The sequence below is a fragment of the Arthrobacter sp. UNCCL28 genome (genome assembly GCF_900102805.1).
Lineage (GTDB): Bacteria > Actinomycetota > Actinomycetes > Actinomycetales > Micrococcaceae > Arthrobacter > Arthrobacter nicotinovorans_A.
Genome location: NZ_FMWE01000006.1, coordinates 57672 through 115342, shown reverse-complemented (window position 1 = coordinate 115342; position 57671 = coordinate 57672). Strand labels below are relative to the sequence as shown.

Here is a 57671-nt window from a genome sequence, read left to right as displayed (position 1 = left end):
GAAGCTTGGCTGTCGCCGGACTCTCCCATGTTGTGCCGGTCATCGTAGTCGCTTACGGTTCGTTATGGGCGGGTGCAGCAGCCGGTCTATTGATTGGTCTGACACTGACTGCAGGCGAACGTCGTTAGCATTGAGTTGGTGACTGTGATTTGTGTTGAATGCCCCCAGGTGCTTGAGCTGCCGTAAAGCGCAGCCTTCGCGGGGAGCTCTAATGGAAGAAAGTATTCGATTCTGGGCGCGTGAGGTTTCCATTTCTGGTCAGTGGTTTATTCGTTCTGTTCATTCATATTATCTTCTACGGGTGAGAATATTGCGGCGCGGAACGTTTGCGTTCGGAAGATGGTTGTTTGTTGGTTTCTATATGTTCTATGAGCCACCCCAGTGACCCCCATGCACAGCAGGACGACAACCTTGCATCCAAGGCGGATGCGCCCACCGGCTTCGACCGGCGAAACCCGGGGGGGATACCAGTCCCCTCAGACTCAGCATCTTTCCCATGCCAGTGGTCCGGGAAAATCGTTTTTGACGACATGGCTCTTGGCCCTCCTGCTCGGCAACCTTGGTGTGGACCGCTTTTACTTGGGCAAAATCGGCACGGGAATCGCCAAGCTGCTGACCGCCGGGGGGCTTGGCATTTGGACGCTCGTTGACATGATCATCACCCTGACCGGAAACGCAACGAGCAAAGATGGCCGGGCGCTGGAAGGTTTCCCGCAGCACAAGAAGAAGGCCTGGATCATCACTGCGATCGTGTGGGTCGTGAGCATTGCCACGAGCATTCTCGTGGCGACAGCATTCGCGGCTGGCGTGGCGAGCAGGATTGAGAGCTCCGCCGCTGCCCAGGCTGCTGAACAAAACCGGTCCATCATGCCAGGAGCAGCAGGCGATGCTGGTGCCGTGACCGTTCGCGTGGATGACGGCCGAACGGCCCGGGTAACTGTTCTGAAGTCCGAGTACGTCACCGAGTACCCGGGCAAAGAGTGGTACACGCCCATGAATGGTGGTTTCCTCATGGTCGAGTTCTCCTGGGAGACCCTCACTGGCACTACGCCCGCAAACCCCGCGTACTTCGAGGCTTCAGGTCCTAGTGGCCAAAAGTTGACCGGCACATCTCCCGACGAGAATGGTTTCCACTTGGACGCCGACGTGCCTGCTGGAGAAAGCAACCGTGGGTACCTTGTGTGGGACACCAAGAATGTTCCAGTGACCATCGTGATTACCAATGACATCGGGAACAAGGCTGCAACCTTCACCCTTACTCCTCCGGCTGGCTAGTCGCCAAAGCGCGAGACGCGTAGTCCAGGCATGAAGAAAGGCCCCGCCTCCCTCATAAACAAAGGGAAGCAGGGCCTTTCTCATTGGCGGTGACGGTGGGATTTGAACCCACGTTGGCTTTTACACCAAACAACATTTCGAGTGTTGCACCTTCGGCCGCTCGGACACGTCACCAACTGAAATAGGCTACCCGAGATTGGCCCCGTTCCCCAAAACGAGCCCCTCTGGACCCTCCCCAAAAGGCAGGTGGCGTACCCTTCAATCCACGCCAACTTCCGTCCACAGCTCCGCACCGATAGATTCGTAAGCATCATGACGATTTCGCAGGAACACGAACGGAAACACGGGCACGAAGCCCACGCCTACTGGGTCACTGAGACGGGCGATGGTGAGCTGCGCCAGGAAGCCCTGCCGGAAAGGCAGGAAGGCGAAGCCCTCGTCAGGACCCTGTACTCAGGCGTCAGCCGGGGCACGGAGCGCGTGGTCCACGAAGGCCGGGTCCCGGAGCGCGTGGCTGACCTCATGCAGGCCCCGCACCAGGAGGGCGACTTCCCGGGCCCGGTGAAGTACGGCTACCTGAGTGTGGGGACGGTCGAGCAAGGACCGGAGGAATGGGTAGGAAAAACCGTCTTCAGCCTGCACCCCCATCAGGACTTTTACGTGATCCCCACCAGCCAGCTCACCGCAATCCCCGAGGACGTCCCAGCCCGCCGCGCGGTGCTCACGGGCATCGTTGAGGTCGCCATCAATGCCCTCTGGGAAGCCGGACCGAGGCTGGGTGACCGGGTCGCCGTCGTCGGTGGTGGTTTGGTGGGCGGCGTCCTGGCGACGCTGCTGCGGAAGTATCCGCTGGGCCGCCTGCAGTTGGTGGATGCGGATCCGGAGAAGCGAAAGCTGGCGGAAACCATCAACATCGAATTCGCCGAACCAGAGGTTGCAAAAAGCGACAACGACATCGTCTTCCACTGTTCCGCTTCCAACGAGGGCCTCAAATTGAGCCTGCAACTGGCCGGCGATGACTCCGACGTCATCGAGCTTTCCTGGTTCGCCGATAAGGAAGTTACCTTGCCGCTCGGCGAGGACTTCCATGCCCGCCGCCTGAACATCCGTTCCAGCCAGGTGGGTGCAGTGGCCCTCCCGCGACGGCACAGGCGCACCAACGCCCAACGACTCGAGCAAGCGGCAAGAGAACTGAAAGACCCGCTGTTCGACACGTTCCTGACCAGCGAATGCCGATTCCGGAACCTGCCCACCACACTCGTTAAATTGTTCGAACGGCCCGGCGGTTTCTGCCACGTGGTCGCCTATCCCACCCCGGAGGATTAGTACATGTTCAGCCTGACCGTCCGACGCCACTTCATGATTGCCCACAGCCTTCCCCGCGAAGCGTTCGGCCCGGCCCAGGGCCTCCATGGTGCAACGTTTGTGGCCGAAGTCAGTTTTCGTCGCCCGGATCTCAATGACGACGCAATCGTTCTGGACATTGGCGCAGCGGGCGGAATCCTTGAGGAAATCCTGGAGGACCTTAACTACAAGAACCTCGACGAGCACCCGGCATTCAAGGGCAAGCTCTCCACCACGGAGGCTCTGGCCAAGCACATCGCCGACGCCATGGCCACCCGGATCCAGGACACCGCCGACGGGCCGGCGCTCAGCGGCATCGACGTCGTCCTCCGTGAAAACCCTGACGCCTGGGCCGGCTACTCGCTGGAGCTCCCGGTCAAGTAGGTGCGCATCCGCTTCCTTGTCCCGGGGAACGTCAGGCACGGCTCCGGCGGCAACAAGTACAACGCCAAGCTCGCCGAGCATCTGACCGTCCTGGGCGCGGACGTTGAGACCCTAAAGGTCGACGGCGGCTGGCCGGTTGGGAGCCCGGCGGACAAGCAGCGATTCGCGGAAGCGCTCGACGGCGGCACAACGGTGATTGCCGACGGCTTGGTGGCGAGTGGGGCACCGGAGGAGGTCGCCGGCGCCGTGGGCAAAGGAACCAAAGTCTGGATCCTGTCCCATATGGCGTTGGCGGACCATGGCGAGCTTGAAGCCAAGGCGCTGACCGCCGCAACCGGAATCATCTGCCCCAGTTCCCACTCCGCCGCTGAGCTCGAGGCGAGGCACGGCCCGCAGACCATCATCATCGCAACGCCGGGGGCCGACAAAGCAAACGCCGCCCAGGGATCGCAGCCGCCGCGCATCGTAGCCGTGGCCGCACTGCTGCCAAACAAGAGTCAGACACTCCTGGTCGAATCCCTCGCCAGCTTGCAGGACCTCGAGTGGGAGGCCGCCCTCATCGGCTCGGAGAACGCTGACCCGGCGTACGCCGCGGAGGTGCGGGCCGCCGTCGAGCATTACAGGCTTGAGGACCGCATCAGCATCACGGGCGAGTTGAGCGGCAACGCCCTCGAGGACCAGTGGCACCAAGCTGACCTCAGCGTCCTTGTTTCCCGATCGGAATCCTTCGGGATGGTGGTGACGGAATCGCTGGCCCACGGCGTTCCTGTGATTGTCCGGCAGGGGACCGGCGCCGTGGAGGCGCTCGGCCAAACAGGAGCGGGTGCTGCGCTGGAGCTGACACAGGAGGGGGCCTTGGCCGATTCCCTCCGGAGTTGGCTCAGCGATCCCGGCCTGCAACAATCCTGGCGCAACAATGCAATTCAGGCCCGCGAGCACCTCCCTGGCTGGGACACCACTGCCGCCACCGTACTGAGGGCCCTCCAAAGCCCACCGAACTAGGGCAGCCGGTGAGAGGCGAAGAACTCCCTGAGAAGCGCCGCGCATTCCTCTTCACGGACGCCCGCATAGACCTCCACCCAGTGGTTGAGGCGGCGCTCGCGGAGGATATCGAACACCGAGCCCACCGCTCCTGCCTTCTCATCCCACGCGCCAAACACCACTCCGGGGATACGCGCCAGGACAATGGCACCGGCACACATGGCACACGGCTCAAGGGTCACCACCAGGGTGCAGTCCTCAAGCCGCCAACCGTCACCCGAGCCGCCCATAGCCTGAGCGCGAAGTCGCAGCGAAGCAGCCGCCTGGCGGATGGCCACCACTTCCGCGTGGGCGGTCGGGTCCCCATGCGCCTCACGTTCGTTGCGTCCGGAACCCAGCACGCCGCCGTCGGGCCCCAACACCACCGCGCCAATGGGTACGTCGTCCGTTTTCAGCGCCAACCGGGCCTCGTCCAGGGCAAGGCCCATCCAGGCCATGTGGTCTGCGTGATACGGCTCGGTGGCGCTCATGTCTCAATGATAGTTTTGGGGGATGCGCACACTCGTCGTGGACCACCCGCTGGTCGCCCACAAGCTCACCGTTCTGCGGGATAAGAACACCTCTTCACCGGTCTTCCGGCAACTCACTGAAGAACTCGTCACCCTCCTGGCCTACGAAGCCACCCGCGAGGTCAAGACGCAGCCAGTGGAGATCGAGACCCCTGTCACCAAGACCATCGGCACGGCGTTCACCAAGCCCACGCCGCTGGTGGTTCCCATCCTGCGCGCAGGCCTCGGCATGCTCGAGGGCATGACCAAGCTGGTCCCCACCGCTGAGGTGGGCTTCCTGGGCATGGCCCGCGACGAAGAAACCCTGGACATCATCACCTACGCCGAGCGCCTCCCCGAGGACCTCACCGGCCGCCAGATCTTTGTCCTGGACCCTATGCTCGCTACCGGCGGCACCCTGCGTGAGGCCATCAAGTTCCTCTTCAAGCGCGGCGCTTCGGACGTCACCTGCATCTGCCTGCTGGCCGCTCCCGAGGGCCTGGCCAAGCTGGAAGAGGAACTCTCGGACGCAAACGTCAACATTGTCCTCGCATCGATTGACGAGAAACTCAACGAGAAGTCGTACATCGTGCCGGGCCTGGGCGACGCCGGAGACCGCCTCTACGGCGTGGCTGGCTAGTCTTCACAGGGAACGATTGCCCCCTACCGGTTTCCCACCCAGCCCGTTAGCCTGTGGCGCATGGACTGGAAACTTGAACTGGTATTTGTCCCTGTCTCCGACGTCGATCGCGCGAAGGACTTCTACGTCAACAAGGTCGGTTTCAACGCCGATTTCGATGAGCGTCCCACGGACGGCATCCGCTTCGTGCAACTGACGCCGCCGGGTTCTGCGTGTTCCATCGCTATCGGCGAGGGCCTCACGGACGCCCCTCCGGGTTCGGCTCCCAACCTGCAAGTGGTGGTGGCGGACATCAACAAGGCCCACGAGCACCTCAAGGCCAACGGCGTGGACGTCAGCGACGTCGACGTCCAGGACTGGGGTCACTTTGTGTACTTTGCCGACCCGGACGGCAACCAGTGGGCGGTGCAGTACCTCCCACAGCGGCCCAATGGCTAAGTCACACTTCAGCACCACCCCATGAGCGTGCGGCAGGATGGAACCATGAGCCATCCTGCCGCACCCGTGCTGACTGTCCGTGCCGTCCTCTTCGACATGGACGGCACGCTGGTGGATTCCACGGCCGTCGTGGAGCAGGTGTGGCTCGAGTTCGCCGAGCGCTACGGCCTGGATTACAACGAAATCCTCCGCACATCCCACGGTGTCCAAGCAGGCGATACCGTGCGGCGCTACGCCCCGGCAGGGGCCGACTTCGCCGCTTTGACGGCCGAACTTGGCGAGATGGAACGTTCCCGGACGGACGGTGTCATTGCCCTTCCCGGTGCTGAAGCCCTGCTGGCGGGCCTCCCGGATGATGCCATCGCCTTGGTCACCTCGGCAGATCAAATCCTTGCCGATATCCGCATGCAGGCAGCCGGACTCACCATGCCATCCACTGCTGTCACTGCGGAGTCCGTCAGCCGTGGCAAGCCGCATCCGGAGGGCTATCTGAAGGCGGCGGCACTCCTGGGAGCCGACCCGGCCGACGTCGTGGTTTTCGAAGACGCACCCGCCGGGATCGCTGCTGCGCGCGCGGCGGGGATGCGGACCGTGGTGGTGGGCAAAGCCGCTGCCGGTCACAGTTCGGACCTGGGGCCTGGCATGTGGCAGATTCCGGACTACTCGGCCGTGACCGTCACCGCTGTCAAGGACGACGACGGCGGGCACGTCATCACGCTGACCCTCCAGTAGCGCAGCTGGTACCGCCGGGCGAAAGGCTGTTCCACGAGGGACCAAGCGGGCGTAGGCTGTGCGCATGTCTGCGATGCCGGAGGCGTACGGTGCTGCACTGGAGCGGGCCATGGTCCACGCCGGTGACTGGCTTGCGTCGGTCCCAACACGTCCAGTCCGCCCGTCCTCCGATGCCGATCAGGTGGCCAAGAGCATCCTGCCGCGCCTGCCGGATGAAGCGACAGATGCCGCCGAGGTAGTTGATGAGCTCGCCGCGCTGGCTGAGCCGGGCCTGATGGCAATCCAGTCCGGACGGTTCTTTGGGTGGGTCATGGGCGGAACCCTGCCTGCGGCCATGGCCGCGGATTGGCTTGTTTCGGCGTGGGACCAGAACACGGGGCTTCGGTTCGCCACCCCTGCCGCTGCCGCGATCGAGGAATCTGCGGCCGCCTGGCTGCTGGAACTCTTGGGACTGCCCGCCACCGCCGACGTCGGATTCACCACCGGCGCCACCACCGCCAACTTCGTGGGATTGGCGGCAGGACGCCAATACCTGATGGACGAGGCAGGCTGGGACTTGGAGGCTCTTGGGTTGACCGGCGCCCCGCGCATCACCACCTTTGCCGGCCGGGAGCGGCACGCCGCAGTGGATTTGGCGTTGCGGTACCTCGGCTTGGGGGCGTGCGTTCCGGTAGAGGCCGACGACGAAGGACGGATCCTTCCCGATGCCCTGGCTGAGGCCATGGACCAACAGCCCGGGCCTTCGCTGGTCTGCCTCCAAGCGGGAAACCTGCATTCCGGTGCGTTTGATCCCATGGAGGAAGCCATTGCGGTGGCCCATGATCGGGGAGCCTGGGTGCACGTGGATGGGGCGTTCGGTTTGTGGGCCGCTGTGAGCCCCACGTTGCGGGGTCGGCTGACGGGGGTGGAGGAAGCGGACTCCTGGGCAACGGACGCCCACAAGACGTTGAACGTCCCTTATGACTGCGGCCTGGCGATTGTCTCCAGGCCAGAATCCCTAAGGCGTGCTTTCAGTGTCCACACCAGCTATCTCATAGCCACCGAAACCGGGCTGGGGGATCCGCTGGAGAAAGTCCCTGAGATGTCCCGCCGGGCCCGTGGCATTCCCGTATGGGCCGCCCTCAGGCAACTGGGCCGCGATGGCGTGATCTCCATGGTTGAGCGCCTCGCGGCCAACGCCCGGGCATTGGCCGAAGGACTCGCCGCCATTCCGGGCGTCGAGGTGCTCAACGATGTGGTGTTCACGCAGGTCTCGGTGAGCTTCGGCAGCGACGACCGGACGCACCGGGTGACGCAGCGGCTCATGGCCGAGGGCGCGGTGTGGATGTCCGGATCCTCGTGGCGTGGCCGTGAAATCCTGCGTATTTCCGTGAGCAACTGGACCACCGACGTCGGAGATGTTGCCGCCTCCATTGCAGCAGTCAGGGGTGCTGTGGAGGTCGAGCCCGAAGTTTAGGCCTGGGGCTCGTGCGCCCTCGCTTTGTGCAGGTACCCCATCAGGCCGGCCAGGTCTTCGGCGCTCCAGGGCAGGTCTGCGCTGATCGTTTGGGCGTTCTCCTGCCAGGCTGCCCGGGCCGCGGTTTTTGTATCCTCGCCCGAATGGAACATCTCCCCGATGCGGTCCCAGGAATGCACCCACTCCTGCACTGCCGGATCCGAGATGGAAGTACCGGCCCGGACATGCTCCAGGCCTTCTTCCACCAGCGCGGTCCATTGACGTTTTGAGTCCTCGATCTTCCCGGCTCCCAGCTCCTGGCGTTTCTCCGCAAGCTGTTGACGCTGTTCCGGTGTGAAGTGTTTTTCGAACACGGTGATCATCTCCAAAGTTGACATGAATTGTGCGGCGGTGGGCATGGCTGGAGCGTCCAGTCGGTTGAGCAGCTCACCCAGCCGGTCCTGAAGCGCCTGGACTTGTTGGGCGTGCTGTTGAACATGCCGTAATTGCCGGTCCAGCAGGACACGCATGGAACCGAGATCATCATCATCGTTCCCGGGTCCATCCAGCGCTGTCGTGATGGAAGCAAGCGGAATCCCGAGCATGTGAAGGGCCCTGATCCGGTACAGTCGTCGAAGATCGCCCTCCCCGTACCGTCGATGACCGGAAGGCGTCCGGCCGCTCGCGGTCAGCAGGCCGATTTCATCGTAGTGATGGAGTGTCCGCACGCTGACTCCGCAGGCTTTGGCGAGTTCGCCGATACTCCACTGTCCGCTCTCCGCTGTTCCCATGGGAACTACGCTAAATCCTCACGTAACGTCAGGTGCAAGCCTTCTTCGGCCAGCCGCATACCCGCCGATATGCCCGGCGAGTCCAGCGGCAGCCAGCACGGCTCCTTCAAGCCAGCGGTCCGCCGTCGTCATTACCGGCAGGATCGCAAGCGCAGCCGTACTTAGCAGCGTCGTCAGGAGAAGCATGACCGGTCCTTGGATGCGCAGGCGGGTAGTCGAGGCCATGAGGGCAAGGGCGATGAAGTTCGCCGGCAAAGGATCCACGACACTGCGGAGCAGCACGAAGAACAGGGCATAAAGCGACGTCCACGCCACCGCACCAAGCACACGCCCCGCAAGTCCGGTTCCGGGAGCCATCCGGTCCCGTCCTGGCCGAAGCTCCCTGACCGGAAAACGTCCGGGGCGAAGGTCTCGGGTCAGCCGCGCCATGCCCCGCAGGTCGGCAAGCGCGGTTCGTACGACGTCGACACTTGAGTTGGGGTCATCGGTCCAGTCGACCGGGACTTCATGAATGCGTAAACCACAACGTTCGGCGATGACGAGGAGCTCGGTGTCAAAAAACCAGCCGTCGTCCTTGGTATGCGGGAGGAGAAGGTGCGCAACGTCCGCGCGGACGGCTTTGAAGCCGCACTGGGCATCGGAAATGCGTGTGCCCAGGACGGTGCGGAGCAGGGCGTTGTAGCTGCGGGAGGTGAATTCGCGGCCACCACTGCGGACCACGCGCGAGTCAGGTGCCAGGCGCGTGCCGACAGCCAGGTCAGAGTGGCCTGAAAGCAGCGGCGCAAGGAGGGGTGCCAAGGCGGACAAGTCGGTGGACAGATCCGCTTCCATATAGGCCAGCACGGGTGACGGTGAGGACTGCCAGAGGCGGCGGAGGGCGTTACCGCGCCCTCTTTCCTGGAACCGGACCACCCGCAGTTCCGGAAGTTCCCGTGCCAGGCGTTCGGCGATCCTTAAGGTGTTGTCCGTGCTGGAGTTGTCAGCGACCGTGATCCGGAAGGTGTGCGGAAAAGTGCCGGAGAGATGGCCGTGAAGCGTGCGGAGGTTCTTCTCCAGGTGCGCTTCCTCATTGAACACGGGGACGGTGAGATCGAGGACGGGGACGCCGGCCCCGGTGTCCACGGGGGAGCGCCTGGGCAACTGTGGGTTCTCCGGCCTTACGTTCGGGAGTTCCGGCTGCGAAGCAGGCAACGCCCCGCCACCGAAGCGCGCGGAGTGGAACCGTCGTGGGGGAGCGCTGGTGGTTGGATTTGTGAGCGTCATATCTCCAGCATGGGCTGGCCGATTATGAGGGCTTTAGGCGGAAGCTGTGACGTCACTGTGAGCTACGGCGGTCACCTGTGAAATGCAAAGACCGCGCCGGTTCCCGCCGTTCGCTCCAGTGGGGACTGGTGCGATCGGCGGCAACCGGCGCGGTCTTCAAACTGCCTGGTTTAGTACCAGTTGTTGGCCAAGTGGAAGGCCAGGGCGGCCGACGGGGATCCGTAGCGCTCCTTGATGTAGTTCAGGCCCCATTTGATCTGGGTCTGGTAGTTGGTCTGCCAGTCAGCACCGGCAGAGGCCATTTTGGAAGCAGGCAGGGACTGGACGATGCCGTACGCGCCGCTGGAAGCGTTCGTGGCAGTGGTCTTCCAGTTGGATTCCTTCTCCCACAAGGTGTTCAGGGCAGTCATTTCGCCGGCGCTCCAGCCGTAGCTGCCCAGGATGCTTGCGGCGTAGGCCTTGGCAGCGGCGGGGTCATCCACGGCTTTCGGGGCTGCAGCAGCGGCTTCGGCGGCGGCCTTTTCGGCGGCAGCAGCGGCGTCGGCGGCCTGCTTGGCTGCAGCGTCAGCAGCTGCCTTCTCCGCAGCGGCTTGGTCGGCGGCGGCCTTTTCGGCGGCAGCCTTTTCAGCAGCAGCCTGATCGGCGGCAGCCTTTTCAGCAGCGGCCTTGTCCACGGCGGCCCGGTCGGCAGCGCCCTTTGCGGCGGCTGCGTCCAAGGAAGCGGAGATTTCGGCTGTCTTGTTGGTGCTGACCTGGGCAGCTGCCTGGGTCTCTGCAACGCGGCTGGCCTCAGGGAGGTTCAGGGTGGCGTTGGCAGCAGTACCGAGCGATGCGACGCCCAACGCGGCGGCCACGACGCCGGCAAAAACCGACATGCGGTGGCCGGACTTACCTTGGCGGGCAGCGTTCTTGAGGACGGTTTGCGACTTGGTCAACGGTGCGTTGTGCTCATCGCGGTGACGCGCGGAAGGGCGCGTCTGATCGTTAAATTCAGACATGTGTGATTACCTCTCAGCGCCTGCGGAGTTAGCTGTCGGGTTCGGATGAGGTCATCCGGCCGCGCATGTCGCTGCGGCTTCACCCCAAGGGCCCGGCATGATGCCTGGGCCCGGAGACTCTGGGTCCCCCGTCTCTGCCTCGGAGTAAGAACGGACTCCGGGAAGTGGCAGAGCTCGGCGCATCCCGGATGCGGGCCAGTTGGGGCGACCCACCCTTTCGACGGTACAGGAGGAATTCGCAGAAGTCACATTTAGGTAACAGAGATCACGACGCCGGTGAGTCGCCTTGCCGTGTTCGTTACATCTCTTCGGTGGTGACGGTAGGTAGCCGCAGGGCGAATTCGGTTCGACCCGGACGCGACGTGACCTCCACGCTACCGCCGTGCGCTTCCACGATGGATTCCACGATCGACAACCCCAGCCCCGACGTCCCTTCAGACCCCGATCTCGCGGCATCCGCCCGGGCAAAGCGGGAGAAGATCCGGCCTTGGAAATCCTCTGGAATGCCCGGCCCGTTGTCTGTCACGGTCACCACTGCGCTGCCATCGGCGGACAGCATGACGGCCGTAACCACGGTAGTGCCGGCATCGGTGTGTTTGCGGGCATTGGACAAAAGATTGGCCAGGACCTGGTGCAGCTGGGTGGAGTCGCCGCGGACCGTGACGGGTTCGTCCGGCAGTTGCAGTTGCCATATGTGGTCCGGCGCCATGACCTTCTCGTCACTGACCGTTTCGATCACCAACTGGGTGAGGTCCACATCGGTAACCTTGACCGGTTGGCCCTCGTCCAACCTGGCGAGCAGCAGGAGATCCTCCACCAGCGTTGTCATCCGCTCTGACTGGCTTTGCACGCGGGCCAGGGATTTGCGGCCGTCGTCAGTGAAGCTTTCGGTCATCCTCAGCAGTTCGGTGTAACCGCGGATGGCAGTGAGCGGCGTCCGGAGCTCGTGTGAGGCGTCCGCGACGAACTGGCGTACCTTGGTTTCGCTTTCCTGGCGGGCTTCCAAAGCGCTGGAGACGTTGTTCAGCATCAGGTTCAGGGCATGGCCTACGCTGCCCACTTCCGTTCCGGGATGGGCGGCCGACGGCGGTACGCGCACCGCAAGTGCCACTTCACCGGCGTCGAGCGGAAGACGTGAAACCTTGGTGGCCACCTCGGAGAGCTGCTCCAGAGGCCGCATGGTCCGGCGGATGATGACGGTGCCGGCGAGGCCGATGACCACCAGTCCGCCCAGCGAGACCAACACCATTGTCCAGACCAGTGAGGCCTCGGCGCTCTGTTTGTCCGCGAGAGGCAGGCCCGTGACGATCACGTCGCCATAGGGGGCGACCGCCACCAGCCGATAGTCCCCGTTGGAGAGGGAACGATCCACCGGATCACCGCTCTTGGGCAGCGCCAACAGCACTTGCTCATCCGCGGGGGACAGTGCAACACGGTTGCCTTGGGCGTCAATGAGCCCTGAACTGCGGACAGTGGACCCGTCGATCCTGGCGTTGAGCGTTCCGGCGGCCTGCCCCCTGGCCTCCAGCGGGTCCGGCTTCCCCGAAGGTGAGGAGGGAAAGTTCGACGGCGGCCTGCCGAAGTCATTCGCGCGGCTGGACGCCTGCTCGAGCTGCCTGTCGAGCTGCTTGTTGAACACCATGTCCATGGAGGCGTAGCTGACCACACCTACCGCCCCGCAGATAGCGACCAGCAGTGCCATCGCCACCAGGACCAGCCGGGTACGCAAATGCCACGTGGAGGGGTTCAGCCAGCTGCGGCCGGATTTTCTGGCCACTCCTGAAAGTGTGCTCAACGCCTAGTCCGCGGGCTTGATGACGTAGCCGGCGCCGCGAATGGTGTGGATCATCGGCGGATGGTTGGCTTCGATTTTCTTGCGAAGGTATGAAATGTAGAGCTCCACGATGTTGGCTTGCCCACCGAAGTCGTAATCCCACACGCGGTCCAGGATCTGGGCTTTGCTGATGACCCGTTTGGGGTTCTCCATGAGGTAGCGCAGAAGCTCGAACTGGGTTGCCGTGAGGGGAATGTCCTCGCCGGCGCGGGTAACTTCGCGGGTGTCCACGTTCAGGGTGAGGTCACCCACCACCAGCTCCGCGGTGTCCATGGCAGCGACGCCCGAACGCTGGACCAGCCGGTGGAGTCGCAGGAGGACTTCTTCCATGCTGAAAGGTTTGGTGACGTAGTCATCGCCGCCGGCAGCCAATCCGACGATCCTGTCCTGCACGGCATCCTTGGCGGTGAGGAAGAGGGCGGGCACTTCGGGAGCGAAGGCGCGGATGCGGTTGAGGACCTCCACGCCGTCAAAACCGGGCAGCATGACATCAAGGACCAGGACGTCCGGCCGGAAATCCTTGGCCAGCTTCACGGCCTCGGGACCATCGCCGGCAACGGACACAGACCAACCGGCCATGCGCAGTCCCATGCTCATGAGTTCGGCGAGGCTGGGTTCGTCATCCACCACCAAGGCGCGGATCGGAGAACCATCAGGGTGGGAGAGTTGGGGCAGGTTGTTGGTCATGGAGTGCGAGGAGGCCATGGGACAACTCTCCGTTCTGCTGGTTAGCCAGCGCTTTGCCCGTCCTGTGAGGATGCTGTGAAGTCAACACTAGCGAGGTGGGAGTCAGCGTGTCCGAAACGCTTGGCAATCCTGTTTCTACGGCTTGTAGCAGATTTTTGTCCGGATTTTTCGGAAGTCGGCCGTCCACGATTGGACAACAAGTGTTTCAGATCGTGAGATTCCGCAGCCGGGCTGTTCCCGGGAATGTCAGTGCACATGATGCCCCATTGGCCGAAGAATGTTCACTGGATTGCGATTATTTCTTGTTCGGGCCGAATGAAATGGCGTTCATTTATCCCCTCGGCTGAATTGTGATTTACGGCACAATAGACCTCTCCGTCTCAAAATGTGGACGGTTCTGCGCTTTGTTACTTGCGTGTTGCCATTGTTACGTTGCACACTTCCAATGTGAACAAGAACTCAACAGCACCTGCAGCCGCAGCAACCTGGCCCAGCACACCCGCTGGCCATGATGACCGCTGTTGTCGAATGCAAGCCTAACTTTCCACCCCAAGAAGTTTCAGGCATTCGCCCCCTAGCCCAGCGTTGGGCGCCCCTCCCCAAACTCATTGCGGGGACAACCAGCATTCGAAGCCGCGATGACGGCTATTCACTTTTGAGGTAAGCACTCCATGTCAGTTGCATCTGGATACGTCCACATCTCCGTCCGTAACGCCAACAAGGCCGCATCGAACGCAGGGCTCCGCCCCGGCTTCGGCAACCGCCCCGGCTACGCTCCGTCCCAGCAGGGCGCAGGCCAGCAGGCCCCCGGTTACGTTCCGCAGGGTTACAACCCCAATTCCTATGGCCAGTTGCGGGCAGTGCCCGCTGCCGAGCCGGCACCCATGACTGCGCCTACGCCGGTCATTGCCCAGTCCGACAGGCTCCGCCCCGTCGCCAACGACAACGTAGCCCGTGGCTTCGTGCTCTACATGGGCATTGACGAAGAAACCGCAGCGGCCGCAGGCACCTCCATTGCCAAGCTGGCCCAGGAAATCCGTGCCTACGCCCAGTCCCTCGTGACCGGTGCAGAGAGCTATGCTGCCGTGGCAGTAGCCCCCGCCGGCGCGCCCGGGTCCGCACTCGACGTCGTGCGTTCAACCTTCGGTGACCCGACTGTCGCCGCACGCCAGCGCACCGAAACCGCCCGCCCGGCACCGCAGCAGGAATCCCGCCCCTCCGGCGTGCTGATCGACCTCGCCCGCCGCGAAGTGCACCTGGACGGCGAATCGCTGAACCTGACGTTCAAGGAATTCGAACTCCTCAACTACCTCGTGGAGAACGGCACCCGCACCGTGGGCCGCGACGAACTCCTTGAAGGACTGTGGCGCAACGCCGAAGAGGTCCCCAACGAGCGCACCATCGACGTCCACATCCGCCGCCTCCGCTCCAAGCTGGGCCGCCTTGCCAACACCGTCCGTACGGTTCGCGGCCAGGGCTACCGTTTCTACGAGCACCCCGAGGTCATCGTCTGGGCCGCTCCGGAATACTCGATCTAAGCAGCACCGCAGCCGAAAGGCGGCAACATCCCCCTGCGCCAGCGCTCGTTCTTCTTGCGACAACGGCGCTATCGGGATATGCCGCCTTTCGGCTTTTTCGTGCCCTGACGAGGATTGGCCTCCGCGGTTGAAGGGTCGGTGCCCCGGGTGTGTGCGGCTACCACCTACATTGGCTGGCGAAGCCCCCTGGCACTCCTGCGGCCTCCGCGTGTCCGGTGCGTATGGAGGTCAAAGTGGGTGGTGGGGGACCAAGGTGCGTGGGGCCGTGACCCTCTTTGATGCGCCGGCAGCCCATAGGCAACCGCATTCGGTTGCTATCGGGGCGGTTCCCTCTCAAAGAAGGTCAGGAACGCCCGGTGCCTTGGGCGGATAGGGTTGATCCATGAGCGATCACCACATCAAGCGCCTTGTGATCATGCGGCATGCCAAGGCTGATTGGCCCATGGGGGTGCCTGATCACGAGCGTCCCCTCGAGGAACGGGGCCACAGGGAGGCCCCGCTTGCCGGCAAATGGTTGCTCGAGCAAGGCGTGGTGCCCGACTTTATCCTGTGCTCGTCTGCGCTGAGGACCCGGCAAACATGCACGTGGGTCTGCGATGAACTGGGCGACAAAGCGCCGACGCCGAAACTCGAGGACGGCCTGTACTCAGCCTCAGCGAACCGTATGTTGACGGTCATCAATCATGTCCCCGATACCGTCACCACGTTGATGATCATCTCGCACATGCCCGGGGTCCAGGATCTCGCCATGCACTTGGCCTCGCGCGATTCGGACCACGACGCGTACATGGACGCCGCCACCCGCTACCCAACGAGTGCGTTGACGGTAATGGAAACGGAGAAATCCTGGGCTGAACTGGACGGGCAGGACGCGCGGCTGACGCACTTCGCGGTGCCCCGCACCTAGCGGGCTCCCCAAAGGACGGCGCGCGGCTGGAGCGAGGCCGCGCCTACAGCAAAGCCGCAGCCGAAGCGCCGGTGCTTGTTGGAGCGGCGGCGTTGCCCCCAGCCCCCGGCTACTGTTGGCTGCCCGAATCTCCGTGGGCCAACTGGGGCATGCACATGCAGCGAATTTCAAAGACGGGCAGGCCCGCCGCTTCATCGCCGTGTCCGGTGGCGACGAGGTATTCGCCGTCGAACATGTACACCGGCAACTGGGGTGCCATGTATTCGTTGTAGCGGCTGGGATAGACCCATTGCCCGCGGATATCGAACGCCGGCAGGGCGTAGGGGTCCCGCCGGTTGTGGGCGCTCGGATAGAGTCCGTCATCGATCATGAGGTAACTGACCAAGCCATAGGTGTGATGGTGGTTCATGTCCGTGGGAAAGAGGATTGCTTCCACAGTTGGGCCCCTTCAGGAGTTTCGACGATCGCGCTCCAAGCAGCGCGGACAGCTAGGTAAGGTTAGCCTAAGTTAACAACTGGTGGGGCGTCGAATGTTCCCCTGTGTGACTTCGATCAAACTGGTGGCAGCGGCAAGTCTTCAGCGGCGACGTCCTGCAACATGCGCACTGCTTGCCGGATGGTGGGGCTGGCGGTCATCGTTTTCCGGTAGACCAAGCCCACGGATCGTTGCTGCACTGGGTTGATGACCGGAATCGCAACGACGCCCGGCGGCAGCTCCGGCCTTCCGAGACGCGGGACGAGTGCCACCGCCACCCCCTGCTCCACCATGGCAACGTGCGTCGAGAAGTCGGGATCATAAATGCGGATGTCGGGAACGCGGCCCAGTCCGGCGAAGATCTGCAGCAGGGCCTCGTTGCAGATAGCCCCCGCCGGGGTACTGATCCACGTCTCATCCAGCAGGTCTTCACGCTCGACGGCGGTGCGGGACGCCAGCGGGTGGGTGCTGTTGACCAGGACATCGGCTTGGTCAATGCAGAGGTCCTCGTGCACCAGGTTCTCCGGTATCACCAGCGGCACCGAGTTCCAGTTGTGGACGACCGCCAGTTCCGCCTCCCCACTGGCCACTCTTTGAACCGCTTCGCGGGGGTCTTCTGCCAGCACCGTGACCTTCACGGCGGGATGGTTGGCCGCTATGCGCCCGAGCATCGGCCCCACGAGCCCGCGGCACGCGGTGGAGAACGCCACCAGCCTCAGCAGGCCGGACGGCTTCGCGGGATCAGCCAACAAGGTGGCCTGGAGCTCTTCCAGTTCGCCCATGATCCGGCGCCCATACCCGGCCAGTGCCAGTCCGCGCTCAGTGAGGAGCACGCCGCGGCCATTCCGCTCCAGAACGGTAACGCCGGTCTGCTTTTCCAGTTTCTTGATCTGCTGCGACACCGCCGATGGGCTGAATCCCATCACCTCGGACGCCGCCACTACCGAGCCATGCTGTTCCACGGCAACCAGCGCCCTCAAGGCGGGGATATCAATCATGAAGCAAATCTACGCTGTTGGATGCACAATTCAACGCTGGTGCTTCACGCTAAAGGAAGTCAGAGTGTACTTGTGAACCTTCGCCATTCTGCCCTCGCCGTCCTGGTCGCCGTCCTCTGGGGCATCAATTTCGTTGCCATCGACCTCGGCCTGCACACCAACGGCAGGGAAGTTCCTCCACTGCTTTTTGTCGCGATGCGCTTTGTCCTCGTCGTCTTCCCCTTCATCCTGTTCATCCGAAAACCGGACGTGGGCTGGAAGCCGATTCTCGGCGTCGGACTGTTCATGAGCGCCGGACAATTCGGCCTCCTATATCTGGGCATGGCGCTCGGGATGCCTGCAGGCTTGGCCTCGCTGGTGCTCCAGGCGCAGGTGCTGTTCACCGTCCTGCTGGCCTCGAAGTTCCTGGGGGAGAGGCCCAGCCGGCGTCAGTTGGCCGGCGTGGTGCTCGGCATCGCAGGTCTGGGAGTGGTGGCGCTGGGGCGCAGTGCTGTGGCACCGGTGCTTCCCCTCATGATTGTCCTGGCCGCGGCTTTGTCCTGGGCTGTCGGCAACGTGGTGGCAAGGCAGTCCAAAGCCGCCTCCGGTTTGGGTCTGGTGGTGTGGTCGGGAGCGGTGGTACCTGTTCCCCTGGCGGGGTTGTCGCTGGTGGTTGACGGTCCGGGCACGGTCTGGGCTACGCTCACGGACCTGCAGCCGGCCACCATTCTTAGTGCGATCTACACTGCCGTGTTTGCGTCCCTGATCGGTTACGGCATCTGGAACCGGCTGTTGTCGCTGTACCCGGGTTCCGACGTCGTGCCTTTCACGCTGTTGGTCCCGGTGATAGGAATGACAGCCGCGTGGCTGGTCCTTAACGAGATTCCCACGCTGACCGAAATCATGGGCGGGCTGATATTGCTCCTTGGGGTTGCCATCGCCGTGCTGGGCGCCCGAGGCAAAATCCGCAATGAAACTCCCGTTGCGAGGCCCGCTCTGCGCCTTTAGACCTCGGGAAAGCGCGCAGAGCGGGCCTCGCAACGTGGGGTGGTTGCGTTGTGGGGCCTGCTTTGCGGGGTTTGGTGGCGGGGATGGGTGTAGAGCGGGCCTCGCAACGTGGGGGATCAGCGCAGCCGGAAGATGGTCCGGTGCCAGTCCTTCTCCACAACGCCGTCCAGCTCGACCATCACATGCTTCACCTGCGTGTATTCCTCAAAGGAGTAGGCGGACATGTCCTTTCCGAAGCCGGATTGCTTGAATCCTCCGTGGGGCATCTCGGAAATGATCGGGATATGGTCGTTCACCCAGACGCAGCCGGCGTTGATCTCGCGGGTGGCACGCATGGCCCGCTGCAGGTTGTTCGTCCAGGCCGACGCTGCCAGTCCATAGACGGTGTGGTTGGCCAGGTGGATCGCTTCGTCATCCGTATCGAACGGAAGGACCACCAGGACCGGGCCGAACACTTCATCCTTGACGATTTCCGAGTCCGGGCCTGCGTCCACCACCAGGGTGGGCCGGTAGAAGGCGCCGTTTCCCAAACTCCCATCCGTCGGCGCATAGCCGCCGGCCATCACCTTGCTGTAGCTCCGGGCGCGATCCACCATCCCCGCCACATGGTCCCGCTGCTTGAAGGACGCCAGTGGGCCAAGGTCCGCGTCCTCATCCCCAGGAACCCCCAGGGTGATCCCCTCGAAGCGGGCTGCGACCTTGGCCACGAATTCCTCGTACACGCTCCGGTGCACAATGGCGCGGGTGGCTGCGGTGCAGTCCTGCCCGGTATTGATGAGCGAACCAGCAACAGCGCCATGCACTGCGGCGTCCAGCGTGGCGTCGTCGAACACCACGAAGGGTGCTTTTCCGCCCAATTCAAGATGCACGCGCTTGGCATTGACGGCAGCAGCTTCCAGAACCGTGCGGCCTACAGCGGTGGAACCCGTGAAGGACACCATGTCCACGTCCGGATGCCGCATGAGGCCAGCTCCAACAGTGGCGCCGTCGCCCACAACCACGTTCACCACGCCGTCGGGCAATCCCGCATCAGTGAGCGCCTGCGCGAAGAGGAGGGACGTCAAGGGTGTGATCTCGGCGGGCTTGAGGACCATGGTGTTGCCGGCCGCGATTGCGGGCAAGATCTTCCACGCCGCCATCTGCAGCGGGTAGTTCCAGGGAGCGATGGAGCCCACCACGCCAATGGATTCGCGGCGGATGGACGAGGTGTGCTGAGGGGAGTATTCAGCTGTGGCTTTGCCCTCCAGGTGGCGGGCTGCCCCGGCGAAGAAGTCGATGTTGTCGATGGTTCCGGGGACGTCGAACTCCCGGGTCAGGCGCAACGGCTTGCCCGTCTGGGAACTCTCCACGCGGGAGAACTCTGCGGCCCGTTCCTCCATGATCCTGGCAAACCTTCGCAGGATACCGGCCCGTTCCCCGGCCGTGGTCCTGGACCACGCGGGGTAAGCGGAACGGGCTGCTGCGACCGCGGATTCGAGGTCCGCCACGGAAGCCAGGCTCACGGTTTCAACCACTTCGGAGGTTGCCGGATTGATGACGTCCAGGGTGGTGCCCGACGTGCCGGGCAGTAGTTGTCCATTGATGAACTGATGCATGGTGTGCCGTGCTTTCCCTGCCGGGCGTCGCTGTCCGGCAGTGGTGAAGGAACAGTGGTGAAGGAACGACGCCGGGTGGCGGCGTGCGTGCGGAGGATGGGTTGCGTTTCGGGGCGGCTATTCGAAAAAGCCGGTCAGAAAACGGGCAATAAATCTGGCGCAGCGAGGTGAGGATCCGGTGAAAGTCCCGGGCGGTAAAGGTTCGGTGCAGTGAAAGTTCGGGGCTGAAAGCCCGGTGAAAGTCCGGGGGCTTTTGCGAAGGTGCCGAAAGGCGGCGCGTCAGCCCTGAGTGCTTTCGCGCTCGGCGCTGTCCAGGATGGCGGCGAGGCCTGCCTGGAATGCCTTCAGGGAATCGAGGTTTTGCAGTGCGGCGTGATGCTTTTCAAGGAGGGGGTGACCGGTAATGCGGGTGAAGACCCGTGGGTTGAGCCAGGGATCGTGCCCCTCGGAGTCGGGAAGCCGTTGGATTTCAACGGCAATGCCGGCACCGAGCGCAAGGGTGTAGCTTTCAAGGGCTGCGTAGTAGTGCACCACGCGGTCTTCTTCCAGCCCGGCGTCCGTCAGGCACTGGAGGACGAACTCAATGGCCTTCAACTCGCCGGGACCGTAAGTGTCCGTAGCGAACGATTCGCTGCCCAGGGCGGGGTGCTGCATGAAGACCCTGAGGAGCTCGTCCAGGTACGCCTCCAGCCGGGCGCGCCAGTCCCTATCCCGTGTCACTGCCAGTGTGCGTTCCACCGAGGTCATGAACAGCTTGTCCAAGGCGGCCCTGACAATCGCATCCCTATTCCGGAAATGCCGGTAAACAGCAGTGGCGTCGACCTCGAGTTCCTGTCCCAGCCGCCGGACAGTGAGCCGGTCTCCGGGTTCCTGGCTGGAAATCCGGAGGACAGCGTCGATGATGGTGGCTGGATCCAGGCGTGTGCGGCGGTCCGTCGACTGTGCTGGCTGCACCATCTGCTTGTCCGCCTTCCATGCGTTCCCCGGTTGAATATCAACCTACATGATTCATGGCCACCTCCTTTCGAGGACTAGTCAAAGTCTTTGTCATCACTGATGTCAACACTGTTGACTTTAATGTGATCCGGCTCATAGTCTGTCTCCAGAGTTGAATTTCCCTTGAAAGGACTCGAATCGTGCACGCAGAGATTTTGTTGGAGAACGGATGGGTGTACACCGGCAAAGACGCCGGACCCATCCGGGCGGATATAGCAATTGCGGGCGGCCGGATCATCGCTGTCCAAAACGCCCAGGACGCCCGGGACGCCCGGGACGCCCGGGACGCCCGGGACGCCCGGGACGCCCGGGACGCCCGGGATGCCGAGAACCCCCAGGACGCAGGAGACGCCCAGAACCCCCAGGACGCCCGGGACGCAGGAGACGCCGGAGGGATCCAGGAGACCATCGCCCCGCACACCCGCCGCGTGGACCTCCAAGGACAGCTGGTGCTTCCCGGTTTCCAAGATGCCCACATCCACCCCATTTTCGCCGGAATAGAGCTGCTCCAGTGCGACCTGACCGAGGTGGCCAGCGCCGAAGAAGCCGTGGAAACAGTGGCCCGCTACGCCGCGGACAACCCGGACCAGCCATGGATCCTCGGCGCAGGGTGGTCCATGGACCTGTTTCCGGGTGGCACCCCCATACGGCAGCTGCTGGACGCAGTGGTGCCGGACCGCCCTGTTTACCTCGTCAACAGGGATCACCACGGGGCGTGGGCCAACACTGCGGCGTTCAAAGCCGCCGGGATCACCAAGGAAACGCCTGATCCGGAGGGTGGCCGCTTGGAGCGTGAAGAAGATGGCACACCCGCAGGTACTGTTCACGAGGGCGCCGTGGACCTGTTCAATCCGGTGAAGCCGGAGGTCCCTTATGAGTTGGCGTACCAGGGCCTCATGGCCTCCCAGAAACTACTTCTCGCCCAGGGCATCACCGCCTGGCAGGACGCTTGGGTTCCCATCCCGGAAGGCGGGCATGCCGATCACCTTGAGGTCTATCAGGACGCCGCGAAGGCCGGGGACCTCAAGGTCCGGGTCACGGCATGCCAGTGGTGGGACAGGACCGCCGGGATGTCCCAACTGGACGCAATCGTGGAACGCCGGGACAGCGTCGCCGGCGCCTTCGACCCCCTCCACCTCAAAGCCAACACCGTCAAAGTGATGGTGGACGGGGTGGCGGAGAACTACACGGCCGCCATGCACCACGTCTACCTGGACCACCATGGACACCACACGGACAACCGCGGGATCGAGTTCTTCGAACCGGAGGAGCTGAAGGAGTTCGTGACCGCCATTGACGCCGAGGGCATGCAGGTTCATTTCCATGCGCTCGGGGACCGCGCTGTGACGGATGCACTGGATGCCTTGCAGGCTGCCCGGGAGGCCAACGGCGCCAACGATCACCGGCACCACCTTGCGCATCTTCAGGTGGTTCGGGACGAAGACCTTCCCCGTTTTGCCGCGCTCGACGCAGCCGCCAACGTGCAAGCGCTCTGGGCTTGCCATGAGGAACAGATGGACACCCTGACCCTTCCCTTCCTGGAACCTGGCGCAGAGGACCGGCACTATCCCTTCGGCCAGCTGGCCAGCGCCGGGGCCACTGTCGTGGCGGGCAGCGACTGGCCGGTCTCCACTGCCGATCCCATCGCGGCCATTCACGTGGCAGTCAACCGCACTGCTCCCGGCGAGGACCTGCCTCCCCTTGGCCCGGCGTCACAAAAGCTCAGCCTCAAGCAGATCGTGGACGCCTACACGCACGGTACGGCCTGGATCAACCACCTCGATGCCGCGACAGGCACCCTTGAACCTGGAAAACTCGCAGATCTGGTGGTGCTCGACCTGAACATCTTCGAACTCCCCGAGGAAGAACTGCACCGGGCAGTGGTGACGCAGACGTGGATTGGGGGCGAGTGCGTCTATGACCGTGCGGCAGCCCAAAGCCCACTCACGGAAACACGCCGTAGCCATCAACCGGCGGTGACGCAGTGAGGCAGCCAAAAGCGCAGACACCTGCACCCACACCTTCGCAGGGCGCCGTGCGACCCAAACAGCGGACGACGCCGTCGCGCATCACCGCGGTGACGGTCGCCGGCGTCGTACTCGGCTTGGTCCTGGGCGGCTGCGGCGTGCGGCCCGCCGGCGTGACTGACGCAGCCGACGGTGCCAAGTACACCGTGTCGGACTCCACCGAGCCTCCCAGCAAGGAAATCGACAACTTCACCTGGGCCATGTACGCGGAGCCTTTCTCCCTGGACTACGCCTACGCCTTCGACTATCCGGACAACACGGTCCTGTCCAACGTGTGCGAATCGCTCTTCAGGTGGAACGCGGACCTCTCGTCCTCGCCCGGCCTGGCCACGGGAGTAGAGAATCCTGATCCCCTGACATGGGTTTACACCATCCGCCAAGGGGTGAAGTTCCACGATGGCACTGAGATGACGGCGGACGACGTCGTAGCTTCCTTGAGCCGCCACCTTGACCCGGAAGTGGGCTCGTTCTGGGCGTCGTCCTACCAAAATGTGGAATCGATCGTAAAGACCGGCGACTACCAGGTCACTGTCACCACCACGCGTCCGGACTACGTGTTCAACGCTTCCCTGGTTGGCGCCCCCGGGGTTGTGGAGTCAGCCAAAACCCTTGAGGACGCTGGAAAGGACTACGGCAACTCCAAAGCCGGCGTGAACTGCACCGGACCCTTCCAGTTCGATCAATGGGAAGCGGGGGAGAGCATCACCCTCAAACGCTTCGACGACTACTGGGATCCGGACCTCAAAGCCAAATCGAAGCAGGTCACCTTCACCATCCTCCCGGACGCCACCTCCCGCATCAACGCCTTCCAAACCGGCGAAATCGACGGCGGGTTCGCGATCCCGTCCAACGCGATCGACATCCTCAAAGCCAACAAAGACGCAGGATCCCTCTACTTCGGCAAGGACACCTCTGTGCAGAGCATGGTCTTTACCAACCTGGCCGGAACGTTCAAGGATGTCCGCGTCCGCAAAGCGCTCATGATGGCCATCAACCGGGACGCGCTGATCAAGGCCGCGGAGCAGGGGTACGCGAAGAAGACAGATGCCCTGACCACCAAAAGCGTATGGAAGGACATTGAACCGGGAACAACGGACGAGGCCTTCGATGGACTGTTGTCCACGCCCTATGACCTTGCCGAAGCCAAGAGGCTCATCAAGGAAGCGGGGGCCGAGGGCAGCTCCTTCGTCTTCGCTACGGCCTCGCTCAACGCAGCCTTCGACATCGCGGCCCGGGCCATAGCCTCCGCGGCCAAGGAGATCGGCTTGGAACCGGAAATCCAGACCATGTCCAACGACAAATACACCACCTTGTTCTCCGACCCCGAGGCCCGCAGGAACGTGGATCTCCTGGTCACTTCCTGGTACCTGTCCAGCACCGAGCCCCTGGAAATGTACAGCGTGTTGCGCACCGGGGACTTCAGCAACTACGGAGGGTGGAGCAACCCGGAATTCGATGACGTGGTGAACTCCGCCTACGGAGTGCAGGACCCTGATGCCCGCGGCAAACTCACGGGCAAAGCGGCCAAGCTGGCCAGCGAAGAAGTGGTTTGGGGACCGCTGTACGAGACCGTCACCTCCATGTGGCTGGGCAAGCGCATCACCGGCGCGGACCCGTCCATCAATTACATGTACTTCCCGTGGGCAGCCCAGATAGGAGGTCGCTGACGTGACCGTTGCAGAAAAGCTCCCGGCAGCTTCCTCCCCGGCAGGTCCCACCCGTCAACGGGCCAAAGCCGGCACCGCACGCCCGGCCATGTATATCGTGAAAAAGTTGTTGGCCCTGGTGCTGACACTGTTTGTTGCCTCCCTGGCCGTGTTCTTCTCACGCTTCCTCGTTCCGGGAGATCCGGCCCGCTTCCTGCTGAGGGGACGCAGCCCCAAGCCCGAAGCACTCGAAGAAATCACCCGCCAGTTCGGCTTGGATAAACCGGCCTGGGAACAGTACCTTAATTGGCTCGGCGGCATACTCCACGGCGACTGGGGCCGCTCCCTGACCTACCGCCAGGATGTTTCCGACGTCCTGCTGGGCCGGCTGCCCACCACGCTGCAACTCGTGGCGTTGGCCGCGGTGTTCATCACCATCCTCGGGTTGTTCGCGGGCATCGTGGCCAGCCTGAACAAGGGCTTCGGTGACCGCTTCATCCTCATCACCCTCACCGCGGCCGGGGCAGTGCCTCCGTTCGTGGCAGCCATCGCCTTGGTTGCGCTCTTCTCCGTAGGCCTGGGCTGGTTCCCCTCCTTCGGAAGCGGCGACGGCGGAGCGGACCGGATCTGGCACCTGACCCTCCCGGCGCTCGCCTTGGGCATCACCTACATCGCCATGGTGGCCAGGGTGACGCGCTCCTCCATGAACGAACAACTGCTCCGTGAGCATGTGGAAGTGGCAACCAGCCGTGGGCTGACCCGCGGATCCGTGGTGGCACGCCATGTGTTGCGCAACGCCCTGGGACCCATCCTGACAGTGAGCGGCGTGCTCGTGGCCGGGCTCCTGGTCTCCAGCGCCATCATCGAGCGGACCTTCGGCCTCTCCGGCATCGGACAACTCCTGGTGCAGTCCATCGACCGCCTGGACTTCGCCGTCGTCCAGGCAATCGTCATGGTGGTGGTTGCCGCATTTGTCGTAGTGAACACCGTGGTGGACCTCATCCAACCCCTCATTGATCCGCGGATCGCGGCCGGAACGGAGTCCCGATGACGTTGGCCATCCAGCTGCCACAGGCAGGCCTGCGCCGCTATGGCAGCCTCCTCTCACCCATGGCGTGGGGCGCGCTGGCTGTTGCCGCCGCCGTCGTACTTCTATCCCTGTTCGCCCCGGCCCTGGCGCCGTACGACCCTGACTATGTGGACCTCAACAACGTCCTTGCCGGTCCGAGCGGACAGCATCTGCTGGGAACCGACGCGCTGGGGCGTGACCTTTTGAGCCGGATCATGCATGGCGGACGGACCTCGCTGCTTGGACCCACCATCGTGGTGATCGGATCAACGGTCCTGGGGCTGCTCCTGGGCTTGGTGGCCGGTTGGTCCGAAGGCTGGCTGGGCAAGGTCCTGGGCCGCCTGTTCGACCTCCTCTTCGCATTCCCGGCGCTGCTCATGGCCATGCTTGCCATCGCATTGTTCGGCAAGGGACTCTTTGCACCCATCCTGGCCATGACCATCGCCTATGTTCCCTACGTTGCCAGGCTCGCGCAGTCCCTGGTGGTCGCCGAGCGTAGCCGGCCGTATGTCCAGGCCTACCGGGTACTCGGATTCCGGACGCCCTGGGTGGTGCTGGGACGCGTTCTGCCCAACCTGGTTCCCACTGTCGGCGCACAATCAACACTGAACTTCGGCTACGTGCTGGCCGACCTCGCAGCGCTGTCCTTCATCGGACTCGGGGTCCAGCCGCCCACCAGCGACTGGGGCGCCATGATCGAGGAATCCCGCGGCGCACTGCTGGGCGGATATCTCCTGCCCGCATTCTGGCCCGCACTGGTAGTGGTCCTGGTGGTAGTGGCCGTCAACGTCATCGGCGAGGAACTCTCGGACCGCATCGGAGGAAAACTTTCATGAGCCAGCTGCTGCAGATTCAGAACTTTACGCTCGGCTTTCCGGGCAGGCCGCCGCTGCTGGACAGCGTTTCCCTGCACGTCGACGACGGCGAAGCGGTCGCCCTGGTGGGGGAGTCCGGCTCAGGTAAGTCCCTGACAACGCGTGCCGCGCTCGGGTTGCTGCCCGGCGGCTCGGAGTCCTCGGGCAGCGTCTCCGTCCAGGGCCTGGACACCCTGACAGCCACCAGGCAACGGCTCATGGAGCTGCGCCGCAGGCATGCTTCGATGATCTTCCAGGACCCCCGGGCGGGCATCAACCCGGTCCGGACCGTGGGGGACTTCCTGACCGAAACCCTGGTGCGCTTCGACGGGCTGACCCGGGCAGAGGCCACCGCACGTGCCGTCAAACAATTGGAACAGGTGGGGCTTCGGCGGGCCAAGGAGCTCATGGGCCAGTACCCGCATCAGCTCTCCGGCGGCATGCTCCAACGAGTCATGATCGCCGCTGCCCTGCTGAACTCCCCGGATCTGTTGCTCTGCGACGAGCCCACCACTGCCTTGGATGTCACCACCCAGGCCGGGATCGTGCGGCTCCTGCGCGAGGAACAACAGTCCAGGGGGATGGGGATGCTCTTCATTACCCACGACCTCAACCTTGCGGCCAGCCTGTGTGAGCGGGTCTACGTGCTCCGGCGCGGGGAAGTGGTGGAGCACGGGCCAACCAGGACAGTCTTCCTGACACCGCAGCAGAACTACACGCGGCAATTGGTTGAAGCGACCCCCGTCATTGAAGTGGGCGTCGGTTCTGTCCCGGCTGTGTCTCCAGGACCTGAGTCGTCGGGGTCTTCCCTGCTGGAGGTCTCCGGGCTGTCCAAGAGCTATGAACTGCCCGGGGGAGAGGTCATTGCAGCATTGGAGGACGTCAGCTTCAGCTTGCCCGAAGGCGGTTCCCTGGGCATCGTAGGCGAGTCCGGCTCCGGGAAGTCCACGCTCGCCAGGCTGGTGGTGGCCCTCGAAACTGCCACAGCCGGGGAACTCACCCTTCGCGGCATCCCCCGGCCGCGCCGGCCTTTGAAGGCATCCGAGCGGAAGGTGCTGGCCAAGGAAGTCCAGATTGTGTTCCAGGACCCCTACCTGTCACTGGACCCCCGGATCGCTGTAGGCCACGCTGTGGCCGATGTCTTCCGGCTTCACCAAAAGCAGGGGCGCAAGGAGGCCAGGGACAGTGCACGCGACCTTCTGGCACGCGTGGGCATCGGTGCTGAGCGGTTCGATGCCAGGCCCCGAGCCCTGTCCGGCGGCCAGCGGCAGCGTGTTGCCCTGGCAAAGGCGCTGGCAGCCCGTCCGCGCCTCCTGGTGCTGGACGAAGCCACCAGCGCTTTGGACGTCTCCGTCCAGGCCCAGGTGCTCGAACTCGTGGAGGAACTGCGCGAACAACTCGGGTTGACCCTCCTCTTCGTCACGCACGACCTCGCTGTGGTGTCCCGGCTCTGCGCCGGGCTCATCGTGATGCACCAGGGCCGGATCGTGGAGCAAGGTCCCACAGGCCGGATCCTTGAGGACCCCGGAGATGAGTACACGCGGAACTTCATCGCCTCCCGTCCCCGGCCCTTGTGGGACGCCGAGCCGGTCATTGCCTGACCGGCACGCAGATATCTCTGATTGAAACAGGAGAACCTCCCGTGAAGACCACCGTTTTCGAACGGAACGTCCCGCAGGCCGCCGTCGTATCCCATGCGCTGGAAGGTGCCGCCCACCGGCCCTTCTGGATCGATGACCTGAAGGACTCAGCAACGCACTACCCCCAGCTCGACGGCGATGCTGCCGCCGACCTCGTCATTATCGGCGGCGGCTACACCGGCCTGTGGACGGCACTTCGTGCCAAGGAACGGGACCCCGGCAGGACTGTGATCCTGCTGGAAGCAGAGCACGTGGCCTGGGCGGCGTCGGGCCGCAACGGCGGCTTCTGCGAGGCCAGCCTCACGCACGGCCATGAGAACGGCAAGAACCGCTGGCCCGATGAGCTGGAGATTTTGGACCGGCTGGGCATGGAGAACCTGGACCGCATGCAGGAAGCCGTTCAGAAGTACGGCATGGAATGTGATTGGGAGCGGACCGGGGAGCTCAACGTCGCCGTCGAACCGCACCAGGTGGCTTGGCTCCAGGAGGACGACAGCCCCGGCAGCGTCTACCTGGACCAGGAAGCCGTCCGGGGCGAGGTCAATTCCCCCACGTATTTGGCGGGCCGCTGGCACAAGGACTCCGTGGCCATGGTCCATCCGTACAAACTCGGCCTTGAACTGGCGCGGGTGGCAACGGAGCTGGGAGTAGTGATCCACGAGGGCACCCGCGTCCGTGAACTCAAGGACCACGAAGACGGTGTCACGGTGGTGACGGAACGGGGAAACGTCGAAGCCGGGCATGTGGTCCTTGGTACCAACGTTTTTCCCTCCCTGCTCAAGCGGAACCAACTCATGACCGTGCCGGTGTACGACTACGCGCTCATGACAGAACCCCTGTCCGCGGAGCAGTTGGAGTCCATTGGCTGGACCAAGCGCCAAGGAATTGGGGACATGGCCAACCAGTTCCATTACTACCGCATCACCAAGGACCACAGAATCCTCTTTGGCGGGTACGACGCCCTCTACTTCCGGGGCCGCCGCGTGGACCAGCGGCACGAGTACCAACCGGCGACGTGGGAGCGGATCGCCTCACACTTCTTCACCACGTTCCCGCAATTGGAGGGTGTGAAATTTACGCACAAGTGGGCCGGTCCCATCGATTCCAGCACGCAGTTCTGCGCCTTCTTCGGCACCGCGCGGAAGGGACGGGTGGCTTATGCGGCGGGCTTCACGGGACTCGGGGTGGGCGCCACAGCGTTCGCCGCTGACGTTCTGCTGGACCTGCTGGCCGGGCTGGATACTGAGCGTACCCGTGTGGAGATGGTCCGGAAACGGCCGCTCCCGTTCCCTCCCGAGCCGCTGGCTTCATTGGGCATCAACCTCACCCGATGGTCCATGGACAGGGCCGACCACAACCAAGGAAAGCGGAACCTCATCCTCAAAGCGCTCGACGCCGTGGGGCTGGGTTTCGACTCCTGACCTCGCCGCCGCGTGGTTGCGTTGTGGGGCCTGCTTTGCGGGGTTTGGTGGCGGGGATGGGTGTTGAGCGGGCCTCGCAACGTGGGGTGGTTGCGTTGTGGGGCCTGCTTTGCGGGGTTTGGTGGCGGGGATGGGTGTAAAGCGGGCCTCGCAACGCGGGGTTGGTTAGCGCTTGGGAGCCGGCTTGCGTTGGGAGGGAGCGCTCGACGCCGGTCGCTTGCCTGGCGCTGTTGGCGTACGGGGCGCTGGGCGCTTCACGGCAGGGGTCTTCGTTGCAGTCGAAGCCTTAGCTGGAGTGGTAGTACGCGGAAGGGGTCCGGCCGGGCGCTTGGTGGGGGTACCCGCGCGAGGGGCGGGTTTGCGCGCCGAAGCCGTACGCTTTGCCGGCGCCGGTGTTCGCTTGGCCGGCGCGGGGGCACGGGATCCAAAGGACGGCACCACCGCTCCGAGGAACAGCACCGCCAGCGTCCCCAGTCCGGCTGCGGCGGCAAGGTAGAAGTAGATGTCCGAATCCTTGGTGCCCACGGCACTGCCCAAAGCGTTGGCATCCTGGTTGAAGGCAATTCCCCACATCCGCAGGAAAGCGATGCTGCAACCAATGAACAGGCTGGTCCCCGCCGCGGCCAGCAGGACCACCAAGTAACGACGGCGGCTGAAGACCTGGACGAGCGATGCCAGATAGCAGACCAGCATGGAGCCCAAAAACAGGTACAACACCAGTTCTTCAAGGACTGCGGCTGCCAGGACCAACAGCCCGAGGGATACAAAGGCGGCCACTACCGCAAGCTTTCCGCTGTTCCCCATGTGACGCATGAAGTTAATCATCGCCGACCCAGTGGCCGCGCCACGCCGTCGTACATTGCAGTTGGATACCGTTGTGAGGCCCGCTCTGCGCCCTGAACACCAGTGAGAGTGCGCAGAACGGGCCCCACAACGGGGCGGCCAAGGCTATTTGATGACGTAACCGTGCATGATGGTCATCACGGCCGCCACGCTCTGCTCGCGGGTCCGTTCCGGGTTGTACGTCTGGCGATCCAGTCCCACCACAAAGATGGCCCCGAAAATTGCCGCCTCCAGCGAACCGCGGGCAATGGACTCGTTCACCTTGTATCCGGATGCCACGCTCTCCACCGCGGAACCGATCACGGCAAGCAGTTCGGCACGGAGTTCGGCAAAGACAGCACTCCATTCCCCGGGAGTGCGCCAGTTCTCGCTCACCCAGAGTCGTGCGAAGGAAGGGTAGTCGTCCATGAATTCCATGGCCTGGGCCACCATGTTGTTCATGGACTCCAGGGGATCGTTGGCCTTGCCGCGAACGTCCTGGAGCCGGACCAGCATGATGTCCACACCATGGCGCAGCAACTGGGCGATCAGGTCCGATTTGCTGCCGAAGTTGTAATAGACAGTCCCTTTGGACACACCGGCAGCGGCTGCGATCTCGTCCACCGTCACCCCGGCGGCTCCGCGCTCGCCGATCAGTTCCATGGAGGCTTCGAACAGGCGCTGCTTGGTGGCGTTGGTGCGGCCGGGCCGGAGCTTCTTCTCTCCCGCGGCGGCGGCGCCCGGCTCGGCAGGTACGGCCGCGGCGGCGGCGCCTGCCTCGGCGGCGCCCGGCTCGGCAGGGACCGGCTCGGTGGTGCTCATACTGCGATCTCCGGCTTCAGCGTCTTGAGGGTCCACACCTTGTGCTTGCGGACGGCGAGCGTGGACAACGCCATTCCCAGCAAAGTGTATCCAAGCAGGCCAAGGACAGTAGGCCAGATCATGCTGAGCTCACCACCGTAGATGAGGTGGCGCATGCCGGTGACCACGTAGCCCATGGGCAGAACTTCGTGCACCACGTGCAGCGGCATAGGCGTGGTCTGCCACGGGAACGTACCGCCCGAGGACACCAGCTGCAGGACCAGCAGAATCAGCACCACGAACTTGCCGGGTGTCCCCATGAGCGCCACGATGCCTTGGATGATCGCGCTGAAGGCCATCACGGCGGCCAGCATGAACAGCCACATTCCGATGGGGTGGGCGGGGTTCAACCCCAGTCCCAGGTTCACTACGAGGGTGAGGATGGTGGCCTGCAGTACCGAGACCACGAAGAACGGCAGCCAGCCTCCGACGGCGATCTTCCACGCGGGGGCGTTCGACGCCAAGGCCCGCTGGGTGATGGGGCGCATGGCCTGGACCAGCATGAACACGCCGATCCACAAGGCCAGGGTCAGGAAGAACGGCGCCAGGCCTGCGCCGTAGGAGCCCGCTTTGGCCTGCGAGACGTTGTCCACAGCTACCGGATCAGCGATCACCTTGGACACGCTGCTCTTCTGGTCATCGTTCGGATTGGGGATGTCTCCGGCACCCTTGGCAAGTTCCGTGGCCAGGGTGTGCGAACCGTCTGCTGCCGTCACTGCACCCGTGGCGAGCTGGCCTGCGCCGTCGTCCAGTTGGCGGGCGCCGTCGTCGAGCTTGGCTGCGCCGTCCAAAGCGGACTGCTGTCCGGCCGCGAGCGTTGCTGCGCCGGTGCTGAGCTGGCCGGCACCTGCAGCGGCCTTCGAGATGGCATCGGTAAGTGTTGGCGTGGCAGCGGCGAGCTTGGAGGCACCGGCACTCACGGCGGCCGAGCCGTCGGAGAGTTGCTGGATCTTGGCGGCGTCACCCGAAATCTTCGCCTTGGCGTCTGTGACCGGACTCGATGCTGCGGCGGCATCGAAATCGGCCAGGACCTTGGCCGCCTGCTCCTGCGTCAGAACGCCGGCGGCGACCAGCCGGGCGTTGGACTCAACAACCCTGGTGCGCAGGCCCTTGTCCGCCGCTTCCAACTGCCCGACGACGTCCTGGACTTTCGCGTTCAGCTCCGCGTTTCCGGCAGCTACCTGGGCGGCACCGTCGGCAAGCTTTTTGGAGTCGGCAGGCAGGGTTGCCGTTTTGTTTTTCAGTTCGGTGAGGCCTGAGCTGAGTTGGCCTGCACCGTTGTTGAGCTGAACGGCGCCATCGCGCAATTGGGTTTGTCCGGCCACGAGTTGATCGGCGCCGGTCACCAGTTGGGTGGTTCCGCCATGGAGGGTAGCTGCGCCGTCACTGAGTTTTCCCACGCCCGTGGCCAGCTCGGAGGCTCCGTCGGCTGCCTTCACGATGGACGCGTGGATGGTGCCGAATCCGGTGAGGAGCTGGTTGGCCGTTTCCTCGCCCACTTCCTTGGCCACGGTGGAATGCACTGCGGTGGTGAGCTTGTCCACGATGGTGCTCAGGAGGTAGTTGTTGGCATCGTTTGTGGTGACGTGGAGCATGGCCTGGTTGGCAGCGTCGAAGCTGCCGGGGGAGGCCAGATTGGCGGAGAAGTCCTTGGGGATCCGCAGGGCGAAAGCGTACTCACCTGTCCGGACACCGGCATCTGCGTCCTCGGCGCTGGAGACTTGCTTCCAGTTGAAGACGTGGCCCTCAACCAGGCTGTCTGCAACTTTCCTGCCGGCCTGAAGCTCCGTGCCGTCAGAGGACGTGGCTCCCGTATCTTCGACCACCAGGGCAGCGTCGATCTGGTTCAGGTTGCCGTATGGATCCCAGTTCGCGTAGAGGTACACGGCTCCGTAGAGCAGCGGAACCATGGTCAGGGCGAGGATGGTCAGCTTGGGCAGGAGCCCGCCGGTCATGCGCTTGAGTTCGGAGCGGGCGAGCCGCAGAACAGTCACTTTGCAGTCCTTTGAAGGGTTTCGTTTTCAGGGTCGGCGGCTGATTGGTGCGCCGTAGGTGTTGTAGATGTTGCGGGTGTTTCCGGCTTGTCGAGTGCCGTTGCGGCAGCGTGCTTTGCTTTGGGCTCGACGGCGGTGGCTGGCTTGGGCTCGGCTGGTCCGACGGCGGTGGCTGGCTTGGCTGGTTCGACGGCGGTGCTCTCCGCCTCCGGTTCGGGCGGATGCGTCACTGAGTTGCCGATGACCGCGGCGGCTCCGGTCCAGTTGTCCGGGAGGGCACCGACGACGGCGACGACGGCAAGCGGCCGCCCGGCGTCGGACGCCAAAGCCTGAAGCCGGGGCAGCCAGGCAGCGGGGTCTGCGCTGTGGCGGTCGGGAGAGTCCACCACGAGGAGGTCGGTGGCGGGATCTGCCAGGGCCAATGCTGTCAGGAGTTCCAGGCGCCGGGCGGCGGGAATTTGTTCAATCCAGAGCCCGGCGATGTCTTCAAAGCTGTTGACCTTCAGCCAGGGCTTGCTCAGCAGGGCGCCGCGGTAACGGCGGGGAATGAGGGACAAATCCTCGGTAACGAGGTCGCGGACGCTGAGATGCTGCTCGGGCTCGTTGACGCCCGGGGAGTCCACCAAAGCGCTGGCCAGGCGGATCTTCTTGGTCTTGGTGGTGGTGTCCCAGCTGAGGATGCCGTTGCTTGGCTTCATGCGGCCGCTCAAAGCCAACGCCAAAGCGGTCCGCTGGTCTTGGCCCTCTCCAGCGACGAGCAGGAGTTCGCCCCGGCGGACTTGAAGTGACGTTGCCGGAAGGAGATCGCCCCGGCGGCCGTTGATCTGGAGTTGCTGTACGGACAGCACAATGAAGCCTTTCGCAGAAATAGTGTCTGCAGAAAGTCTAACTAAACTGACCAGTCAGTTCAAATAGAGATTTAGAGTCCGTACTTTTCCAGAAGCCGCAGCCACACTTCGCTGATGGTGGGATACGACGGAACAGCATGCCACAGGCGGTCCAGCGGCACTTCGCCCACAATGGCTATGGTGGCCGAGTGGAGCAGTTCGGCGACACCCGGGCCCACAAAAGTGGCTCCGAGGATCACCTTCCGATCCTCATCCACCACGATCTGCGCCCAGCCCTTGTAGTCCGGTGAATACAGTTGGGAGCCGGAGACGTTGATGGGAAGTTCCACTCCGGTGACATTCCTGCCTTGCAGGAGCGCCTGCTCAAGGCTTGGGCCCACTGCGGCAACTTCGGGATCGGTGAACACGACGCTGGGGACAGCATGGTCATTGGCGGTATGGGCCCACGGGCTCCACAGTTCGGGTGATCCTTTGAGCTTGCCATTGGCCCGGGCGACGATTGCGTCGCCGGTGGCCCGGGCCTCGTATTTGCCTTGGTGGGTCAGGAGTACCTTGCCGGCCGCGTCTCCGGCGGCATACAGCCAGAGCCCACTGGTGCCATCGCTTGCAGGACCTTCCACGAGCCCGCTTGGATCGGTGGTGAGGCGGAGCGGTTTGCCGTCCCGGGCTTCGACGCCCACGTTGTCCAGGCCCAGATTGGACAGGGCCGGGTGCCGCCCGGAAGCGACCAGAAGTTTGTCGGCTGTGACCTTTTTGCCGTCGAACGTCACAGTCACTGAGCCGTCGTCGTTCTTCTCGGTTTTCTCCACATCGGTGTGGACGTGGACTGTCACCCCATCGGCGCGGAGCCCGGCCATGACCAGGTCGGCGGCCTCTTCCGGGTAGCTGCTCAGCAAGCGGCCGCGGGCAATCAGTGTGACGTCCGAGCCGAGGCGGGCGAAAGCCTGGGCCATTTCCACGCCGGCCACCCCGCCGCCGAGGACTGTGAATCGCCGGGGAACTTCCTTGGCTGCCGTGGCACCGCGGGTGGTCCAGAAGGGAACATCCTTCAAGCCCTCAATGTCTGGGATGGTGGGGGTTGACCCCGTCGCGATGACCACGGCATGGTGGGCCTTGAGCGCGTAGTTGGTGCCATCGATCCCGTCCACCTGAACCTCACGTGGGCCTGTGATGCGGCCGCGTCCACGGATCAACTCGATGCCGGCGCTGTCCAGCCATTCGACCTGGCTGCCGTCCTGCCAGTTATTGGTGAACCAGTCCCGGTTTTTCAGAACGGCCTGGGCGTCCACGACTCCGGCCACAGCCTCGGAGGCGCCGGGCACTACCTGCGCTGCGTGGAGGACATTCCCTGGCCGGAGCAATGCCTTGGAGGGTATGCAGGCCCAATACGAGCACTCGCCGCCTACCAGTTCGCTCTCGACAATCACCGCCGTCAAGCCGCCCCGAACCACCCGGTCCGCCACGTTTTCCCCTACGGCGCCCGCGCCGATCACAATTACATCGAATTCCCGGGAGCTCTCGGCAGTCATGGGGAAAGCCTACAGCCGCTCACTGCCGGTTGAGAGGCCCGGTGTGCAGGGTTCGCGTGGGTCATAGGGTGCAGAGTGGGCCTCGCAAGTGTGGGTGGTGTGTTGTGAGGCCCGGTGTGCAGGGTTTGCGTGGGTCATAGGGTGCAGAGTGGGCCTGGCAAGACGCACCCTTGTGTTGGGAGGCCCGGCGCGCAGGGTTTGGGCGGGTTGGAGGGTGCAGAGCGGGCCTGGCAAGACGCACCCTTGTCTTGGGAGGCCGGTGTGCAGGGTTCGCGTGGGTTGGAGGGTGCAGAGCGGGCCTCGCAAGTGTGGGTGGTGTGTTGTGAGGCCCGGTGTGCAGGGTTCGCGTGCGTTGGAGGGCGCAGAGCGGGCCTCGCAACTCGCCCCTGTCCATATATTGGGATACATATCTCAAAATATGGATTTCCTGCCTAGGCTGCTGTGCATGGAAGAAGAACTGAAGCCTTTCGTCGACTGGAGCTGGTGTGCGGCCAACCCCGGGACGTTTGTTCTCGCAGATTCCCGGTGGTACCTCGATGGATCTTCAGGGAAGGACGCCTACGAGAGCGGCCATCTTCCCGGGGCCGTTTTCATCGACTTGGATCAGTGGTTGTCCGGCCCTGCGTCTCCTGGGGCCGGGAGAAACCCGTTGCCTGATCCCGAGGTCTTTGCCCAAGGCATGCGGGATGTGGGCATTAGCGATGCTGACACGGTGGTTGTCTATGACGACGCCGGGGGAGTCATTGCCGCCAGGCTCGTCTGGATGCTCCGGTCAACGGGGCACAAAGCCGCCATCCTTAACGGGGGCATGGCCGCTTATCCGGGCGGCCTCAGCACGGAATCCTCGTCCCGACCGAAGGGAAACTTCTCATCCCGCGCGTGGCCGGTGCACCTTCTGGCGGACATCTCCGAGGCTTCTTCCACCGCGTACCTGAGATTGGATGCGAGAAACACCGACCGCTTTGAAGGGCGTCAGGATCCTGTGGACCCTCGTCCAGGGCACATACCCGGCGCCGTTAATGTCCCTTGCCGTGGAAACCTTGACCGCTCGGGACAGCTTCTGCCCGAGCTTCAGATTCGCGCCAACTTTGAACGCGCCGGCGTCGAGTCCGCGCAGAACATCATCTCCTACTGCGGTTCCGGAGTGACGGCCTGCCACAACCTGATGGTGATGGAACAGCTTGGAATGGGTCAGGGCAAGCTGTTCGTCGGCGGATGGTCCCAGTACTCGCGCGCGCAGGAGAGGCCCGTGGCGACCATGATCCAGCCTGACGCCCCGTTGTGAGGCCTGCTTTGCGGGCTTCGCATGCCTTTTAGGGCGCAGAGCGGGCCGCGCAACGCGAGGGGCAACGCGAGGGGTTAAGCCTGCATCGCACCCTTGAACCAGCCCGTGATGCTCGCCGGGTGGGTGATCGCTGTACCAACCACCACCGCGAATGCTCCGGCGTCCAGGGCTTGCCGTGCGTGGGCAGGGGTGTGGATCCGGCCCTCAGCGATGAGCGGCTTGTCCAACCCAGCAGAAGCAATCTGCTCCAACAGCTCCACATCCGGGCCGTCCGTCTTGGGGCGCTCGCCGGTGTAGCCGGACAACGTGGTGCCGATCAAGTCAGCCCCGGCCTCGACGGCTGCCACGGCATCGTCAAACGAGCCACAATCAGCCATGACCAGCGCGTGTGATCCTGCGTGGATACCCGCCACGGTATCGGCAAGGGACAGCCCATCCGGCCGGGGACGCCGGGTTCCATCAATCGCAACAACATGGGCCCCGGCGTTCGCAACGGCAAAGGCATGCCGAAGCGTCGGGGTGATGAAAACGCCGTCGTGACCGTCTTTCCAAAGGCCAATAACAGGGACCTCGACGGCGGTGCGCGTGAACTGTACGTCGGCCAACCCTTGGACGCGGATCGCCGCCGCGCCGCCGATGACCGCTGATGCCGCCACTTGCGCCGTGGTCCGGGGATCGCGCATGGGCTCTCCGGGGTACGCCTGGCAAGAGACGATCAGCTGGGAACGGAGGGCTTCGAGGCCTTCGGGCGTGAGGATCATGATGTTTCCCTTATTTCAAGGACGAGTTTCGCGGCGCCAACAATGGCGGCGGTGTTGCCAAGGGTTGCCCGGATGACGGGCACCGCAGCCAGGGGTGCAAGTAGTTCCAAACGCAGGGCAGACTCCATGGGCTTCCACCAGGGGTCGCCGGCATCGGCCAAACCACCGGAGACCACCACGGTTTCGGGATCAAGGATGTTGATAAGTCCGCCCACGGCTTGGCCTGCCGCTGCTGCGCCAACCTCGATGGCACGCAAAGCGGCGGCGCGGCTGTCCGCGGACGCTGCGGCAGCACCGTCGTCGTGCGTGTCTGAGGCCGAAGCCGCCAGCGCAAACACGCCCCGCGTGTCGGCTGCGTCCAGGGACGAACCGCCAAAGCGAAGGTAGGCCTGATACAAGGCAGGGCCGGAAGCAATGGCCTCAACGTGCCCGGAAGCACCGCAGACGCACGGCAAGGGAGCACCGTCAGCGCAGGCATAAGGGGAAGCGAAATGTCCAACATGCCCGCCCACAAACCGGTGCCCCAAAACGGGAGCGCCGTCCACCACAAAGCTTCCGCCTACGCCCGTACCGAATGCCACCATGAGTGAGCTGGAGGAACCAGCGGCCGCGCCCAGCCAGGCTTCACCCAACGCGTGCGCATGGACATCGTTGACGGCCCGCACCGCGGCGGCCGGCAGGGCAAGCCGGGAACACAGCCCGGAGACAAGTGCAGTCCCGGCCCAGCCATGAATCGCGTCGGTCGCTGACACAACAACCCCGGAAGAAGCGTCAATAACCCCCGCGGAGCCGACGCCGACGCTGGAAACCGAAATTCCGGCGTCGGCAGCGCGCTCCGCCAAGCCCGTGATCAGCGCAGCGGTGGCGTCGAGGATGGCTTCGCCACCGGCCCGGTTCAACGTCGGAATGGTCTCCGAGATGAGCACGTCGCCGGAAGGGGAAACAACCCCGGCGGCGGTTTTGGTGCCGCCGAGGTCAACGCCGATCACGTGGGCGGCTTGGGTCAGGGGAGCGGTCATTGAAACCTAGACCAGCCCGTTCCGCTCCAGGATTTCGCGAATCGCGGCAGTCTCAGCATCATTCAAAGACAGCATCGGCGAGCTCATGGTGTTGGACTCGATGACGCCCATTACCTGCAAAGCGGTCTTGAAAGCGCCCAAGCCTGCAGCACCTCCGGAGACACGGCCGTTGGGGGTGTAAACGATCTCGAAGACATCGGCCAAGCGGTCCTGTTCCCTTGCAGCAAGAGTCCAGTCACCGGCCTGGGCGGCGTCGAACAGCCGACGGTAACCGGCCGGATCAACGTTGCCAAGGCCTGGAACAACGCCCTGCGCACCGCCCAGGAGGGCGCCGTCCACTACTACTTCGTGGCCTGTGAAGATGTCGAAGTTGGGGATGTCTTTCGCCGCGAGCAGGAGCTGGCGGAAGGAGACGTCGTCCCCGGAGGAGTCCTTGACGCCGGCAATGACTCCATCGCGGCCGAGGCGGACCAAGAGCTCGGTGGGCAGCTTGAAGTGTGTGCGGACCGGGACGTCGTAAGCGAAGATCGGCTTGTCGATGGCGGCATGGATGCTGCGGAAGTGGGTCTCGGTTTCCGCGGCATTGCCGATCGCGTAGTACATGGACGTGACAACGATCGCGTCGGCGCCCAGGTCCACTACCTTCCGCGCTTCTTCGATCACGCGGTGGGTGGTTTGCTCGTTGGCCCCCACGATCAGGGGGACGGCTCCTGCGTTGGCATCGGCGATGGTGGAGACCACCAGCTCACGCTCGTCGTTGGTCAGGTAGGGCACTTCGCCGGAGGAGCCGAGGACGAAAAGTCCGGACACACCGCCGTCGATCAGGTGTTTGGTGACGTTCTTCAGCGACGCGGTGTCGATGCTGCCGTCGGCGTGGCGGGGGGTGATGACCGGGGGGATGACGCCCTGGAACTGAGTGGACACAGAATTCTCCGTTGTTTGTAGCTTGTGAAGGGAAAAACTAGATGTGGAGCAGGCTCGGCGCGGCGCCCAGCAGCTTCTTGGTGTAGTCGTTGCTCGGGTTGTCGAAGACCTGGCTGGCTGTGCCTTGCTCCACGATCTTGCCGAAGTACATGACGCAGATGCGGTCCGAGACATAGCGGACGGTCTGGATGTCATGGGAAATGAAAACCATGCCCAGGTTCAGCTGCTTCTTCAGGTCGGACAGCAGGTTCAGGACCTGCGCGCGGACCGAAACGTCCAGGGCCGACGTCGGCTCGTCCGCCACGATGATGTCCGGGTCCAAAGCCAGCGCCCTGGCGATCGCCACACGCTGGCGTTGACCACCAGAGACCTGCGACGGCGTCACCTCGGCTGCCGATTCCGGCAAGCCAACCAGCGCCAACAGTTCCTTGACCTTGGCAGCGCGGGAGGCCGCGTTGCCGATGCCGTGGATCTGCAGGGGATCGGTGAGGATGTCCTGGATGGTCATGCGCGGGTTCAGTGCCGTTGCAGGGTCCTGGAACACCACCGAAACCGAGCGGCCGAATTCCTTGCGCATGGCCGCGTTCCGCTTGATGGCTGGCTTTCCGTGGAACAAGACCTCGCCCGACGTCGGCGGCTGGAGTCCCACAAGCACTGAAGCGAGCGTGGACTTGCCGCAGCCGGACTCACCCACGATGCCCACGGTTTCGCCACGGCTGATGGTGAAGTCCACGCCGTCCACGGCTTTGACGATGTTCGGACGGAACAGCCCACCGGTCCGTGCGCGGTGGTAGACCTTGACGCTTTTGAGTTCGATGACCGGCTTAGGGTCTTGCTGGATTGAGAGGCTCATTTCGCGTCCTCCTTCAAGTGGCTTGCCCAGTAGTGGTCGGCATCGCCGCCGTTGACGGTGTCAACCGAAGAAACCTTGGTGAGGACCAGTGGCTGGTGGGGATCGGCGTCGGGCCTCAGCGAGCGGGCCGCGAAGCGGTCGCCCGTGGCGAAGTCCCGGGGCGAGGGAACCGTGCCGGGGATCTGATGGAGCCGGACGGCGTCGGCCTCGATGGAGAGCACAGCGCCGAGCAAGCCGCGGGTGTACTCATGCTTGGGGTTCTGCAGGAGCTCGGATGCCTGTGCGGATTCCACCACCTGGCCGGCGTACATCACGGTGATCCGGTGGGCGAGGGAAGCCACCAGGGCGAGGTCGTGGCTGACGAATACCATGGCGAATCCGAGCTGCTCCCGGAGTTCGTTGAGGAGGTCCACCACCTGCTTCTGGACTGTGACGTCCAACGCAGTGGTGGGCTCATCGGCCACCACAATCCTGGGCGAGCGGGAGAGGGCCATGGCGATCAACACACGTTGGCGCTGGCCACCGGAGAGCTCGTGCGGGTAGCTGGCGAGGGTCCGGACGGGATCCAGTTTCACCATCTCCAGCAGCTCTGCGGGCGTCTTGCGGCCGCCACGCCTGGTGAGCTGCTGCATCTGGTCTTTGATCTTCATGGACGGGTTCAGGGAGCTCAACGCGTCCTGGTAGACCATGGCAATCTGCTCGCCGCGGAGGCCCTCGTAGGCCTTGGGACTGCTGTGCTTGGTGCTGGAGTCCAGGAGTTCCTTGCCATCGAACGTGATGGATCCGGTGACCTGGGCTGTCTTGGGCAGCAGGCCCATGACAGCCAACGAGGTGATCGACTTGCCACAACCTGACTCGCCCACCAGGCCCATGGTTTCGCCTTCGCGGACTGTAAAGGAGACGTTGTCCACGATCGCAATGTCGCCGAAACGGCCCGGGAAGCGAATGGAGAGGTTCTTCACCTCGAGGACGTTGCGGGCGTCAGGGGAAACCTGCGGGAGCCTGTCGGCGCGTTTGGCTTCGATGGCGGCCAACAGTTCCAGTTCGCGGTCCAGGAGGAGGTGCGGGTTGGCGGCGGCCACCTTCACGTCGGTGAGGAGGGCTGAGGTGCCTGCATCCGAGGTGACGGCGTCGCCGGAAGCCGCACGGACGCCGTCGAGCTCGTGTTCCTCCACTACGGAGGGCTGGGCCACGGAGGTTGCCACTTCGGCGTCGACAGCAACGGCGGCTGACGCGCCGTCGTCGTCCTTGACGGCCGGGGCGCGTCGCAGCTTCGGGTTGACCATGGCGTCGGTGAGGCCCTCGGCCAGGATGTTAAGGGACAGCACGGTCAACAGGATGGTCAGGCCCGCGAACGTGGTCGCCCACCATCCACCGGACAGGACCAGGTTGCGGCCGTAGGAAATCACGTTGCCCCATGACGGCGCAGGGTCCTGCACTCCGGCACCCAGGAAGGAGAGTGAGGCTTCGAGGATGATGGCGTCGGCGACCATCACGGTAGCGAACACCAGCACCGGAGCGGCGGTGTTGCGGACGATGTGCTTGACCAGGATGTAGAAACGGCCTGCACCGATCACGCGCTCGGCGCGGACGTAGTCTTCGCCGTACTGTGCCAGCACGTTGGCGCGGACCACGCGGGCCAGTTGGGGTGTGTAGATGATGGCAATCGCGATGATGATGGTGGGCACCGAGTTGCCGAACGCCGCCAGCAGCACGGCAGCCAGCGCGATGCCGGGGAATGCCATGAGGATGTCCATGAGCCGCATGATGATCTCGTTCACGGACTTGCTGGACGTTGCGGCGAAGGAGCCAAGGAGCGCGCCGGCCAGGATGGCCAAAGCCACGGCGCCGAGGCCGATCATCAACGACGACTGTGCGCCGAAAAGGAGGCGGGAGAAGATATCCCGGCCCAAACGGTCAGTGCCGAAGAAGTGTTCAGCGCCCGGCGGTGTGGCCGGGATGAAGGTCTCCAAGGGATCGTGCGGGGCAATGACCGGGGCGAAAATGGCCGCCAGGACAATCACGATGAGGAAGAGCAGGGCGATACGGGAACCCCAGGGCAGGGCTTTGAAGCGAATGCCCGGGGCACTCAGCCGTTCTGCGAGCTTGCTGCGCATGAGCTATACCGTCCTGATTCGGGGGTTGATGAGCAGGTAGAGAAGGTCCACCACGATGTTCACCAGAACGAAGGTGACCGAGATGGTGAGCACCACGCCCTGGACCAGGTTGACGTCCAGGTTGGTGATGCCGTTGAGGATCAGCTGGCCCATGCCAGGGAGGGCGAAAATCATTTCAATCACGACGGCGCCGCCCAGCAGGTAGCCCACGCGCAGTCCCAGTACGGTCACCGGGGTGACGAGTGCGTTGCGGAGGACGTTCTTGGAGACAACCTCGCGGTAGGGGACACCGTTGCCGATGGCGGTGCGGACGTAGTCGCGGTCCAGTTCTTCCACCATGGAGGTACGGACCACACGGATCAGCGACGCCGAGACGGGGATGCCGAGCGCAAGCGCCGGGAGGGCCATGGAGTTGAGCCAACCGCCGAAGCCGGATTCCGGCGTCGCAATTCCGCCTGAGGGGAACATCGGGTTCTCACCGAGCGCGAACCACTGGATGAGCAGGATGCCCAGCCAGAACGATGGCGTGGCGATCGCGGCGATGGAGAAGACACGGACCAACTGGTCCTGCCACTTGTCGCGGTATAGGGCGCCGAGGATGCCGAACGCGAGCGAGAGCACGATCGCGATCAGGACACCCAGGAACGTGAGCTGCAGCGTCAGGGGGAACGCCGAGCCGATCATGGAGGCCACCGACTTTGCCGGCGGGGTGGTAACGCCGAGGTCGAACTGCAGGAGCTTTCCGAGGAAGCGGAAGTACTGCAGGACCAGGGGATCGTTCAGGCCATTGTCCTGGCGGTACTGTTGCTTCGCTTCTTCGCTGGCGCCGTCACCGAGGGCGGAGCTTGCCTGATCGCCGGGAGCGGCCTGCAGGACGAGGAAGACGAGCAACGTAATGCCCAGGATCATCAATGGCAGTGCTGCGAGTCTGCGGCCAAGCAAACGCAATATCGTGACCAATTTGTTCTCCGGTTGGTTGGGGTGCTGCTGGTTGCGGGGCCCGCTCTGCGGGTTATTCGGGGGATTTACGCCGCAGAGCGGGCCCCGCAACTCGAAGGGTGCTTAGGCGGTTCGTCCGACGTCGACGAAGGACAAGCCGGTGGTGGGCAGCGGCTTGAAGCCGTTGAGCTTCTTCTCGTCCCAGGCGCTGGGCAGCTGGCGGTGGAAGATCGGGTACAGGGGGACTTCGTCCGAGACCATGTCCACGATTTCGCCAACGATCTTCTTCGCCTCTTCGCCCGAAGCCTGGGAGCCCTTGTTCATGAGTTCCTGCAGCTTGGCGCGTTCGGGGGTTGTCCAGAAGGCACGCTTGTCCATCCAGGTTGCACCTGAGTAGAACCAGCTCAGGAGGAGGTCTGCATCATTGCCAAACACGGACGGATCGCCGGGGGCTGCGACAACCGAGTAATCGCCCTTGCCAACACGGTCGCTGTACAAGGCTCCGGACTGAAGGCTCTTGACGGTGACCTTGACGCCCGGGATCTTGTTCCAGGATTCGAGGATCAGGGGTGCAACGTCCTTGACCCAGGCGGTGTCCGTGGTGAGGAGCTCGAACTCGAGGCTGGTAACGCCGGCCTGCTTCAGCAGTTCCTCAGCCTTGGAGGTATCGAAGCCGTAAACGTTCTTGGCCTTGACGTAGTCCGGGTGGCCTTCCTGGAAGTAGGAAGTAGCGGCTTTTGCGTTGCCGAACAGTGCTTTCTTGATGATGGCTTCCTTGTCCAGGCCGTAGTGCAGGGCCTGGCGGACAAGCTTGTTGTCGAACGGTGCCTTTGCACAGTTGAACATGAGGAACAACAGGCCGAAGGACTGGACCGATTCCACCTTGACCTTGGACTTCAGCCCGTCGACATCCAGATAGGGAACGTCTTCGATTGCCTGGACCCGGCCGGACTGTACAGCGGTGACGCGGGCTGCTGCATCTGAAAGCAGCAGCCAGGTCATGCCCTTGGCCAGTGCGGGCTTGGGGCCGTTGTAGTCGGCGAAAGCTTCGAAGACGATCTTGTCGTCCTTGACGGCGGAGACCAGTTTGTAGGGACCGGAGCCGATGGGTGAAGCGTCAAAGGCCTTCAGGTCCGTAGCGAGTGCCTTGGGCACAATCTTCACCACGGAGATGCGGGGGCCGAAACCGGGGAAGGCGTACTTCAGGGTGAACTCCACGGTCTTTGCATCCAGTGGCTTGACGTCCTGGATGAAGGGGATGAACTGGGAGAACAAGGACTTGTTGGCCGGATCCATCACGCGGGTGAAGGAGAACGCGACATCCTCGGTGGTGACGGGGGAGCCGTCATGGAACTTGGCCCCATCGCGAATGGTTACCTGGTAAGTGGTGTCGTTGACCTTCTTGGGATCCGTGGCAGCCAAGGCGTTGTAGGGCTGGCGTGTGGCCGGGTGGAGCTCAATCAGGCCTTCGAAGATGTGCAGGTTTGCTGCCATCGGGGTGGCACCCGAGGAACTCAGGGGATCGAAACCGGTGGACAAGGCGTAGGAGATGCCGGCCTCAATGGTGAGGTCCTTGTTGACTGCGGCAGTGTTGGCAGCGGTTCCGGTTGTGGTGCTGGCAGCGCCGCCGCACGCAGAGAGTGTTGCCGTGAAGGCGGCTGCTGCACCAACTGCGCCGCTTATCTTCAGGAAGTTCCGGCGGCTGGCGTCGTTGACCAGCGGCAGGCTTTGGATCGTCTTGCTCATAGGGTGCCTCACCAATCGCGTTTCGTGGGTTATCGGATGTAGGACGTCCGATGCTCGTATGGAAACTGTAAGGGCGGTCACAAGGGAACGTCAAGTGAGAAGGAGCGTTTGAGATGCCGTTGCGCGCTGACGGTGTGCCGGCTGCGGCCGGTCCTGGCGGGAAATCCCAGCGACTTCACCGTACATAGCTATGCCGGAGGTGGGACATCCGATATTGTATGTTGCGAGTCACTCATTCTTGGGTGGGCACTAGGCTCGCCTCAATATTAACACCGCACATGCATAAGGACCGGTCTCCGCCGGGTTATCGAAGCAGGTGCATCGGCAAGGAGAAAGCCATGACAACTTCCGGTGTGGTTCCGCAGGCGCGGTTCAGTGCACAGGCCCGGCTGCGCGCCCTGCAGTCGGACATTATGGAATTGATCCTTGAGCGCGAGCTCGAGGCAGGCGATCCATTGCCAACCGAAAGCGAGCTTTCCGGCGCGCTGGGAGTGGGGCGCAATACCCTGCGAGAGTCGCTCAAAGTACTCCAGGCCTTGGGCGTCATCGAAATCCGGCACGGCTTTGGCATGTTCGTTGCACCGAGCAACTTCGACGCCCTTGCCGATGGCCTGACATTCCGCGGCCGGCTGTCGTTGCGGCACCAGGGCTTGGAGGCCCTGCAGTTGGTGGATGTCCGCCAGGCGTTGGAGTCCGGCCTGATTGGATCCTCCATTGACGTCATGACCAAGGAGCAGCTCGCTTCCATCGAAGAAGCCGTCAAGCAGATGGAAGAGCTCGCCGCTGCCGGCGAAAACTTTGTTGCTGCGGACGCCGAGTTCCATCGCCGGCTCTTCGAACCCCTTAACAACGAACTCCTGATCAACCTCATGGGCGTCTTCTGGAAGGTCTACCGGAAGATCCACGTGGAAATCGGCCCGGGCAACGAGGACTTGGTGAAGACTGCCGCGATGCACCGGGGAATTTATGCCGCCGTAGCCGCGGGGGACAAGGTCCTGGCCTCCGAGCTGCTCAACCGCCACTTCGATGGGATCCGCCGCCGGATCAGCGAGGCCGTCGCCGACTAAGCGTTGGGCACTTAACGCAAGGGCCGCCGTCGTACTTCTTGAAAAGTACGACGGCGGCCCTTTCCGTTCTGAGCGCGGGTCACCTGCCGCCGCGCCCACCCAACCAAGTAACAGCACATGTCGTTATGAGCGCTCAATAGAGCATCTGCTGTTACGTAATTGGGCTCGCCGGGCATGAAAAAAGACCCGCACCGGCGAACCGGTGCGGGTCTTCAACTGTGCGCCCAAAGGGATTCGAACCCCTGACCTTCTGTTCCGTAGACAGACGCTCTATCCAGCTGAGCTATGGGCGCATTTCGTGTGATTCTCGGCGGTCTGTTTCTCTGACCCCCTCGAACCTCAATAAACTTTACAGAAGTTCATGAGAAGTTCCAAATCGAAAAGCTGTAATCTGCGCAACTAGACCGGTCTACGTGACCTTAGTCACTTAAATTCACTCCTCTGGGATGCCAACCCCTTATTTCTAGCGGTTTTTGCTTTTGCGGGCTTTGGATGTCCGATGTCTGACAGCGGATTGGTCTGGTCCGCGGCCCCTATCGTTTAGGACACACCACTGAACCCGAGGAAGGGAACCGCAATGGGCGATCTGGCGCGACTGCCGCTGCTTGAGAAGGCACCTACTACGCATGCACGCCTGCTGGCCTGGGTTGAGGAAGTTGCCGAGCTGACTCAGCCGGACCGCATCCACTGGGTCGATGGCAGCGAAGCAGAAAACAAGAAACTCACGGACGAGCTGGTTGAGGCCGGCACGCTGAAGAGGCTCAACCCGGAAACGTTCCCGAACTCCTTCGCGGCGTTCTCGGACCCGGCCGACGTCGCCCGTGTGGAAGAGCAGACCTTCATCTGCTCCGAGAACGAACGCGACGCAGGCTTCACCAACAACTGGATGGCCCCGGCCGAGATGAAGCAGAAGCTGCGCGGCCTGTTCGCCGGCTCCATGCGTGGGCGCACCATGTACGTCATTCCGTTCGTCATGGGCCACCTTGATGCCGAAGATCCCAAGTTTGGCGTCGAGATCACCGACTCCGCCTACGTTGTTGCCTCCATGCGCATCATGGCCCGCATCGGAACCGACGTCCTGGACCGCATCACCCAGACCGACGCTTTCTTTGTCCCCGCCCTCCACTCGCTGGGCGCACCCCTGGAAGCCGGACAGGCCGACGTCGCATGGCCCTGCAACACGGACAAATGGATTGTGCACTTCCCCGAAGAGCGCTCCATCTGGTCCTTCGGCTCCGGCTACGGCGGAAACGCCCTCCTGGGCAAGAAGTGCTACGCACTGCGCATCGCTTCGGTCATGGCCCGCGATGAAGGCTGGCTGGCCGAGCACATGCTCATCCTCAAGCTGACCTCCCCGGAGCAGAAGACGTACTACGTTTCTGCGGCCTTCCCCTCCGCCTGCGGCAAGACCAACCTCGCGTTGCTCGACCCCACCATCAAGGGCTGGAAAGTTGAGACCCTTGGCGATGACATCACCTGGATGCGCTTCGGCAAGGAAGGCGAACTCCGCGCCGTCAACCCCGAGGCAGGCCTGTTCGGCGTTGCGCCGGGCACCGGCTGGGGCACCAACCCCAACGCCATGCGCGCTATTGCCAAGGGCAACAGCATCTTCACCAACGTGGCGCTGACCGACGACGGTGGCGTGTGGTGGGAAGGCATGACGGAGGAAACTCCGGCACACCTGACCGACTGGCGTGGTGAGTCCTGGACTCCGGACTCCGACTCCCCGGCGGCCCACCCGAACTCCCGTTTCTGCACGCCGATCGACCAGATCGACATGCTGGCAGAGGAATACTTCAGCCCGGAAGGCGTGGAGCTCTCCGCGATCCTGTTCGGCGGCCGACGCAAGACCACCATCCCGCTGGTCACCGAAGCCCGCGACTGGTCAAACGGCATCTTCATGGGTTCCACCCTGTCCTCCGAGACCACCGCTGCTGCCGCCGGCGCCGTAGGCGTGGTCCGCCGCGACCCCATGGCCATGCTTCCGTTCATCGGCTACGACGCAGGGGACTACCTGAACCACTGGGTAAACCTGTCCGCGAAGGCAAACCCCGAGCGCCTGCCCAAGATCTTCCTGGTCAACTGGTTCCGCCGCACGGCTGAAGGCGGCTTCGCCTGGCCTGGCTTCGGGGACAACGCCCGTGTGCTCAAGTGGGCCATCGAGCGCCTTGAAGGCAAGGCCGACGCCATTGAGACCCCGATCGGCTTTGTTCCGACCGGCGAATCAATCGACCTCGAGGGCCTGGACATGACACCGGCTGAGGTTGAATCGGCTGTGCGCGTGGACCCGGAGGAATGGGCAACCGAACTGGCGTCCATCGAGGAATGGTTCGCCAACTTTGGCGAGTCCCTCCCGGCGGCGCTTCAGTCCGAACTGGACGGTCTCAAGACCCGTCTGGGCTAGACCTCTTAGGAACAACGGCGTTCTTAAGTGAACGACGACGGCCCGTCACCTTCCGTTGGAAGGTGGCGGGCCGCCGTCGTTTCCGATCCCTGGCCAGTGTGCTTGCGAGCCAGACCTAGTTGGCGAGCCAAACGTCCGGGCCAAAGACCTCGTAGTGGATCCGCGTGGCCGGAATTCCAGCCTCAATGGCTTCGTCGCGGATCTTCTTCATGAAGGGAAGCGGTCCGCAGAGGTACAACGAGGCATCGGCAGGGACGTCAACTTCCCGCAGTGACATGAAACCCTGCGTGGCCGCGGCATGCGGAGTTTCCAGCCAAAGTTTCAGGTCTGCGTCGATTGCCGCGGCGTCTGCCGTCATTTGCCCGCTGAGTGCCCAGTTGTCCATGGCCTTCTCGGCGTGGAGGACCAGGACCTGCCGGTCCGTTCCAGCCTCGGCGAGTGAACGCAGGATGGACGCCGTCGGGGTGCAACCGATGCCTGCCGAGGCGAGAATGACCGGTCCCGCTCCCTCTTTGAGGGTGATTTCGCCGTAAGGGTTGGAGATTTCCAGAATGTCGCCAGGTTCGACGCCGGCGTGCAGGGCCGTGGATACCTCACCGCCGTCGTTCAGTTTGGTAGTGAAGGTCCGGCTGGTGCCCGAGTCGCCGGACAGCGAATACTGGCGCACCTGACGGAGCCCGTCACTGAGGCGGACCTTGACGCTGATGTACTGACCGGGAACCGCAGGGGTGACCGGGGTGTCATCGGCCGGTTCCAGAGTGAAGGTCATGGCGTCGGTGCCTGCCGGTTCCTTGGCCGTAACACGCCAGGGCATCCACATTTTGCTGTTTGCCTGCGAGGCGTAGAGGTCCTTTTCCAGCTTGATCAGCGCGTCAGCCATGAGCCAATAGACCTCAGTCCAGGCCTCAGCGATCCCGGGCGTGATGACCTCTGCCAGGTCTGCGGCGATCGCGGCGAACAAGTGCTCGTAGACCACGTCATACTGCTCTTCGGTGATTCCGAGGGAGGCATGCTTGTGCGCGATCCTGGACAGGACTTTCTCCGGAAGGGTGCCTGGGTTGTTGACCAGGTGGGTGGCGAAAGCTGCGATGCTTCCGGCCAGTGCCCGTTGCTGGTCACCTGAACGCTGGTTGGAACGGCTGAAGAGGCCGTCAAGCAGCTGGGGGTGCGCCGAGAAAAGCCGCTGGTAGAAGTCCACGGTGATCGCGCCGATCCGTGAGCCCACCAAGGGAAGGGTTGCTTCGATGATGGGGCGGGACTTTTCCGAGAGCATGGTTCTCCTGGGTGTTAGGGGCAGGGCTTGCCGGCCAAAATATATAAGCATTTGAAATGCTTATATTGATACCTCAATTTCTACACCTCGTAGAAGTGATGTGCAAACTGGGAGGGAGGTCCCTGATAGGCGCTTTGGGGAGCCCTAAGGCTGGGTAGCCGGCAACCTGAATTCCGGACGCAGCCCAATGGAATGGAACACCGGATTCATCTGGCGGGCGTGGGGAAGCGAAGCAATGACCACGGTGTCCAACTCGCGGTAGAAGGCTTCCCTGGCCCGGTTCATCGCGTGGCGCAGGCCGCATTCCGTGATGAGCGGACAACTCTTGGTGGGGGATTGGCACTCTGCCGGGTCCTGCCTGCTGTCCAAATGACGCAAGACTTCGCCAACGGTAGCCTTGCGTCCGGTTTCATTCAGTCTGGAACCGCCCAGGCGTCCCCGTTCAACGTCAATGTAGCCCAGTGCGCGCAAGCGGACCATCGCTTTGCTGACATGGTTGTACGGTGTTCCCACGGCGTCTGCCACCGCTTGGGTGGTCAGGAGCACACCTTCTGGAGCGGCGGCCAACACCATGATGGCCCGGAGGCTGACATCTGCAAACGCGTTGATTTTCATGGCATCAACTTCCGGCTAGGGTCCGGCTAACGGTCAGGGTCTAGTCCACCCAGATGGATGGCTCGTGTGTATCAGGTTCCATTGCGCTGAAGGCAAAACCGTCGGCGGTAGGAGAGTAGGGAATGATAGCCGCCAGGACGTCGCCGTTCCGGTGCTCGGCTGCGCCGTGAATGCCGTCTGACCCATGGTCGGGCAGGCTGACGTCACTGACCACGGCTATGGCCCGGAAATCATCCCGGCCCTGGCGCAGCAGGTCATGAACATCATTCAGCATTTGGCCGGCATCGACGTCGCCGTTTTCATCCGGCTCGCCGGGGGCAATCATCACTATCCGGAGTTCACCATCATTGGACATCGTGATTCCGAACGGGAAAAAGCCGCCATTTTGCTGGATGTGCTCCTGGGCGGTTCCCAAAGCAGTGCCCAGGGTTTCGCGGAGTTCGCGATCCTGGTCTGATTCCTCCGGGACGCCCTCGTTGGTGGACTGGTGGTTCATGACAGACCTACGCCCGGACCAGTGCGAGCACGCGGTCGCGGATCTTCTCCATGGTGGGCTGGTCCTTGGCTTCTGCGTTCAGTCGGAGGAAGGGCTCGGTGTTGGATGGGCGCAGGTTGAACCACCAGCTGCCATCCTTGGCCGTGAAGGTGCTGCCGTCCATGTGGTCGATCTCGACGTCCTCGGTTTCAAAGTCGACGCGAACGCGTTCCACGGCGCCTGCTTTGTCCTCGATCTCCGAGTTGATCTCGCCGGAGGATACGTAGGGCTCGTACTGGCGGCCCAATTCGGACAGCGGACCGTCCTGCTCGCCGAGGGCGGCCAGGACGTGCATGGCGGCAAGCATGCCGGTGTCAGCGTTCCAGAAATCGCGGAAATAAAAGTGGGCGGAGTGCTCTCCGCCGAAGACCGCACCTTCCTCGGCCATGACCGCTTTGATGAAGGAGTGACCCACGCGGGTCCGTACCGCACGGCCGCCATCCTTGGCGACAAGCTCGGGCACGGCCTTGGAGGTGAGCAAATTGTGAATGATCACAGGGGTTTCTTCGCCCGCAGCTTGTGCACGGGCAATTTCCCGGCGGGCCACCATTCCGGTGATCGCAGACGGGGAGACGGACTCACCCTTCTCATCGATCACAAAGCAGCGGTCAGCGTCGCCGTCGAACGCCAGGCCAATGTCCGCGCCGTGTTTGATGACGGCGGCCTGCAGGTCCCGGAGGTTTTCCGGTTCCAAGGGGTTGGCCGGGTGGTTGGGGAAGGAGCCGTCCAACTCGAAGTAGAGCGGGACGATCTCGAACGGCAGGGCGGGGAGCAGTTTGTCGCCGAGGACTGCGGGAGTGGTCAGTCCGGCCATGCCGTTGCCGGCGTCCACCACCATTTTCAGTGGACGGGAACCGGAGAGATCCACCAACTGGCGCAGGTATTCCGAGTAATCCTTCAAGACATCGCGCACGCCGATTTCACCGCGGGTGCCCGCGGCCGGGATGGTGCCTGAGTTCAGGTATTGCTCGGCCAGGGCCTGGATTTCCTTCAGGCCGGACTCCGAGGAAATGGGTTGGGCGCCGGCCTTGGCCATTTTGATGCCGTTGTACTCGGCAGGGTTGTGGCTGGCGGTGAACGTTGCCCCTGCTGCGTTCAAGGCGCCGCACGCGTAGTACAGCTCATCGGTGGAAATAAGGTCCAGCAAAAGGACATCAGCGCCACGCGTGGCCGCACCGTTGGCGAATGCCTGGCTGAACTCGGGGGAGGACGGACGCATGTCGCCACCGACCAGGACCGTATGGCCTTCAAGTCCGAGGACGTCGATGAAGGCAGCACCGACGGCCTCGACGATTTCAGCCGTAATGGATTCACCCACGATCCCACGGACGTCATACGCCTTGAAGGAGGCCGAGAGGTCGAATGTCTTGTTCTGCTCGCTAGTCACGCGCTCAATCCTACTGTGGCAACGCAAACGGGCAGGCACGCACGGACCTTCCTTGTGGATAATTGTTGTCCACATAGCGGGGTCTGCGGGTGATGGCTGTCAGGGCCGGCTGGAATACTGGGGTGATGGCCAACGAACCCCAAAACACTGCAGTTTCCGTGCAATCACCCACCCAGCAGCAAGCATTGGCCTGCCTGCGGGAGTTGGTGGGGCACCCCGAAGCCCGGTTCCATGATGGCCAATATGAGGCCATTGAAGCGTTGGTTGATGCCGGGCGCAGGGCCTTGGTGGTCCAGCGCACGGGGTGGGGAAAGTCCGCTGTCTACTTCGTTGCATCCTTGTTGCTGCGAAAGCGTGGAGCGGGCCCTACCCTGATTGTTTCGCCCCTGCTGGCGCTCATGCGTGACCAGGTTGCCGCAGCCGCCCGGGCTGGAGTGCGGGCTGTTGCCATCAACTCCGCAAATGCCCTGGAGTGGGATACCGTACTGGCCCAGTTAGCCGCTGACGAGGTTGACGTTCTCCTGGTCTCGCCCGAACGGCTGACCAACCCTTCCTTCAGGGAGAACCAGCTTCCGGAGCTCATCCGGCGTACCGGTCTGCTGGTCATCGATGAAGCCCACTGCATATCGGACTGGGGACACGATTTCCGCCCGGACTACCGCCGCATCGCAGACCTCATAGCCCAGCTGCCGCCATCCGTGCCTGTCCTGGCAACCACCGCTACGGCCAACTCCAGGGTGGTCCACGATATCGAAGAGCAACTTGGCGAGGGCGTGCTGACCATCCGTGGTGCGCTGGGCCGTGAATCGCTGCGGCTCGGAGTGCTGACACTGCCCGATTCCCGGGACCGGCTTGGTTGGTTGTTGACCCACCTTGCGGACATGCCCGGGAGCGGGATTATCTACACACTCACGGTTTCGGCGGCCGAGGATACTGCCAGGCTCCTTGCTGAAGCCGGACACAATGTCCTTTCCTACACTGGCAGGACGGACCCAGCAGACAGGGAGCGTGCCGAACAACTCCTCAAGGACAACCAGGTGAAGGCCCTCGTGGCCACCTCCGCCCTGGGAATGGGCTTCGACAAGCCGGACCTGGGCTTCGTCATCCACCTTGGCGCGCCATCGTCGCCAGTTGCCTATTACCAGCAGGTTGGCCGTGCAGGACGTGGGGCGGCCAACGCCGATGTCCTGCTGCTTCCCGGCTCCGAGGACCGTGAGATCTGGCAATATTTCGCCACGGCATCCATGCCGTCCGCCGAGAAGGCGAACGCCGTACTGGCAGTCCTCGGTGAAGCCGGTTCGGCCCTGTCAACGGTGGCGCTGGAAGCCAGGGTGGACCTTCGCCGTACGCCTTTGGAACTCCTCCTCAAGGTCCTGGCGGTAGATGGAGCTGTGGAACGCGTTGGCGGAGGATGGCGTTCCACAGGCTTGCCGTGGAACTACGACGCCGAGCGCTACGCCCGTATCGCCGAGGCCCGGGTGGATGAGCAGGATTCCATGGTGATCTACCAGGACACCGCGGGATGCCGCATGGAATACATCACCTCGGTGCTGGACGACGAAACGGCTGCCGCTTGTGGGCGCTGCGACAACTGCGCCGGCCGGTGGTTCCCCGTGGACGTCGCGGCCTCGGCATCCGACGCCGCCGGGCAAACCCTGCGCCGTGCAGGAATAGCGTTGGAACCACGGCTGCAGTGGCCAAGTGGCATGGACCGTCTCGGAGTACCGGTCAAGGGAAGGATCAAACCGGACGAAAGCGTGGCCGAGGGTCGGATTCTGGCCAGGCTCACCGACCTTGGCTGGGGTGGAGCATTGCGGGAGTTGTTTGCTGCCGGTGCCCCTGATCGGCCCGTTGATCCTGCCATGCTGCAGGCGTGTGTCCAGGTCCTTCGCGAATGGTCCGGAGCGGAGGGCGGAACCCCGTGGAGCGGAGCCGGACGTCCGGCGGCAGTTGTCAGCATTCCTTCACGAAGCAAGCCGCAGTTGGTCGAATCCCTGGCTCAAGGAATAGCGGGCATCGGACGGATGCCGTACCTCGGGCAGCTCCAACCCCAGCATGGTGGGCCCACCGGTGCACGTGGCGGCAACAGTGCTTACCGCTTGGCAGGGGTGTGGGACAGGCTCGTGGTCGGACCGGACCTCGCCCAGGCTTTGGCAGGTCTCGGTGGCCAACCCGTGCTGTTGGTCGATGACCTCATTGACAGCCGCTGGACCATGACGGTCTCGGCCAGGGCGTTGCGCCAGGCCGGAGTGGGCGCGGTGCTGCCGCTCGCGCTGGCCCAAGCCGGGTAGTGCCGACCCATCCCGGGTAGTGCCGACCCATCCCGGGTAGGGCTGGCCCAAGCCGGGTAGTGCCGACCCATCCCGGGTAGGGCTGGCCCAAGCCGGGTAGTGCCGCCCAAACAGGGTCGTGCACTGGTCGCTCACCGGTAGAACTACGTCATGTTGTGATCGCTCCCACGCTGCATCTATAGGATCGAGCAAACAGCCTGCTGCCCGTCGCAGGCCTACGCCAGAACCCGGACCGGAGCCATGAGCGCAAACCCGAGCAACACCGACGTCGACGCCACCGAACATACGACGTGGCGGCCGCGCCTGGCACTGCTGGTGGCAGCGACATTCTTCATGGAGTTCCTGGATGGGACCATCCTGACCACGGCCATTCCCAGCATCGCCTCCGATTTCCGAGTGGCACCGGCCGACATTAACATCACCATGACCGCGTACCTGGTGACGGTGGCCATGGGCATTCCGTTGAGCAGTTGGCTGGCGGAGCGTTTTGGTGCCCGTAGGATCTTCTGTCTCGCAATTTCGGTCTTCACCATTGCCTCCCTGCTCTGCGCGATCAGCACCGACCTGGCCATGCTCACCCTCAGCCGGGTAGCCCAGGGGATGGGCGGAGCCATGATGGTACCCGTGGGCACCCTGGTGGTGCTTCGGGGCACACCCAAGTCCGAGCTTCTGCGCGCCACCGCCTACCTCGTGTGGCCGGGGCTCCTTGCACCTGTCTTGGCGCCGATGGTGGGCGGGGCACTGACTACCTTCCTGTCATGGCACTGGATCTTCATCATCAACGTTCCCCTCGGCCTGGCCGCTTTCATCGCCGCCCTGAGGCTGGTACCGCGGACCCAGCTTGACGGGAAACGGCGTTTGGACTGGTTCGGACTCCTCCTGACGACCCTGGGCGTAGGTGCGTTGGTGGTGGGCCTGGAGACTTTGGGTGGGCATGCATCCAACCTCCTTGCCGCAGGAGTGGTCTTCGCGGGGGTCCTGTCCCTTGCAGGCGCAGTCTGGTGGATGGGGAAAGCGAAGGTACCCCTGTTCAACCTCGGCGTCTTTGGCACCCGGACCTTCAGGGCTACCTCCACGGGTGGGTTTATTTACAGGCTCACCATCAGCTCCGTCCCATTCCTGTTGCCGTTGATGTTCCAGGACGGGTTTGGCTGGGATCCCCTGAAAGCAGGTGTGATGGTGGCGGCCGTGTTCGTTGGCAACATAGGAATCAAGCCGGCGACTACGCCTTTGATCAGGCGTTTTGGGTTCAAGCCGGTGCTGGTCTTCGCCTCGTTCGCCTCGGCTGTGACGTTTGCCCTGTGCGCTTTCCTTGACGCCCAGACCCCTGAGCCCCTCATTTTCGCCCTGTTGCTGTTCAGCGGCGCCTTCCGTTCCATCGGTTTCTCTGCCTACGCCTCGGTTCAGTACGCGGACATCGTTCCCGGGCAGTTGCCCTCCGCCAACGCCATCTCGGCAACGCTTGTCCAGTTGGCGGCCGCGGCCGGGATTGCGGTGGGCGCTTTGTTCCTGCGCTTGTTCGAGGCCACTGATGCCTTCGGCCCGGACCAGGTGGCGGCGTACAAGGGTGCTTTCGTGGCCATGGCTGCCTTGATGCTGATCAGCACCGTGGACAGCCTCACCCTGCACCGCCATGCGGGGGCTGAGGTCAGTGGCGGCGTCAAAACCGGAAGAGGCAAAACCAGCAAAGCACAGCGGGGGAGCTAAGCCCGGCGGCAGAGTGAAGCGCGGCTGAGCTCCTGCCCTTTGCGCATCCGGAATTCATGCACGTCGGCTATACCTCCGGATTTCGGCGGGAGGAAGCACGCTTAAACGCAAAAGGTCCCGGTTTCGAAAAACCGGGACCAATTCGCGGAGACGGGGGGATTTGAACCCCCGGTGGAGTTGTGCCCCACACTTCATTAGCAGTGAAGCCCATTCGGCCGCTCTGGCACGTCTCCCTTTGCTATTGCTAGCCCACCAAGGATACGCAGAACGTGGCGTCCAGCGCAAAACAGCCTTTGCCAAGCTCCCCAATTCGATGGTTCCCTGCCAGCCGTGCCGTTCGCGCGGCACTCTCAGCAGGGAACCCCCGAAACGGGGAGGGCCTCTCCCACGAAATGGGAGGGTCAGTCGCTTCCAGCCAACGAACGCCACAGGAAGTGGTTGCTCCGCGCCTGCAACGCCGCGGCCTGCCTGTTGTCAGATGCGCCGGCGTGGCCACCTTCAAGGGCCTCGTGGAACCAGACGTTCGGGATGCCCATGGCCTGCATGCGGGCAGCCATCTTGCGGGCTTGGACGGGTCCCACCCGGTCATCGGAAGTGGCAGTCCAGATGAACGTCTCCGGGTACTCCACGCCATCGCGAAGGAGGTGGTACGGCGAGAAGGTTCGGATGAACTCCCATTGTGCGGGGACATCGGGGTCCCCGTATTCGGCAATCCATGAGTAACCGGCGGAGAGCTTGGTGTAACGGCGCATGTCCAGGAGGGGCACTCCGCAGGACACGGCACCGAACAGTTCGGGGTATTGGGTGAGCATGTTCCCCACCAGCAGTCCGCCATTGGAGCCGCCGACGCATCCCAGGCGTGCCCGGCTGGTGACCCCGCGGGAGATCAGGTCGCGGGCCACGGCAGCGAAGTCCTCATAGGCCCGGTGACGGTTTTCCTGGAGTGCAGCCCGGTGCCAGGAAGGTCCGTATTCGCCGCCGCCCCGGATGTTGGCCACAACATATACGCCGCCGCGCGAGTGTGGTCCGGCGCCGTCCCCAGCGGAAGGACCCGCAGTTCGCCGTTCAAGCCATGCACGGCCGATGGTTCCGCTGTAGGCCGGGGTCCGGGAGATTTCGAATCCGCCGTAGCCGGAGAGTTGGGTGGGGTTTTGGCCGTCGAGCACCAGATCCCTGGACGCTACCTGGAAG

General features: G+C 63.4%; 50 protein-coding genes, 3 tRNA genes and 1 riboswitch (2 of these 54 cut by a window edge). Of the genes, 23 read left to right on the top strand and 30 right to left on the bottom strand.

Annotated elements, in window-relative coordinates:
* Both BLQ01_RS22195 and BLQ01_RS16340 read left to right on the top strand, forming a co-directional pair.
* Positions 1-128, top strand: the final stretch of a protein-coding gene (locus BLQ01_RS22195; protein ID WP_139183507.1) for a hypothetical protein. Its footprint begins 247 nt before the window's first position; only the last 128 of its 375 coding nucleotides appear in the window; its start codon lies beyond the left edge, outside the window; it ends in the stop codon at positions 126-128.
* A gap of 394 nt (positions 129-522) precedes the next feature.
* Complete coding sequence (locus BLQ01_RS16340) at positions 523-1275, top strand: TM2 domain-containing protein (RefSeq protein ID WP_254779499.1); 753 nt, start codon at positions 523-525, stop codon at positions 1273-1275.
* A gap of 84 nt (positions 1276-1359) precedes the next feature.
* Here BLQ01_RS16340 and BLQ01_RS16335 read toward each other — a convergent pair.
* Positions 1360-1449, bottom strand: a tRNA-Ser gene (locus BLQ01_RS16335).
* 138 nt (positions 1450-1587) lie between these two features.
* Here BLQ01_RS16335 and BLQ01_RS16330 point away from each other — a divergent pair.
* The 3 genes from BLQ01_RS16330 to BLQ01_RS16320 are packed head-to-tail and all read left to right on the top strand — an operon-like array spanning position 1588 to position 4005.
* Positions 1588-2601, top strand: coding sequence for a zinc-dependent alcohol dehydrogenase (locus BLQ01_RS16330; protein ID WP_026542242.1), 1014 nt, complete (start codon positions 1588-1590; stop codon positions 2599-2601).
* Positions 2602-2604: 3 nt separating this feature from the next.
* The gene (locus BLQ01_RS16325) at positions 2605-3003 is read left to right on the top strand and encodes a 6-pyruvoyl trahydropterin synthase family protein (protein ID WP_026547653.1); all 399 of its coding nucleotides are present in this window, start codon (positions 2605-2607) and stop codon (positions 3001-3003) included.
* A complete protein-coding gene (locus BLQ01_RS16320; RefSeq protein WP_091552906.1) occupies positions 3004-4005 on the top strand; it encodes a glycosyltransferase family 4 protein in 1002 nt (333 codons plus the stop codon).
* Here BLQ01_RS16320 and BLQ01_RS16315 read toward each other — a convergent pair.
* Positions 4002-4514, bottom strand: a complete 513-nt coding sequence (locus BLQ01_RS16315; RefSeq protein WP_091552904.1) for a nucleoside deaminase — start codon at positions 4512-4514, stop codon at positions 4002-4004. The two genes, BLQ01_RS16320 and BLQ01_RS16315, sit on opposite strands and share 4 nt — an antisense overlap.
* Before the next feature lie 22 nt (positions 4515-4536).
* Here BLQ01_RS16315 and upp point away from each other — a divergent pair, with 22 nt between their 5' ends.
* The 4 genes from upp (at position 4537) to BLQ01_RS16295 (ending at position 7798) form a co-directional block, all read left to right on the top strand.
* Positions 4537-5172: a uracil phosphoribosyltransferase gene (gene upp / locus BLQ01_RS16310; RefSeq protein WP_091552902.1), complete on the top strand. Its 636-nt coding sequence runs from the start codon at positions 4537-4539 to the stop codon at positions 5170-5172.
* Positions 5173-5232: 60 nt separating this feature from the next.
* Entirely contained in the window at positions 5233-5610 is a 378-nt protein-coding gene (locus BLQ01_RS16305) for a glyoxalase superfamily protein (protein ID WP_026542237.1), read from the top strand.
* Between the two features lie 45 nt (positions 5611-5655).
* A complete protein-coding gene (locus BLQ01_RS16300) occupies positions 5656-6342 on the top strand; it encodes an HAD-IA family hydrolase (protein WP_091552901.1) in 687 nt (228 codons plus the stop codon).
* Between the two features lie 64 nt (positions 6343-6406).
* Complete coding sequence (locus BLQ01_RS16295; RefSeq protein ID WP_091552899.1) at positions 6407-7798, top strand: pyridoxal phosphate-dependent decarboxylase family protein; 1392 nt, start codon at positions 6407-6409, stop codon at positions 7796-7798.
* On the opposite strand, the gene BLQ01_RS16290 is transcribed toward BLQ01_RS16295, so the two are convergent.
* From BLQ01_RS16290 to BLQ01_RS16270, 5 genes are all read right to left on the bottom strand, one after another.
* Positions 7795-8568 carry a MerR family DNA-binding transcriptional regulator gene (locus BLQ01_RS16290; RefSeq protein ID WP_091552897.1) on the bottom strand — a complete coding sequence of 258 codons (774 nt, stop codon included), beginning with the start codon at positions 8566-8568 and terminating at the stop codon, positions 7795-7797. The two genes, BLQ01_RS16295 and BLQ01_RS16290, sit on opposite strands and share 4 nt — an antisense overlap.
* 18 nt (positions 8569-8586) lie before the next feature.
* Positions 8587-9831: a glycosyltransferase gene (locus BLQ01_RS16285; protein WP_091552895.1), complete on the bottom strand. Its 1245-nt coding sequence runs from the start codon at positions 9829-9831 to the stop codon at positions 8587-8589.
* Positions 9832-10001: 170 nt separating this feature from the next.
* Entirely contained in the window at positions 10002-10829 is an 828-nt protein-coding gene (locus BLQ01_RS16280) for an aggregation-promoting factor C-terminal-like domain-containing protein (protein WP_091552893.1), read from the bottom strand.
* 3 nt (positions 10830-10832) lie between these two features.
* Positions 10833-11019: riboswitch (cyclic di-AMP (ydaO/yuaA leader) on the bottom strand.
* A gap of 108 nt (positions 11020-11127) precedes the next feature.
* Positions 11128-12624, bottom strand: a complete 1497-nt coding sequence (locus tag BLQ01_RS16275; protein WP_091552891.1) for a sensor histidine kinase — start codon at positions 12622-12624, stop codon at positions 11128-11130.
* Positions 12625-12627: 3 nt separating this feature from the next.
* The gene (locus BLQ01_RS16270) at positions 12628-13368 is read right to left on the bottom strand and encodes a response regulator transcription factor (RefSeq protein ID WP_026542231.1); all 741 of its coding nucleotides are present in this window, start codon (positions 13366-13368) and stop codon (positions 12628-12630) included.
* Between the two features lie 653 nt (positions 13369-14021).
* Here BLQ01_RS16270 and BLQ01_RS16265 point away from each other — a divergent pair.
* Positions 14022-14888 (top strand): winged helix-turn-helix domain-containing protein, encoded by an 867-nt coding sequence (locus BLQ01_RS16265; protein WP_026542230.1) that lies wholly within the window; start codon positions 14022-14024, stop codon positions 14886-14888.
* 382 nt (positions 14889-15270) lie between these two features.
* Entirely contained in the window at positions 15271-15795 is a 525-nt protein-coding gene (locus BLQ01_RS16260) for a SixA phosphatase family protein (protein ID WP_026547663.1), read from the top strand.
* 109 nt (positions 15796-15904) lie between these two features.
* On the opposite strand, the gene BLQ01_RS16255 is transcribed toward BLQ01_RS16260, so the two are convergent.
* Together BLQ01_RS16255 and BLQ01_RS16250 are read right to left on the bottom strand one after the other, a co-directional pair.
* Complete coding sequence (locus BLQ01_RS16255; RefSeq protein WP_223944674.1) at positions 15905-16231, bottom strand: hypothetical protein; 327 nt, start codon at positions 16229-16231, stop codon at positions 15905-15907.
* 116 nt (positions 16232-16347) lie between these two features.
* Entirely contained in the window at positions 16348-17268 is a 921-nt protein-coding gene (locus tag BLQ01_RS16250; RefSeq protein WP_091552889.1) for a LysR family transcriptional regulator, read from the bottom strand.
* Positions 17269-17340: 72 nt separating this feature from the next.
* On the opposite strand from BLQ01_RS16250, the gene BLQ01_RS16245 reads away from it, so the two are divergent.
* Positions 17341-18255: an EamA family transporter gene (locus tag BLQ01_RS16245; RefSeq protein ID WP_254779498.1), complete on the top strand. Its 915-nt coding sequence runs from the start codon at positions 17341-17343 to the stop codon at positions 18253-18255.
* A 116-nt stretch (positions 18256-18371) separates the two neighbouring features.
* Here the strand turns inward: BLQ01_RS16245 and BLQ01_RS16240 are convergent, their stop codons facing one another.
* Both BLQ01_RS16240 and BLQ01_RS16235 read right to left on the bottom strand, forming a co-directional pair.
* Positions 18372-19850 (bottom strand): gamma-aminobutyraldehyde dehydrogenase, encoded by a 1479-nt coding sequence (locus BLQ01_RS16240; protein ID WP_091552884.1) that lies wholly within the window; start codon positions 19848-19850, stop codon positions 18372-18374.
* Between the two features lie 279 nt (positions 19851-20129).
* Positions 20130-20807 (bottom strand): TetR/AcrR family transcriptional regulator, encoded by a 678-nt coding sequence (locus BLQ01_RS16235; protein ID WP_091552882.1) that lies wholly within the window; start codon positions 20805-20807, stop codon positions 20130-20132.
* A 179-nt stretch (positions 20808-20986) separates the two neighbouring features.
* On the opposite strand from BLQ01_RS16235, the gene BLQ01_RS16230 reads away from it, so the two are divergent.
* The 6 genes from BLQ01_RS16230 to BLQ01_RS16205 are packed head-to-tail and all read left to right on the top strand — an operon-like array spanning position 20987 to position 29503.
* Positions 20987-22834, top strand: coding sequence for an amidohydrolase (locus tag BLQ01_RS16230; protein ID WP_254779497.1), 1848 nt, complete (start codon positions 20987-20989; stop codon positions 22832-22834).
* Between the two features lie 47 nt (positions 22835-22881).
* Entirely contained in the window at positions 22882-24540 is a 1659-nt protein-coding gene (locus BLQ01_RS16225; RefSeq protein WP_254779496.1) for an ABC transporter substrate-binding protein, read from the top strand.
* Between the two features lies 1 nt (position 24541).
* The gene (locus BLQ01_RS16220; RefSeq protein WP_091552876.1) at positions 24542-25570 is read left to right on the top strand and encodes an ABC transporter permease; all 1029 of its coding nucleotides are present in this window, start codon (positions 24542-24544) and stop codon (positions 25568-25570) included.
* On the top strand, positions 25567-26424 hold the full coding sequence (locus BLQ01_RS16215) for an ABC transporter permease (protein ID WP_026547670.1): 858 nt from the start codon (positions 25567-25569) through the stop codon (positions 26422-26424). Before BLQ01_RS16220 ends, BLQ01_RS16215 begins: the two co-directional genes overlap by 4 nt.
* Positions 26421-28043, top strand: coding sequence for a dipeptide ABC transporter ATP-binding protein (locus BLQ01_RS16210; protein ID WP_091552874.1), 1623 nt, complete (start codon positions 26421-26423; stop codon positions 28041-28043). The genes BLQ01_RS16215 and BLQ01_RS16210 overlap by 4 nt, the downstream gene beginning before the upstream one ends.
* Before the next feature lie 41 nt (positions 28044-28084).
* Positions 28085-29503 (top strand): NAD(P)/FAD-dependent oxidoreductase, encoded by a 1419-nt coding sequence (locus BLQ01_RS16205; RefSeq protein WP_091552871.1) that lies wholly within the window; start codon positions 28085-28087, stop codon positions 29501-29503.
* Between the two features lie 165 nt (positions 29504-29668).
* Here BLQ01_RS16205 and BLQ01_RS16200 read toward each other — a convergent pair whose 3' ends face one another.
* From BLQ01_RS16200 to BLQ01_RS16180, 5 genes are all read right to left on the bottom strand, one after another.
* Complete coding sequence (locus tag BLQ01_RS16200) at positions 29669-30280, bottom strand: hypothetical protein (protein ID WP_254779495.1); 612 nt, start codon at positions 30278-30280, stop codon at positions 29669-29671.
* A gap of 171 nt (positions 30281-30451) precedes the next feature.
* Positions 30452-31147, bottom strand: coding sequence for a TetR/AcrR family transcriptional regulator (locus BLQ01_RS16195; RefSeq protein ID WP_091552866.1), 696 nt, complete (start codon positions 31145-31147; stop codon positions 30452-30454).
* On the bottom strand, positions 31144-33180 hold the full coding sequence (locus tag BLQ01_RS16190) for a YhgE/Pip domain-containing protein (RefSeq protein WP_026542215.1): 2037 nt from the start codon (positions 33178-33180) through the stop codon (positions 31144-31146). The genes BLQ01_RS16195 and BLQ01_RS16190 overlap by 4 nt, the downstream gene beginning before the upstream one ends.
* Positions 33177-34028 (bottom strand): ABC transporter ATP-binding protein, encoded by an 852-nt coding sequence (locus tag BLQ01_RS16185; RefSeq protein ID WP_091552863.1) that lies wholly within the window; start codon positions 34026-34028, stop codon positions 33177-33179. Before BLQ01_RS16185 ends, BLQ01_RS16190 begins: the two co-directional genes overlap by 4 nt.
* Positions 34029-34099: 71 nt before the next feature.
* Positions 34100-35557 (bottom strand): dihydrolipoyl dehydrogenase family protein, encoded by a 1458-nt coding sequence (locus BLQ01_RS16180; protein WP_091552861.1) that lies wholly within the window; start codon positions 35555-35557, stop codon positions 34100-34102.
* Between the two features lie 445 nt (positions 35558-36002).
* Between BLQ01_RS16180 and BLQ01_RS16175 the strand changes: the two genes are divergently transcribed.
* On the top strand, positions 36003-36842 hold the full coding sequence (locus BLQ01_RS16175) for a sulfurtransferase (RefSeq protein ID WP_091552860.1): 840 nt from the start codon (positions 36003-36005) through the stop codon (positions 36840-36842).
* A gap of 74 nt (positions 36843-36916) precedes the next feature.
* On the opposite strand, the gene BLQ01_RS16170 is transcribed toward BLQ01_RS16175, so the two are convergent.
* From BLQ01_RS16170 to BLQ01_RS16140, 7 genes are all read right to left on the bottom strand, one after another.
* The gene (locus BLQ01_RS16170; protein ID WP_091552858.1) at positions 36917-37603 is read right to left on the bottom strand and encodes an N-acetylmannosamine-6-phosphate 2-epimerase; all 687 of its coding nucleotides are present in this window, start codon (positions 37601-37603) and stop codon (positions 36917-36919) included.
* A complete protein-coding gene (locus tag BLQ01_RS16165; protein WP_091552856.1) occupies positions 37600-38622 on the bottom strand; it encodes an ROK family protein in 1023 nt (340 codons plus the stop codon). The genes BLQ01_RS16170 and BLQ01_RS16165 overlap by 4 nt, the downstream gene beginning before the upstream one ends.
* Before the next feature lie 6 nt (positions 38623-38628).
* The gene (locus BLQ01_RS16160) at positions 38629-39546 is read right to left on the bottom strand and encodes a dihydrodipicolinate synthase family protein (protein WP_091552854.1); all 918 of its coding nucleotides are present in this window, start codon (positions 39544-39546) and stop codon (positions 38629-38631) included.
* 37 nt (positions 39547-39583) lie between these two features.
* Positions 39584-40399: an ABC transporter ATP-binding protein gene (locus BLQ01_RS16155; protein ID WP_091552853.1), complete on the bottom strand. Its 816-nt coding sequence runs from the start codon at positions 40397-40399 to the stop codon at positions 39584-39586.
* Positions 40396-42516, bottom strand: coding sequence for a dipeptide/oligopeptide/nickel ABC transporter permease/ATP-binding protein (locus tag BLQ01_RS16150; RefSeq protein ID WP_091552852.1), 2121 nt, complete (start codon positions 42514-42516; stop codon positions 40396-40398). Before BLQ01_RS16150 ends, BLQ01_RS16155 begins: the two co-directional genes overlap by 4 nt.
* Before the next feature lie 3 nt (positions 42517-42519).
* Complete coding sequence (locus BLQ01_RS16145) at positions 42520-43476, bottom strand: ABC transporter permease (RefSeq protein ID WP_024819607.1); 957 nt, start codon at positions 43474-43476, stop codon at positions 42520-42522.
* A 102-nt stretch (positions 43477-43578) separates the two neighbouring features.
* Positions 43579-45201, bottom strand: a complete 1623-nt coding sequence (locus BLQ01_RS16140; protein WP_026542205.1) for an ABC transporter substrate-binding protein — start codon at positions 45199-45201, stop codon at positions 43579-43581.
* A gap of 338 nt (positions 45202-45539) precedes the next feature.
* On the opposite strand from BLQ01_RS16140, the gene BLQ01_RS16135 reads away from it, so the two are divergent.
* Complete coding sequence (locus BLQ01_RS16135) at positions 45540-46268, top strand: FadR/GntR family transcriptional regulator (protein ID WP_026542204.1); 729 nt, start codon at positions 45540-45542, stop codon at positions 46266-46268.
* A gap of 219 nt (positions 46269-46487) precedes the next feature.
* Here the strand turns inward: BLQ01_RS16135 and BLQ01_RS16130 are convergent.
* Positions 46488-46561: transfer RNA gene (locus BLQ01_RS16130), tRNA-Arg, on the bottom strand.
* A 284-nt stretch (positions 46562-46845) separates the two neighbouring features.
* Between BLQ01_RS16130 and BLQ01_RS16125 the strand changes: the two genes are divergently transcribed.
* A complete protein-coding gene (locus tag BLQ01_RS16125; RefSeq protein ID WP_026542203.1) occupies positions 46846-48672 on the top strand; it encodes a phosphoenolpyruvate carboxykinase (GTP) in 1827 nt (608 codons plus the stop codon).
* Positions 48673-48787: 115 nt separating this feature from the next.
* Here the strand turns inward: BLQ01_RS16125 and BLQ01_RS16120 are convergent, their stop codons facing one another.
* The 4 genes from BLQ01_RS16120 to BLQ01_RS16105 form a co-directional block, all read right to left on the bottom strand.
* Positions 48788-49945 carry a globin domain-containing protein gene (locus BLQ01_RS16120; RefSeq protein WP_091552850.1) on the bottom strand — a complete coding sequence of 386 codons (1158 nt, stop codon included), beginning with the start codon at positions 49943-49945 and terminating at the stop codon, positions 48788-48790.
* A 144-nt stretch (positions 49946-50089) separates the two neighbouring features.
* The gene (locus BLQ01_RS16115; RefSeq protein ID WP_026542201.1) at positions 50090-50560 is read right to left on the bottom strand and encodes an RrF2 family transcriptional regulator; all 471 of its coding nucleotides are present in this window, start codon (positions 50558-50560) and stop codon (positions 50090-50092) included.
* A gap of 40 nt (positions 50561-50600) precedes the next feature.
* On the bottom strand, positions 50601-51056 hold the full coding sequence (locus tag BLQ01_RS16110; RefSeq protein WP_026542200.1) for a hypothetical protein: 456 nt from the start codon (positions 51054-51056) through the stop codon (positions 50601-50603).
* Positions 51057-51063: 7 nt separating this feature from the next.
* A complete protein-coding gene (locus BLQ01_RS16105) occupies positions 51064-52482 on the bottom strand; it encodes a phosphomannomutase/phosphoglucomutase (protein WP_091552849.1) in 1419 nt (472 codons plus the stop codon).
* 125 nt (positions 52483-52607) lie between these two features.
* Between BLQ01_RS16105 and BLQ01_RS16100 the strand changes: the two genes are divergently transcribed.
* Both BLQ01_RS16100 and BLQ01_RS16095 read left to right on the top strand, forming a co-directional pair.
* Positions 52608-54773 carry a RecQ family ATP-dependent DNA helicase gene (locus tag BLQ01_RS16100; RefSeq protein WP_091552847.1) on the top strand — a complete coding sequence of 722 codons (2166 nt, stop codon included), beginning with the start codon at positions 52608-52610 and terminating at the stop codon, positions 54771-54773.
* A gap of 240 nt (positions 54774-55013) precedes the next feature.
* On the top strand, positions 55014-56480 hold the full coding sequence (locus BLQ01_RS16095; RefSeq protein ID WP_091552845.1) for an MFS transporter: 1467 nt from the start codon (positions 55014-55016) through the stop codon (positions 56478-56480).
* A gap of 145 nt (positions 56481-56625) precedes the next feature.
* On the opposite strand, the gene BLQ01_RS16090 is transcribed toward BLQ01_RS16095, so the two are convergent.
* Positions 56626-56713, bottom strand: a tRNA-Ser gene (locus BLQ01_RS16090).
* Positions 56714-56881: 168 nt separating this feature from the next.
* On the bottom strand, positions 56882-57671 hold the end of the coding sequence (locus BLQ01_RS16085; RefSeq protein ID WP_091552843.1) for a prolyl oligopeptidase family serine peptidase. It continues 1439 nt past the right edge of the window; only the last 790 of its 2229 coding nucleotides appear in the window; its start codon lies off the right edge, out of view; it ends in the stop codon at positions 56882-56884.

Excerpts from the sequence above, each read along its gene's own strand:
- BLQ01_RS16330 (WP_026542242.1), top strand. The coding sequence starts at position 1,588 with ATGACGATTTCGCAGGAACACGAACGGAAACACGGGCACGAAGCCCAC.
- BLQ01_RS16325 (WP_026547653.1), top strand. The coding sequence starts at position 2,605 with ATGTTCAGCCTGACCGTCCGACGCCACTTCATGATTGCCCACAGCCTT.
- BLQ01_RS16315 (WP_091552904.1), bottom strand. The coding sequence starts at position 4,514 with ATGAGCGCCACCGAGCCGTATCACGCAGACCACATGGCCTGGATGGGC.
- upp (WP_091552902.1), top strand. The coding sequence starts at position 4,537 with ATGCGCACACTCGTCGTGGACCACCCGCTGGTCGCCCACAAGCTCACC.
- BLQ01_RS16305 (WP_026542237.1), top strand. The coding sequence starts at position 5,233 with ATGGACTGGAAACTTGAACTGGTATTTGTCCCTGTCTCCGACGTCGAT.
- BLQ01_RS16300 (WP_091552901.1), top strand. The coding sequence starts at position 5,656 with ATGAGCCATCCTGCCGCACCCGTGCTGACTGTCCGTGCCGTCCTCTTC.
- BLQ01_RS16295 (WP_091552899.1), top strand. The coding sequence starts at position 6,407 with ATGTCTGCGATGCCGGAGGCGTACGGTGCTGCACTGGAGCGGGCCATG.
- BLQ01_RS16290 (WP_091552897.1), bottom strand. The coding sequence starts at position 8,568 with ATGGGAACAGCGGAGAGCGGACAGTGGAGTATCGGCGAACTCGCCAAA.
- BLQ01_RS16285 (WP_091552895.1), bottom strand. The coding sequence starts at position 9,831 with ATGACGCTCACAAATCCAACCACCAGCGCTCCCCCACGACGGTTCCAC.
- BLQ01_RS16280 (WP_091552893.1), bottom strand. The coding sequence starts at position 10,829 with ATGTCTGAATTTAACGATCAGACGCGCCCTTCCGCGCGTCACCGCGAT.
- BLQ01_RS16270 (WP_026542231.1), bottom strand. The coding sequence starts at position 13,368 with ATGGCCTCCTCGCACTCCATGACCAACAACCTGCCCCAACTCTCCCAC.
- BLQ01_RS16265 (WP_026542230.1), top strand. The coding sequence starts at position 14,022 with ATGTCAGTTGCATCTGGATACGTCCACATCTCCGTCCGTAACGCCAAC.
- BLQ01_RS16260 (WP_026547663.1), top strand. The coding sequence starts at position 15,271 with ATGAGCGATCACCACATCAAGCGCCTTGTGATCATGCGGCATGCCAAG.
- BLQ01_RS16250 (WP_091552889.1), bottom strand. The coding sequence starts at position 17,268 with ATGATTGATATCCCCGCCTTGAGGGCGCTGGTTGCCGTGGAACAGCAT.
- BLQ01_RS16240 (WP_091552884.1), bottom strand. The coding sequence starts at position 19,850 with ATGCATCAGTTCATCAATGGACAACTACTGCCCGGCACGTCGGGCACC.
- BLQ01_RS16235 (WP_091552882.1), bottom strand. The coding sequence starts at position 20,807 with ATGGTGCAGCCAGCACAGTCGACGGACCGCCGCACACGCCTGGATCCA.
- BLQ01_RS16215 (WP_026547670.1), top strand. The coding sequence starts at position 25,567 with ATGACGTTGGCCATCCAGCTGCCACAGGCAGGCCTGCGCCGCTATGGC.
- BLQ01_RS16210 (WP_091552874.1), top strand. The coding sequence starts at position 26,421 with ATGAGCCAGCTGCTGCAGATTCAGAACTTTACGCTCGGCTTTCCGGGC.
- BLQ01_RS16195 (WP_091552866.1), bottom strand. The coding sequence starts at position 31,147 with ATGAGCACCACCGAGCCGGTCCCTGCCGAGCCGGGCGCCGCCGAGGCA.
- BLQ01_RS16180 (WP_091552861.1), bottom strand. The coding sequence starts at position 35,557 with ATGACTGCCGAGAGCTCCCGGGAATTCGATGTAATTGTGATCGGCGCG.
- BLQ01_RS16175 (WP_091552860.1), top strand. The coding sequence starts at position 36,003 with ATGGAAGAAGAACTGAAGCCTTTCGTCGACTGGAGCTGGTGTGCGGCC.
- BLQ01_RS16170 (WP_091552858.1), bottom strand. The coding sequence starts at position 37,603 with ATGATCCTCACGCCCGAAGGCCTCGAAGCCCTCCGTTCCCAGCTGATC.
- BLQ01_RS16165 (WP_091552856.1), bottom strand. The coding sequence starts at position 38,622 with ATGACCGCTCCCCTGACCCAAGCCGCCCACGTGATCGGCGTTGACCTC.
- BLQ01_RS16155 (WP_091552853.1), bottom strand. The coding sequence starts at position 40,399 with ATGAGCCTCTCAATCCAGCAAGACCCTAAGCCGGTCATCGAACTCAAA.
- BLQ01_RS16150 (WP_091552852.1), bottom strand. The coding sequence starts at position 42,516 with ATGCGCAGCAAGCTCGCAGAACGGCTGAGTGCCCCGGGCATTCGCTTC.
- BLQ01_RS16140 (WP_026542205.1), bottom strand. The coding sequence starts at position 45,201 with ATGAGCAAGACGATCCAAAGCCTGCCGCTGGTCAACGACGCCAGCCGC.
- BLQ01_RS16135 (WP_026542204.1), top strand. The coding sequence starts at position 45,540 with ATGACAACTTCCGGTGTGGTTCCGCAGGCGCGGTTCAGTGCACAGGCC.
- BLQ01_RS16125 (WP_026542203.1), top strand. The coding sequence starts at position 46,846 with ATGGGCGATCTGGCGCGACTGCCGCTGCTTGAGAAGGCACCTACTACG.
- BLQ01_RS16120 (WP_091552850.1), bottom strand. The coding sequence starts at position 49,945 with ATGCTCTCGGAAAAGTCCCGCCCCATCATCGAAGCAACCCTTCCCTTG.
- BLQ01_RS16115 (WP_026542201.1), bottom strand. The coding sequence starts at position 50,560 with ATGAAAATCAACGCGTTTGCAGATGTCAGCCTCCGGGCCATCATGGTG.
- BLQ01_RS16110 (WP_026542200.1), bottom strand. The coding sequence starts at position 51,056 with ATGAACCACCAGTCCACCAACGAGGGCGTCCCGGAGGAATCAGACCAG.
- BLQ01_RS16100 (WP_091552847.1), top strand. The coding sequence starts at position 52,608 with ATGGCCAACGAACCCCAAAACACTGCAGTTTCCGTGCAATCACCCACC.
- BLQ01_RS16095 (WP_091552845.1), top strand. The coding sequence starts at position 55,014 with ATGAGCGCAAACCCGAGCAACACCGACGTCGACGCCACCGAACATACG.